Source organism: Bradyrhizobium sp. LB14.3 (genome assembly GCF_040547985.1).
GTDB lineage: Bacteria > Pseudomonadota > Alphaproteobacteria > Rhizobiales > Xanthobacteraceae > Bradyrhizobium.
Window position 1 is genome coordinate 1 of sequence record NZ_JBEPQT010000033.1, and the last position, 55,040, is coordinate 55,040.

At 63.7% G+C, this 55,040-nt stretch carries 57 protein-coding genes and 1 pseudogene (1 of these 58 running past the window's edge); 26 read left to right on the top strand and 32 right to left on the bottom strand.

The genetic code is table 11. The annotated features are described in order from the left end of the window. Positions 1-159: 159 nt before the first annotated feature. Positions 160-813, top strand: coding sequence for a glutathione S-transferase family protein (locus ABIB00_RS33915; RefSeq protein WP_354107374.1), 654 nt, complete (start codon positions 160-162; stop codon positions 811-813). A 14-nt stretch (positions 814-827) separates the two neighbouring features. Here ABIB00_RS33915 and ABIB00_RS33920 read toward each other — a convergent pair whose 3' ends face one another. Then, a complete protein-coding gene (locus tag ABIB00_RS33920; protein WP_354107375.1) occupies positions 828-1,556 on the bottom strand; it encodes an SDR family oxidoreductase in 729 nt (242 codons plus the stop codon). A 175-nt stretch (positions 1,557-1,731) separates the two neighbouring features. On the opposite strand from ABIB00_RS33920, the gene ABIB00_RS33925 reads away from it, so the two are divergent. Next, a complete protein-coding gene (locus ABIB00_RS33925; RefSeq protein ID WP_354107376.1) occupies positions 1,732-2,442 on the top strand; it encodes a glutathione S-transferase family protein in 711 nt (236 codons plus the stop codon). Positions 2,443-2,591: 149 nt separating this feature from the next. On the opposite strand, the gene ABIB00_RS33930 is transcribed toward ABIB00_RS33925, so the two are convergent. Continuing rightward, on the bottom strand, positions 2,592-3,026 hold the full coding sequence (locus ABIB00_RS33930) for a hypothetical protein (RefSeq protein WP_354107377.1): 435 nt from the start codon (positions 3,024-3,026) through the stop codon (positions 2,592-2,594). 447 nt (positions 3,027-3,473) lie between these two features. Between ABIB00_RS33930 and ABIB00_RS33935 the strand changes: the two genes are divergently transcribed. The 3 genes from ABIB00_RS33935 (at position 3,474) to ABIB00_RS33945 (ending at position 5,160) form a co-directional block, all read left to right on the top strand. Then, positions 3,474-3,860 (top strand): RidA family protein, encoded by a 387-nt coding sequence (locus tag ABIB00_RS33935; RefSeq protein ID WP_354107378.1) that lies wholly within the window; start codon positions 3,474-3,476, stop codon positions 3,858-3,860. A 141-nt stretch (positions 3,861-4,001) separates the two neighbouring features. Beyond that, the gene (locus tag ABIB00_RS33940; protein WP_247347810.1) at positions 4,002-4,262 is read left to right on the top strand and encodes a hypothetical protein; all 261 of its coding nucleotides are present in this window, start codon (positions 4,002-4,004) and stop codon (positions 4,260-4,262) included. Positions 4,263-4,524: 262 nt separating this feature from the next. Further along, complete coding sequence (locus ABIB00_RS33945) at positions 4,525-5,160, top strand: hypothetical protein (protein WP_247347811.1); 636 nt, start codon at positions 4,525-4,527, stop codon at positions 5,158-5,160. 4 nt (positions 5,161-5,164) lie between these two features. Here the strand turns inward: ABIB00_RS33945 and ABIB00_RS33950 are convergent, their stop codons facing one another. Further along, positions 5,165-5,650, bottom strand: coding sequence for a J domain-containing protein (locus ABIB00_RS33950; RefSeq protein WP_247347812.1), 486 nt, complete (start codon positions 5,648-5,650; stop codon positions 5,165-5,167). Positions 5,651-5,761: 111 nt separating this feature from the next. Between ABIB00_RS33950 and ABIB00_RS33955 the strand changes: the two genes are divergently transcribed. The 3 genes from ABIB00_RS33955 (at position 5,762) to ABIB00_RS33965 (ending at position 7,534) form a co-directional block, all read left to right on the top strand. Continuing rightward, complete coding sequence (locus ABIB00_RS33955; RefSeq protein ID WP_247347813.1) at positions 5,762-6,529, top strand: SDR family NAD(P)-dependent oxidoreductase; 768 nt, start codon at positions 5,762-5,764, stop codon at positions 6,527-6,529. A gap of 202 nt (positions 6,530-6,731) precedes the next feature. Beyond that, complete coding sequence (locus ABIB00_RS33960; protein ID WP_354049163.1) at positions 6,732-6,980, top strand: helix-turn-helix domain-containing protein; 249 nt, start codon at positions 6,732-6,734, stop codon at positions 6,978-6,980. Between the two features lie 107 nt (positions 6,981-7,087). Next, positions 7,088-7,534, top strand: coding sequence for a collagen-like protein (locus ABIB00_RS33965; protein WP_354107379.1), 447 nt, complete (start codon positions 7,088-7,090; stop codon positions 7,532-7,534). A gap of 9 nt (positions 7,535-7,543) precedes the next feature. Here ABIB00_RS33965 and ABIB00_RS33970 read toward each other — a convergent pair whose 3' ends face one another. Both ABIB00_RS33970 and ABIB00_RS33975 read right to left on the bottom strand, forming a co-directional pair. Beyond that, complete coding sequence (locus ABIB00_RS33970; protein ID WP_354107380.1) at positions 7,544-7,759, bottom strand: hypothetical protein; 216 nt, start codon at positions 7,757-7,759, stop codon at positions 7,544-7,546. Positions 7,760-7,855: 96 nt separating this feature from the next. Beyond that, a complete protein-coding gene (locus ABIB00_RS33975) occupies positions 7,856-8,122 on the bottom strand; it encodes a DUF2277 domain-containing protein (protein WP_092021683.1) in 267 nt (88 codons plus the stop codon). A gap of 126 nt (positions 8,123-8,248) precedes the next feature. Between ABIB00_RS33975 and ABIB00_RS33980 the strand changes: the two genes are divergently transcribed. The 3 genes from ABIB00_RS33980 (at position 8,249) to ABIB00_RS33990 (ending at position 10,523) form a co-directional block, all read left to right on the top strand. Then, positions 8,249-9,325: an alpha/beta fold hydrolase gene (locus ABIB00_RS33980; RefSeq protein WP_354107381.1), complete on the top strand. Its 1,077-nt coding sequence runs from the start codon at positions 8,249-8,251 to the stop codon at positions 9,323-9,325. Positions 9,326-9,495: 170 nt separating this feature from the next. Further along, positions 9,496-9,840 (top strand): hypothetical protein, encoded by a 345-nt coding sequence (locus ABIB00_RS33985; protein ID WP_354107382.1) that lies wholly within the window; start codon positions 9,496-9,498, stop codon positions 9,838-9,840. A gap of 80 nt (positions 9,841-9,920) precedes the next feature. Continuing rightward, positions 9,921-10,523, top strand: coding sequence for an MSMEG_1061 family FMN-dependent PPOX-type flavoprotein (locus tag ABIB00_RS33990; RefSeq protein WP_247347819.1), 603 nt, complete (start codon positions 9,921-9,923; stop codon positions 10,521-10,523). Between the two features lie 86 nt (positions 10,524-10,609). Here the strand turns inward: ABIB00_RS33990 and bfr are convergent, their stop codons facing one another. Continuing rightward, the gene (gene bfr, locus ABIB00_RS33995; protein WP_247347820.1) at positions 10,610-11,098 is read right to left on the bottom strand and encodes a bacterioferritin; all 489 of its coding nucleotides are present in this window, start codon (positions 11,096-11,098) and stop codon (positions 10,610-10,612) included. Between the two features lie 132 nt (positions 11,099-11,230). Next, positions 11,231-11,503, bottom strand: coding sequence for a (2Fe-2S)-binding protein (locus ABIB00_RS34000; protein WP_354107383.1), 273 nt, complete (start codon positions 11,501-11,503; stop codon positions 11,231-11,233). Between the two features lie 305 nt (positions 11,504-11,808). Between ABIB00_RS34000 and ABIB00_RS34005 the strand changes: the two genes are divergently transcribed. Further along, on the top strand, positions 11,809-12,147 hold the full coding sequence (locus tag ABIB00_RS34005; protein WP_354107421.1) for a hypothetical protein: 339 nt from the start codon (positions 11,809-11,811) through the stop codon (positions 12,145-12,147). Between the two features lie 211 nt (positions 12,148-12,358). Next, complete coding sequence (locus tag ABIB00_RS34010) at positions 12,359-12,643, top strand: hypothetical protein (RefSeq protein ID WP_247442699.1); 285 nt, start codon at positions 12,359-12,361, stop codon at positions 12,641-12,643. A gap of 91 nt (positions 12,644-12,734) precedes the next feature. Here ABIB00_RS34010 and ABIB00_RS34015 read toward each other — a convergent pair whose 3' ends face one another. Both ABIB00_RS34015 and ettA read right to left on the bottom strand, forming a co-directional pair. Beyond that, entirely contained in the window at positions 12,735-13,961 is a 1,227-nt protein-coding gene (locus ABIB00_RS34015) for a lytic murein transglycosylase (protein WP_354107384.1), read from the bottom strand. A gap of 7 nt (positions 13,962-13,968) precedes the next feature. Then, positions 13,969-15,618 carry an energy-dependent translational throttle protein EttA gene (gene ettA, locus ABIB00_RS34020; RefSeq protein ID WP_354107385.1) on the bottom strand — a complete coding sequence of 550 codons (1,650 nt, stop codon included), beginning with the start codon at positions 15,616-15,618 and terminating at the stop codon, positions 13,969-13,971. A 233-nt stretch (positions 15,619-15,851) separates the two neighbouring features. On the opposite strand from ettA, the gene ABIB00_RS34025 reads away from it, so the two are divergent. Both ABIB00_RS34025 and ABIB00_RS34030 read left to right on the top strand, forming a co-directional pair. Further along, entirely contained in the window at positions 15,852-16,067 is a 216-nt protein-coding gene (locus ABIB00_RS34025) for a hypothetical protein (protein ID WP_354107386.1), read from the top strand. A gap of 103 nt (positions 16,068-16,170) precedes the next feature. Next, the gene (locus tag ABIB00_RS34030) at positions 16,171-17,133 is read left to right on the top strand and encodes a D-2-hydroxyacid dehydrogenase family protein (RefSeq protein WP_354107387.1); all 963 of its coding nucleotides are present in this window, start codon (positions 16,171-16,173) and stop codon (positions 17,131-17,133) included. Between the two features lie 4 nt (positions 17,134-17,137). Here the strand turns inward: ABIB00_RS34030 and ABIB00_RS34035 are convergent, their stop codons facing one another. Both ABIB00_RS34035 and ABIB00_RS34040 read right to left on the bottom strand, forming a co-directional pair. After that, positions 17,138-18,106, bottom strand: coding sequence for an NAD-dependent epimerase/dehydratase family protein (locus ABIB00_RS34035; RefSeq protein ID WP_354107388.1), 969 nt, complete (start codon positions 18,104-18,106; stop codon positions 17,138-17,140). Between the two features lie 176 nt (positions 18,107-18,282). Next, on the bottom strand, positions 18,283-19,458 hold the full coding sequence (locus ABIB00_RS34040; RefSeq protein WP_354107389.1) for a L,D-transpeptidase family protein: 1,176 nt from the start codon (positions 19,456-19,458) through the stop codon (positions 18,283-18,285). A gap of 321 nt (positions 19,459-19,779) precedes the next feature. Here ABIB00_RS34040 and ABIB00_RS34045 point away from each other — a divergent pair, with 321 nt between their 5' ends. After that, on the top strand, positions 19,780-20,625 hold the full coding sequence (locus ABIB00_RS34045; RefSeq protein ID WP_354107390.1) for a hypothetical protein: 846 nt from the start codon (positions 19,780-19,782) through the stop codon (positions 20,623-20,625). Positions 20,626-20,627: 2 nt separating this feature from the next. On the opposite strand, the gene sseA is transcribed toward ABIB00_RS34045, so the two are convergent. The 3 genes from sseA to ABIB00_RS34060 all read right to left on the bottom strand — a co-directional run bounded on the left by sseA (position 20,628) and on the right by ABIB00_RS34060 (position 23,326). After that, entirely contained in the window at positions 20,628-21,485 is an 858-nt protein-coding gene (gene sseA, locus ABIB00_RS34050; RefSeq protein WP_354107391.1) for a 3-mercaptopyruvate sulfurtransferase, read from the bottom strand. A 213-nt stretch (positions 21,486-21,698) separates the two neighbouring features. Continuing rightward, entirely contained in the window at positions 21,699-22,112 is a 414-nt protein-coding gene (locus tag ABIB00_RS34055; RefSeq protein WP_247347833.1) for a rhodanese-like domain-containing protein, read from the bottom strand. Positions 22,113-22,150: 38 nt separating this feature from the next. Continuing rightward, positions 22,151-23,326, bottom strand: coding sequence for a vWA domain-containing protein (locus ABIB00_RS34060; protein ID WP_354107392.1), 1,176 nt, complete (start codon positions 23,324-23,326; stop codon positions 22,151-22,153). Between the two features lie 123 nt (positions 23,327-23,449). Between ABIB00_RS34060 and ABIB00_RS34065 the strand changes: the two genes are divergently transcribed. Continuing rightward, positions 23,450-23,695, top strand: a complete 246-nt coding sequence (locus ABIB00_RS34065) for a GlsB/YeaQ/YmgE family stress response membrane protein (RefSeq protein ID WP_354107393.1) — start codon at positions 23,450-23,452, stop codon at positions 23,693-23,695. 93 nt (positions 23,696-23,788) lie between these two features. Beyond that, positions 23,789-24,631, top strand: a complete 843-nt coding sequence (locus tag ABIB00_RS34070) for an AAA family ATPase (protein WP_354107394.1) — start codon at positions 23,789-23,791, stop codon at positions 24,629-24,631. Positions 24,632-25,448: 817 nt separating this feature from the next. Here ABIB00_RS34070 and ABIB00_RS34075 read toward each other — a convergent pair. The 5 genes from ABIB00_RS34075 to ABIB00_RS34095 form a co-directional block, all read right to left on the bottom strand. Further along, complete coding sequence (locus ABIB00_RS34075) at positions 25,449-25,991, bottom strand: REP-associated tyrosine transposase (protein WP_354107395.1); 543 nt, start codon at positions 25,989-25,991, stop codon at positions 25,449-25,451. Between the two features lie 133 nt (positions 25,992-26,124). Then, a complete protein-coding gene (locus tag ABIB00_RS34080; RefSeq protein ID WP_354107396.1) occupies positions 26,125-27,771 on the bottom strand; it encodes a GMC family oxidoreductase in 1,647 nt (548 codons plus the stop codon). A 17-nt stretch (positions 27,772-27,788) separates the two neighbouring features. Beyond that, positions 27,789-28,382 (bottom strand): GNAT family N-acetyltransferase, encoded by a 594-nt coding sequence (locus tag ABIB00_RS34085; protein WP_354107397.1) that lies wholly within the window; start codon positions 28,380-28,382, stop codon positions 27,789-27,791. A 203-nt stretch (positions 28,383-28,585) separates the two neighbouring features. Continuing rightward, positions 28,586-29,512 (bottom strand): SMP-30/gluconolactonase/LRE family protein, encoded by a 927-nt coding sequence (locus ABIB00_RS34090; protein WP_247347839.1) that lies wholly within the window; start codon positions 29,510-29,512, stop codon positions 28,586-28,588. 203 nt (positions 29,513-29,715) lie between these two features. Beyond that, the gene (locus tag ABIB00_RS34095; RefSeq protein ID WP_354049132.1) at positions 29,716-30,069 is read right to left on the bottom strand and encodes a hypothetical protein; all 354 of its coding nucleotides are present in this window, start codon (positions 30,067-30,069) and stop codon (positions 29,716-29,718) included. A gap of 185 nt (positions 30,070-30,254) precedes the next feature. Between ABIB00_RS34095 and ABIB00_RS34100 the strand changes: the two genes are divergently transcribed. After that, entirely contained in the window at positions 30,255-30,479 is a 225-nt protein-coding gene (locus ABIB00_RS34100) for a hypothetical protein (protein ID WP_247347841.1), read from the top strand. Between the two features lie 289 nt (positions 30,480-30,768). Here the strand turns inward: ABIB00_RS34100 and ABIB00_RS34105 are convergent, their stop codons facing one another. Next, positions 30,769-31,425: a glutathione S-transferase family protein gene (locus tag ABIB00_RS34105; RefSeq protein WP_354107398.1), complete on the bottom strand. Its 657-nt coding sequence runs from the start codon at positions 31,423-31,425 to the stop codon at positions 30,769-30,771. A gap of 160 nt (positions 31,426-31,585) precedes the next feature. On the opposite strand from ABIB00_RS34105, the gene ABIB00_RS34110 reads away from it, so the two are divergent. Further along, complete coding sequence (locus tag ABIB00_RS34110) at positions 31,586-32,809, top strand: polyhydroxyalkanoate depolymerase (protein WP_354107399.1); 1,224 nt, start codon at positions 31,586-31,588, stop codon at positions 32,807-32,809. A 28-nt stretch (positions 32,810-32,837) separates the two neighbouring features. Here the strand turns inward: ABIB00_RS34110 and ABIB00_RS34115 are convergent, their stop codons facing one another. From ABIB00_RS34115 to ABIB00_RS34125, 3 genes are read right to left on the bottom strand one after another with little or no spacing between them, the layout of a single operon-like run. Beyond that, on the bottom strand, positions 32,838-33,032 hold the full coding sequence (locus ABIB00_RS34115; protein ID WP_354107400.1) for a hypothetical protein: 195 nt from the start codon (positions 33,030-33,032) through the stop codon (positions 32,838-32,840). Then, positions 33,029-34,174 (bottom strand): PepSY-associated TM helix domain-containing protein, encoded by a 1,146-nt coding sequence (locus ABIB00_RS34120; protein WP_354107401.1) that lies wholly within the window; start codon positions 34,172-34,174, stop codon positions 33,029-33,031. The genes ABIB00_RS34115 and ABIB00_RS34120 overlap by 4 nt, the downstream gene beginning before the upstream one ends. A 19-nt stretch (positions 34,175-34,193) precedes the next feature. Further along, complete coding sequence (locus ABIB00_RS34125) at positions 34,194-36,452, bottom strand: TonB-dependent siderophore receptor (RefSeq protein WP_354107402.1); 2,259 nt, start codon at positions 36,450-36,452, stop codon at positions 34,194-34,196. A 299-nt stretch (positions 36,453-36,751) separates the two neighbouring features. Between ABIB00_RS34125 and ABIB00_RS34130 the strand changes: the two genes are divergently transcribed. Continuing rightward, positions 36,752-37,678 (top strand): catalase family peroxidase, encoded by a 927-nt coding sequence (locus ABIB00_RS34130; RefSeq protein ID WP_354107403.1) that lies wholly within the window; start codon positions 36,752-36,754, stop codon positions 37,676-37,678. Here the strand turns inward: ABIB00_RS34130 and ABIB00_RS34135 are convergent, their stop codons facing one another. Then, complete coding sequence (locus ABIB00_RS34135) at positions 37,679-38,605, bottom strand: helix-turn-helix domain-containing protein (RefSeq protein ID WP_354107404.1); 927 nt, start codon at positions 38,603-38,605, stop codon at positions 37,679-37,681. It lies immediately after the preceding gene. Positions 38,606-38,952: 347 nt separating this feature from the next. On the opposite strand from ABIB00_RS34135, the pseudogene ABIB00_RS34140 reads away from it, so the two are divergent. Next, positions 38,953-39,105, top strand: a pseudogene (locus ABIB00_RS34140) (polyhydroxyalkanoate depolymerase); the annotation flags it as partial. 126 nt (positions 39,106-39,231) lie between these two features. On the opposite strand, the gene ABIB00_RS34145 reads toward ABIB00_RS34140, so the two are convergent. From ABIB00_RS34145 to ABIB00_RS34180, 8 genes are all read right to left on the bottom strand, one after another. Next, positions 39,232-42,558 (bottom strand): adenylate/guanylate cyclase domain-containing protein, encoded by a 3,327-nt coding sequence (locus ABIB00_RS34145; protein ID WP_354107405.1) that lies wholly within the window; start codon positions 42,556-42,558, stop codon positions 39,232-39,234. Positions 42,559-42,888: 330 nt separating this feature from the next. Then, on the bottom strand, positions 42,889-43,404 hold the full coding sequence (locus tag ABIB00_RS34150) for a hypothetical protein (protein WP_354107406.1): 516 nt from the start codon (positions 43,402-43,404) through the stop codon (positions 42,889-42,891). A 503-nt stretch (positions 43,405-43,907) separates the two neighbouring features. Next, positions 43,908-45,776, bottom strand: coding sequence for an ABC transporter ATP-binding protein (locus ABIB00_RS34155; protein WP_354107407.1), 1,869 nt, complete (start codon positions 45,774-45,776; stop codon positions 43,908-43,910). A 9-nt stretch (positions 45,777-45,785) separates the two neighbouring features. Continuing rightward, positions 45,786-46,712 carry a 2-hydroxyacid dehydrogenase gene (locus ABIB00_RS34160; RefSeq protein WP_354107408.1) on the bottom strand — a complete coding sequence of 309 codons (927 nt, stop codon included), beginning with the start codon at positions 46,710-46,712 and terminating at the stop codon, positions 45,786-45,788. Positions 46,713-46,725: 13 nt separating this feature from the next. Then, on the bottom strand, positions 46,726-48,054 hold the full coding sequence (locus ABIB00_RS34165) for an NAD(P)/FAD-dependent oxidoreductase (RefSeq protein WP_354107409.1): 1,329 nt from the start codon (positions 48,052-48,054) through the stop codon (positions 46,726-46,728). 52 nt (positions 48,055-48,106) lie between these two features. Beyond that, positions 48,107-48,982, bottom strand: a complete 876-nt coding sequence (locus ABIB00_RS34170; protein ID WP_354107410.1) for an ABC transporter permease — start codon at positions 48,980-48,982, stop codon at positions 48,107-48,109. A gap of 3 nt (positions 48,983-48,985) precedes the next feature. Beyond that, positions 48,986-49,936, bottom strand: coding sequence for an ABC transporter permease (locus ABIB00_RS34175; RefSeq protein WP_247347852.1), 951 nt, complete (start codon positions 49,934-49,936; stop codon positions 48,986-48,988). Positions 49,937-49,963: 27 nt separating this feature from the next. Beyond that, the gene (locus ABIB00_RS34180; protein WP_354107411.1) at positions 49,964-51,655 is read right to left on the bottom strand and encodes a peptide ABC transporter substrate-binding protein; all 1,692 of its coding nucleotides are present in this window, start codon (positions 51,653-51,655) and stop codon (positions 49,964-49,966) included. Between the two features lie 207 nt (positions 51,656-51,862). On the opposite strand from ABIB00_RS34180, the gene ABIB00_RS34185 reads away from it, so the two are divergent. The 4 genes from ABIB00_RS34185 to ABIB00_RS34200 form a co-directional block, all read left to right on the top strand. Further along, positions 51,863-52,495, top strand: a complete 633-nt coding sequence (locus ABIB00_RS34185; RefSeq protein ID WP_247347854.1) for a helix-turn-helix domain-containing protein — start codon at positions 51,863-51,865, stop codon at positions 52,493-52,495. 129 nt (positions 52,496-52,624) lie between these two features. Further along, a complete protein-coding gene (locus ABIB00_RS34190; protein WP_354107412.1) occupies positions 52,625-54,466 on the top strand; it encodes an ATP-binding protein in 1,842 nt (613 codons plus the stop codon). A gap of 73 nt (positions 54,467-54,539) precedes the next feature. Beyond that, the gene (locus ABIB00_RS34195; protein WP_354107413.1) at positions 54,540-54,989 is read left to right on the top strand and encodes a cupin domain-containing protein; all 450 of its coding nucleotides are present in this window, start codon (positions 54,540-54,542) and stop codon (positions 54,987-54,989) included. Between the two features lie 39 nt (positions 54,990-55,028). Further along, a protein-coding gene (locus ABIB00_RS34200) for a hypothetical protein (RefSeq protein WP_354107414.1) crosses the window boundary here: on the top strand, positions 55,029-55,040 show its beginning. 1,062 nt of this gene lie beyond the right edge of the window; only the first 12 of its 1,074 coding nucleotides appear in the window; it begins with the start codon at positions 55,029-55,031; its stop codon lies beyond the right edge, outside the window.

The following is a 55,040-nucleotide window of genomic DNA, read 5'->3' on the forward strand; positions in this document are numbered from 1 at the left end:
TTGATCTGCGCGCGCCATCCTGCACAGCCCGCGGTCGGGACGAAGAGGTGGCCGCAGTCGAACAAAAAGGTGACTGCTCTCCTTGACACACACATGTCTCCGCGGCGGCAATCTGGATTGCTTCGCTGCGCTCGCAATGACGACAAATGGAGACCTCAAATGTCCCCCACCATCACCGCCTTCGAAAGCTCGCCCGACCGCGGCAGGGGACAGGCGCGCGACATGCGGGTGCGCTGGGCGCTCGAGGAGGTGGGTCAGCCCTACGACGTCCGTCTGGTCTCGTTCAAGGACATGAAGCAGCCCGCACATCTCGCGCTGCATCCGTTCGCGCAAATCCCGACCTTCGAGGATGGCGATCTCGCTTTGTTCGAATCCGGCGCGATCGTGCTCCATATCGCGGAGCGCCATGCCGGGCTGCTGCCTGACGATGCGAACGCCCGAGCCCGCGTGATCGCGTGGATGTTTGCCGCGCTGAGCACGCTGGAGCCGCCGATCGTCGAGCTCGGGATGGCCATGCTGTTCGAGCGCGACAAGAGCTGGTACGAGGAGCGCCTGCCGGTCCTGAAGGATCGCGTCCGCGTCAGGCTCGGCGAATTGTCCCGTCGCCTCGGCGATGCCGATTGGCTCGACGGCGCATTCAGCGCCGGCGATCTCATGATGGTGACGGTGCTGCGCCGGTTGAACGCCTCGGGCCTGCTGGACGAATATCCCGGCATCGCCGCCTATGTCGCCCGCGGCGAAGCGCGGCCGGCCTTCAGGCGCGCTTTCGACGCTCAACTGGCGGTTTTCATCGCCGGATCGAAGGGTTCGTAGGGGCGGTTGGCGCTCTAAAGATCGAAATTGGTCGGCAGCATCACCACGTCACGAATTGTCATGCCGCGCGGCCGCGTCAACATGAACATCACGACGTCAGCCACTTCGCTGGCCTCCAGCAGGCTTCCCGATTCCCTGGCTTCCTTCAGCTTCTCCGGCGGCCAGTCCGCGAGCAGTGCGCTGACAACCGGGCCGGGCGAGATCGAGCCGACGCGGATGCCGTGCTTGAAGACCTGGCGCCGCACCGTCTGGACAAAGCAGTTGATCGCCCATTTGGACGACGCATAGACCGGCTCCCATGGTGTCGGAAAATGCGCCGCTAGCGAACTCGTGACGATGATGTCGCCGGTCCGGCGCGCGATCATGTGCGGCAGCACGTCGTGCACGTTCTTCATCACGACGTTGACATTCAGGTTCAGCATCCGGTCGATCGCCATGGTGTCGGCATCGACCAGATCGCCACCGACATAGGTGCCGGCATTCGCATGCAGGATGTCGAGCTGGCCGGCCTGCTCCAGAACGCGCGGCAGCAGCGTTGCGCAATCCTTTGGTTCCAGCAGGTCGACCAGCAGCGGGATCACTGCGTCGCCGTGCTTGTCGCCGAGCGCCTTCAGCGCGGCCTCGTCGCGGTCGACCATCACCACGCGCGCGCCCGCGGCCAACATCGCCTCGGTGCTGGCCAATCCGATGCCCGACGCAGCGCCGGTCACGGCTGCAACCTTGCCTTCCAAGTCTCTCGCCATAGGGATCCCCATCTCGCCGAGGTCACCAGGATCCGGAGTATAGCGATCCCGGGCGACGTTGTCGGGGACAAACCGGCGACGATGCCATCGTCCGCCGAAGGAGGCGGCGCACAAAGCGCGGGACTGTTGCAAGCCCGTCACTGCGGCGATACGACTTCAGCTCGAGGAGCATCCCATGCTGACCCTCTATTCCTATCCAGACCTGTTCGGCGTCGCCGACAACAACGGCTACGGCCTCAAGGTCTATGCCTTCCTGAAGCTCGCGGGCGTGCCGTTCGTGCATGAGCACGTGTTCGACGCCTCCGCCGCGCCGCGCGGGCAGCTGCCCTATATCGTGGATGACGGCGAGACGATCGGCGACAGCGAGACCATCATCGCGCACGCGATCGCGAAGTACCGCCTCACCATCGATGCAGCGCTAACTGCGGAGCAGAGGCGGACCAATCATCTCGTCACGCGCATGCTCGACGATCTCTACTGGGTGATGTCGTATTCGCGCTGGAAGGACGAGCGCTATTATCCGGCGTTTCGCGACGCCTTCATCGCGCAGCACAAGCAGATCGACGCGACAGGATTCGAGAAGGCGAAGGCGTATAATTCGCAGCGCTATCATTTCCAGGGCATCGGCCGCTATACGCCCGAGCAGGCTTACGCGCGGGGGCTCGCCGATCTGCAGGTGCTGGTCGAGATCGTGCCGGCGACCGGCTTCGTGCACGGCCAGGCGCCGACCAGCATCGATGCCGGCATCTACGGCTTCATCGCCAACATCTATTACTTCCCAATCCCGACGCCGCTGAAGGCGTTCGTCGATCCGCACACAAATCTCGTCGCGCATTGCGGGCGGATTCATGCGGCGGTGACGCCGCAACCACAGACCTCATCCTGAGGAGATCGCGAAGCGATCGTCTCGAAGGATGGCCGCGGGCGAGACGGGCCCGCATGGTTCGAGACGGCGCTACGCGCCTCCTCACCATGAGGGTCTAACACCGCAATGAGGGGCACGGTGCTTGCGCGCCTTTGCCCCCTCTACACGCCCTACCGCATCGTGATCGCGAGCCCGCTCAGATCCGCATTCGCCATCAGGCCTACCTGTGTGCCGGACAGCTCGAGCACGGCGCCCTTCTGGTTGGTCAGCACGATGGCGCGGGCGCCGCGGCCGATCGCGATGCCGGCACCGGCGGCGCCGTAGACGCCGGCGATGTCGGAGGGCCGGTTGATGTTGGAGACGCGGCCGCGCAGCACGGTCTTGGAGCCGCCGAAGACGAGGCCGTAATCGAGCCCGCCGGTCGAGAGCGAATAGGAGCGGCCGCGGAAGCTCAGCACGCCCGAGCCGCCGGACCCGCCGATGATCCAGCCCGCCTTGTAGATCGTCAGCACCACGGTGCCGCCGTCGGCCAGCGCCGAGGTCGAGAGGCCGGCAAGCGCGGCAATGCCGAGCAGCGCGGCGCGAAGGGTGGATGCGAATTTCATGGGGGTCTCCGGGGGCTATTTTTCAAGGCGGGAAACGAATCAGACGCAGCGAATGTATCCGATGCATCGCGGCGGCAACATGATGGGGTGGGCGTGAATCGCGGTCTGTAGCACACGCTCAACTGTCATCGTCCGGCTTGACCGGACGATCCAGTATTCCAGAGATCGCGGTGGGATACCGAGACGCCGCGGCGTACTGGATGCCCCGGTCGAGCCGGGGCATGACGGCGGAGTTTGGCGCGACCAGACGCCCGACTGCCATCATGCCATTCTGCCCCTGTTTTGCCCGACGGAGCAAATGAATATTTTGCTTTTCCCGAAAACAAAAAAGATCAACGATTTCTGCTTGATGCCTACTGTGCATGGGGTTGTTTTCGCGTTTTTTGTTGGAGCGGGCCCGACCTGCCGCTACGCTTACCGCCTCCAGCCGTCCATCCGAGGTGATCCATGCCGATCCAGCATTTCGCACCCCCGCCGCACGCCAAGGCGCCGCCGCTATCCTTTGCCACGCGCGCCGGTGATCTCCTGTTCGCCTCCGGCATTCCCGGCTTCGACGCCGGCGGCGCGCTGCCCGACGCCTTCGAGGCGCAGTTCGCCAACGTCGTCGTCAACATCAAGCGAGTGCTGGAGGAGGCCGGCGCCGGCGTCCGCGATCTCGTCAAGGTCAACGTGCTCCTGACCCGCGCCTCCGACGTCGCCGCCATGAACGCGCTCTACGCCGGCGCCTTCGGCCCACCACCCTACCCCGCCCGCACCACCTGCGTGGTCCAGGCGCTGCCCGATCCGAAGATGCTGATCGAGATCGAGGCGGTGGCGTCGCTGGCCAAGGGGTAATCAAGCGACAGTCAAGGAATAAGGGTCGACCGAACAGCCGACGAACGGCTGACATATCCGTGAACGGTCGCCGCCCCGCTTGCCAGCCGCGCAGATTTGCCGCACCAGTTTCCTTCTCACGTTCCCATCAGGAGATATTTCATGCGTCGCGTTCTCGCCCTCTGTGCCGTTGCCGGCATCGCCACCTCCGTGTTCGCCGTGCCGGCCTCTGCCGCGGTCGGCTATTACGTGATCCGCTGGGACAACACCGGCATCTGCCAGGTCTGGAACGAGGACCTGAAGTACAAGCCGTTCCAGTGGGGCGTCTCGACCTACAAGGTCGTCAGCAAGCCGCTCCCGACCTTCACGGCCGCCTCGGACCTCCAGATCAAGCTGCGCGCGGAGCGCCGCTGCACGCTCTGAGCCTTACACGACAGATCATATTTTGAGGGCGGATTGCGCAAGCGGTCCGCCCTTTTCTTTTTGGACGCGCCGCTGGTTTTCGGCCGAAGTCACGCATTTTCCGCGCACGCGCTTTGAACCTGGCCACCTGGCGGAACTACTCACATCTTGTCCGGGGCGCGCCCCCCCCAAAAAGCGTCTCGCACCACCCCTCCCCAGCAAGGATGCGATGCTAGCATCCTTGCCCGCTCGTTTTTTTACCTCGTGGCTTTGGAGCCAATCGATGCGCGCACCGGCGACAACAACGATTCTCGCCGCATCGCTCCTGCTCGCTGCAACGGCGTACGCGCAGGCCCCGCAATCCTTTCGCGTGATCTCGCCAATCTTCGGCCAGCTGGTCAGCTTCGCGATGCCGTCGAATTTTTCCGCGGTGTTCGAGAACACCGCGGACGGCCACTACATCCGCGAGGCGGTGCTGAAGGGCGAGACGCCGGAACGCTGGACCGAGATGATCACCGTGACAGGCGAGAAGGGCATGACGCTCACTCCAGGTTCATCGCCGGAGAAATTCGCGGGCTCGATCGCAGGCGGTTTCAAATCCGCCTGCCCCGACAGCTTTGCGGCAAGACCGCTCGGCACCACCACGTTCGGCCGCTTCGAAGGTTTCGTCGCCGTGATCGGCTGCGGCCGCGTCGACAGCGGCCCGACCCGGCACAGCGAGACCGCGCTCCTGGTCACCTTGAAGGGTACGACCGACTATTACACCATCCAGTGGGCCGAGCGCGGCCCCGAAAGCGACGAGCCGCCCGTGAACGACGACCGCTGGCAGGCGCGTTTGCGCGCACTCAGCCCGATCGAGCTCTGCCCGATCGTAGCGGGCGAAGCCGCGCCCTATCCGAGCTGCGTGAACAAGAGCTGAGCTCTCACGCGTCCTTGTACGCGCGGGGATGGATCAGGACATCGCGCGCGGCGGCGAGGTCGATGAAGGCTTCGGCGCTGCCGCCCTGGTCGGGGTGCATGCCCTTGGCCGCGCGGCGATAGGCCTGGTTGATGTCCTCGCAGGTGAGCTGCACGGCGAGCGGCAGGCCGAGCACCTTGCGGGCGCGATCCTCGCTGGACAGTTTTTTCGGCATGGCGTTGCGGCGGCCGAAGCGCGGCGCGGTGAGATCATGAACGACCTCGAGGACCACGCCGATGCGCCGCTGGGCCGCCAGCGTGACGCTGTGATCGTCATTGTCCACGGCCTGGCGCAGCACCGGCAGCGCCTGCTCGGCGGCCAGGCGCAGCATGGTATCGGTGCTCATCCGCACGATCTCGGCGACGAGCCGGCCCGCCTCGGCCCAATCGGCGCCTTGCGACGACCGCAGGCGTTCGAGTGCGAGTTTCCAGGATTCAAGCCGTTCCATCATGCGCGCAACGTTTAGCAATGAAGATCAGTATGCCAAGGCCGCCGTTTCCGACCCCTTAATTTCGGGTTAGCCTTTCATGAAACTTAGAAGCGAAATCGGGAGGAAATTGTCATGGCATTGCTCGCTAACCATATCGCCGTCGTCACGGGCGCCGGTTCCGGCATTGGCCGGGCAATCGCGGAAGGCTACGCACGCGAAGGCGCGCGGATCGTGCTGCTCGACGTCAACGCCGACACGGTCGCGGAAGCCGCCGAGGGAATCCGCAAGGCCGGCGGCAAGGCGGAGAGCTTTGCGCTCGACGTGACCAAGCGCGACGACTGTTTTGCGCTCGCCAAGCAGGTCGCCGACAAGGTTGGGCAGGTCTCGATCCTCGTCAACAATGCCGGCATCACCCGCCGCAATGCCTTCACCGCGGAGCCGGAGACAGTGGCGAAGGACTGGAACGACATCATCTCGCTCAACCTCAACGGCGTCTTCAACATGACGCAGGCGTTCCTCAGCCCGTTGCGCGCAGCTAAGGGTCGCATCGTCAATATCGGCTCGATCCAGTCCTTCGTGCATCTGCGCACGCCGAGTTCGGCGGCCTACACCACCTCGAAGCACGGCGTGCTCGGCTTCACCAAGGCGCTCGCGGTCGAGCTCGGCAAGGAGGGCGTGCGCGTCAATGCGATCGGGCCGGGCTTCATCGAGACCAACATCAACGCCAATGTGCGCGCGACGAATCCGGCGCTGGTGCAGGCCTTCGTCGATCACACCCCGCTGGCGCGCACCGGCAAGCCCGAGGACATCGTAGGCCCCGCGATCTTCCTCGCGTCGGATATGTCGGCCTACGTGACGGGAACGATCGTGATGGTGGACGGCGGATACCGGACGGTGTGAGCGGGGCGAGATATGCCCGCATCACGATGCATCTCGCGCCAATCGCGGCGCCTTCGCGGCAATCCTGAGGTCAATTGGTGCGATCGCCCGCGGTTAACCTTTCATTAACCAAACCCGCTCACCGTATATCTACGGCTTGGGGGTCGTTGGTTCTCGATCCGCTTCCAAAGATGGAAGCGGGCGTCGATCGGGAGGTGTTTTGATGACCACTGTTCATGTCGCTACGTCCGAACCGGGCGCGCAATTCCTTGCCCCGAACCAGATCGTTCCGCTGCTGATCGGCGCGACCGTCGACGAGGTCGAGCGTGAGCTCGTGCTCCAGACACTCGCGCGCTGCGACGGCAACCGGACGCGCGCGTCGCGCGTGCTCGGCCTGTCGGTGCGCACGTTGCGCAACAAGATCAGGATCTATGCCGCCTCCGGCATCGAGGTCCCTGCCTATCACGACTAGCGCGTGACGTGCAGCCGATTGATGTTGATCAACCCTGCGCGCCGGGCGGAATTGCCGCTGCCGTCAAAGGCCGCTAAGTAGCTGGCTTCCGCAGAGGGAGCAGTGGCGTGGCAGACGAACAAAAACGGCAGGGACCGCGCGGACGTCAGGGCGAACCGGGACGGCCGGGACCACAGGGTCATCCAGGCAAGCGGGGACCGGACGGCGCGCGCGGCAAGCCCGGGCCAGAGGGCAAGCCGGGCCCGATCGGAAAGGCCGGCCCCCTGGGCAAGGCCGGCCCGCAAGGCAAGCAGGGTGAAGCCGGCCCGCGTGGTGAAGCCGGGCCTCCGGGCCAATTGCCGTCGATCGAACAAGTGTTACCGTGGCTTGATCAGCTTTTCGACGCCTGGGACGAACGCCGCCGCCAGCGCGAGCATGAAGCTGCCGAGCGCGAGGCGCTGGAGGCCGCCGTGCAGGAGGTCGACGACGTGCCCCTCGATGACGGGGACGACGGCAGCGAAGGCGATGATCACAGGAAGAAGAAGAAAAAGAAGAAGCACGGCCACAAGGACTGACAGACGAATCTATTTCGTCCCGTTCTCGCGTCGCGGCAGCATGCCCATGCGCTCGAACTGCCAGCGCATGGCGCGGTACCAGAGATAGCCGACTGCCGCGCCGCACAAGGCGAGGACCACGACGTTCGCGCTCGAGAACGAGCCGCTCCACCACGTCATCCACGCGGTCCACAGCAGCGTGAAAACGATGGCACCTGCTTTCAGCGGAAGAAGGAGGCGGCTCATGGTCGTGCTCCGGGGTGTCAAAAGCCCGGCGAACATCATCGCGCGTTGAAACCGCTTTCACCGTGAGGCAGATCACGGAACGACGTTCGAGGCCGCCTAACCGAAACGCAGCCGCGAGCGTTCCTTCGCCTTTTCCGCCTCGACCTCCCGATCGCGCGCCGGCGCATGAGTGTGCAGCGACGTCAGGAGTTTTCGCGCGACCTCCGATACCTCCGCCACGGCGCGGTCGAAGGCCGCCTCATTGGCCTGCGACGGCTTATTGAAGCCGGACAGTTTTCGCACGAACTGGATCGCACTGGCGTGGATCTCATCCTCCGTCGCCGGCGGCTCGAAATTGAACAGCGTCTTGATGTTGCGGCACATGCAGTCTCTCCTGATGCTTCCCTTGAAGACGATCGACGACAGCGAAATCCTACATCCTTCCGGACAGTTCTGCTAAGTTCCGCCGCAACGCGGCCGCCGACCATGAGCCGCATGGGGGAAATCGACATGAAAGCTTCTTGCGCGGCGCTGTCAGCCATCCTGTTGTCCGTCTCGTTGTCGACCATCTCGACATCCGCATTGGCGGCCGATTATCCGGCGCCGAAGCAGGGCGACTGGATCGCCAGGGATTTCAAATTCCACACCGGCGAGACCATGCCGGAGCTGAAGCTGCACTACACCACCGTCGGCGAGCCCTCAGGCCAGCCGGTGCTGGTGCTGCACGGCACCGGCGGCTCGGGCGCGAGCATGCTGTCGCCCGCCTTTGCCGGCGAGCTGTTCGGCGCGGGGCAGCCACTCGATGCCTCCAAATATTACATCATCATCCCCGACAATATCGGCCATGGCAAATCGTCAAAACCGTCCGACGGGATGAAGACGAACTTTCCGAAATACGATTACGGCGACATGGTCGAGGCGCAGTATCGCCTGGTGACGGAAGGGCTCGGGGTCAAGCACCTGCGGCTCGTCATCGGTAATTCGATGGGCGGCATGCAGACCTGGATGTGGGGCGAGAGATATCCGAAGGCGATGGACGCGCTGGTGCCGATGGCCTCGCAGCCGACCGAGATGGCGTCGCGCAACTGGATGCTGCGGCGGATCATGCTCGACACCATCCGCAGCGATCCCGACTACAATGGCGGCAACTATACCGGCCAGCCGCGCATGATGAAATACGCGATCGCCGCCTACGGCATCGCGAGCATTGGCGGCACGCTGGCCTATCAATCGCAAGCGCCGACGGCAGCCAAGGCCGACAAGATCGTCGATGATCGGCTGGCCATGCCGATCGCGGCAGATGCCAACGACTTCCTCTACCAGTGGGAGTCCTCGCATGACTACAATGCCGGCGAGAAGCTGGAGCAGATCGAGGCCTCGCTGCTGCTGATCAATTCTGCCGACGACGAGCGCAACCCGCCCGAGACCGGTATCACGGACGCTGCGATGAAGCGGGTCAAGAATGGGCGTCTCTACCTGATTCCAGGGAGCACCGAGACGCGCGGCCACGGCACCACGGGCAACGCAAAATTCTACAGCGAGCAGGTCCGGCAGTTTCTACAAACCGCGCCGCAGCGGACGATGTAGGATTGCCAGGCTCGCAGCCATATCGCGATGCATCATATGCGGCGCCTCGACGCCGCATATTATTTGAGCATGCAATGCGCTGACAGCTCGGGCTTAATCGCATCAACGATACGAATCGACGCGCGGGACAATCGCGCGCCAATGGCACGACACGCGATGAGGAGGATCGCATGCACAGGCTCGTACTGTGCGTTTGGCTGGCGGTGCTGACGAGCGCCGCGTTCGCGTTCGACAACGGGCAATATGATCACGTCCCGCCCGACGTCCGCGCCTGGTTCAAGAGCGTGATTGCACCGAACGGCGTGCCCTGCTGCGACGTCTCCGACGGCCATCGTACCGACTACGACGTGCGCAGTGGCGCCTATTGGGTGCCGATCGAGGGACAATGGATGCAGGTGCCCGAGCGCGCCATCATCCGTGACTGCGGCAATCCGGTCGGCCAGGCCGTGGTGTGGTACGTCCACCACCGCGGCGCTATCATCATCAGCTGCTTCGTGCCGGCGGATGCGGTGTAGCAGACGGCAGACCCGAATTTCATTGGCTGAAAATGGTCCAATCAGATAGTTTGACGCGAAGCTGAAGCGGAGGCACGCCGTTGACTGATCTTTGCGCCGAAGACCTCGCCACCATCTATGCCCAGCCGAGCCCGCGCGTGATCGCGAAAGCGCGCCCCGCGATCGATACGCACGCGAAGAAATTCATCGAGATGTCGCCCTTCTGCGTGCTCGCGACATCGGGCGTGGACGGCAGCGTCGATGCCTCACCACGCGGCGGCGGCGTTGGCTTCGTCCACGTCGCCGGCCCCAACCAGCTGCTGATGCCTGATCGCTCCGGCAACAACCGCATCGACAGTTTTCGGAACGTCGTCGAGGGCTCGGGCTTCGTGCATCTGTTGTTCTTCGTCCCCGGTATCGACGAGACGCTGCGCGTCGGCGGCCGCGGCACACTGTCCGCCGATCCGGACCTGCTCGCCTCGATGGTGGAATTCGGCAAGCCGCCGCGCGCGGTGCTGAACGTCGCCGTCAGCGAAGTCTATTTCCACTGCGGCAAGGCACTGATGCGCTCGAAGCTGTGGTCGTCCGAGAAGGTGCCGCGCTCGGTGATGCCGAGCATCGTCGAGGTGGTCCATGAGCAGACCGGCCTTGGTGAGCCGCAGAGTCAGGAGATCGTGGAAGAGCTCTACAAGACGCAGTTGTAGCTGGCGTCCTAAACTGTCGCCCCGGCCTGGCGCGCAATTGCGAACCAGGCCGACACGAAATTTTGTGGCAGCGCTAACGCGCCAGACTAATGCCCCTCGCCCTCGAGCCCGCCGACGTGCTTCTGGGTGTAGAGTTCGAGGCCGATGCGGCCGATCAAATCTAGCTGGGTCTCGAGGAAGTCGATGTGGTGCTCCTCGTCGCTCATCAGCTTCTCGAACAGGTCACGCGTGACGTAGTCCTTGACGCTGTGGCAATAGGTTGCCGCTTCCTGATAGAGTGCGCGCGCGCTCATCTCGGCGGCGAGATCGCAATCGATGATCTCCTTGACGTTCTGGCCGATGCGCAAGGGATCGAGCACCTGCATGTTCGGAAAGCCGTCGAAGAACAGGATGCGCTCGGTGAGCTTGTCGGCGTGCTCCATCTCCTCGATGGACTCCTTGCGCCAGACCTTGGCCATGTCCCGCAGCCCCCAATTGTCGAGGAAGCGATAGTGGAGCCAGTACTGGTTGATCGCAGTCAGTTCGTGACGCAGTGCCTTGTTGAGATAGTCGATAACTTTTGCGTCGCCCTGCATGATGCACTCCAGATCTTGCGTCCAAATCGGCTCTGCACCGAATTTAGAATGCTTCTAAATGAGTTTAGGGACGGGGGCAACCGGCTACGGGGACGCAGCCGGGATAAAGCTCAGCCGAGGTTGCGGAAGTTTTCAGCAGGCCGCGAGGGCAAACTGGGCGGGCTCGGCCGTCTCGTCGTTGGCGGCAACGGTGTGGTTGTGGGGGCAGCCGGAGCAGCAGGACTTGGCACACGGGCCGAGCGCTTCGTCGATGATGGTCTTGATTGTCCGCGCGCAGCGGCCGCATTCGGCGCTACAGCCGAGACACCCATAAACCTGCTTGGCATGGCGCACGGCGTCATCGGACTCGGCGACGGCGGCGCGGATGTCGTCATCGCTTAGCACGTTACAGGAACAAACGATCATGGAAGCGGCAGGCCCTTCGGTGATGCGCCATCATCGATATTTAAGAGGCCGTCCGGATGCAAAAGGAAAAAGCGGTATTTGAAGCTATTCCAAACTGGCGCGGAAACAGCCTAGAACGACTCTAAAATAGGGTGTTGCGCTGGATCAATTTCGCGGCGGACCTAGTTCGCCCCCTCCACCACCATCGCCGCGCCTCCGCAATCCCGTCGGCCCCCGGCGAGGGTGCCGTTCATTGATCATTCAACCGAAGTATGGAACTTTGCCTCCAAAGAGTTGCCGTGTGTTTGTTCGAAAGGTCGAAGCCAATGAAGAAGTCGCTCGTGGCAGTTGCTGCCGTCGCCACCCTGGCCCTGACGGCCGGTACACCCGCCCATGCGCAGCGCGGCGTTGCTGCGGGCGTGGCAGCCGGAATCATCGGCGGTGCCATTGTTGGCGGCGCATTGGCCTCCCCGTATAATTACGGACCTGGCCCGGGTTACGGATATGGTCCGGGCTACGGCCCCGGTTACTACCCGCCCCGCTATTACGCGCCGGGTCCTGGCTATGTCGCCGACGACTATTACGGCAACGGCTGCGTCTGGCAGAAGCAGCGCTTCTGGGACGGCTATGCGTGGCGCGCCCGCCGCGTCAGAGTCTGTGGCTGAGTCGCGCCAAGCCGTTTCATTCCGGATGCGCCGTTCATCTCGGGGCCTGAAAAAGACCGCTTTTTCTCGTCACAGCTCCGTGTGCGTTTACCGCGGATTGACCATTTGCGCGCTTCCTAGCTGCAAGGCCAATTCCATCAGAGTCTGCGTGAACCTTTGAACCCCGGACGCTCCTAACAAGGTGCGTCCATCTCTCAGGAGAGCCAAGAGCATGAAGAAGACTTTAGTTGCCGCCCTCGCGGTTGCGACGATCGCCGGTTCGCTGGTGACTGCCACTCCGTCGGCCCAGGCCCGTGACGGCGTCGGCGTCGGCATCGCGGCCGGCCTGATCGGCGGCGCCATCGTCGGCGGCGCCATCGCGTCGAGCCGTCCGGCCTATGGCGGTCCGGTATACGTGGCCGAGCCCGGCCCGCCGCCCCCGCCCTGCTACTGGCAGCGTCAGCGTTATTGGGACGGCTACGGCTGGGCCGTCCGCCCGGTTCGCGTTTGCTACTGATCTGATCGCATGGCGCTCATAAGCGCCGCGATCAAAGCCCGGCCGAGCATCTCGGCCGGGCTTTTTCTTTGAGCCAGAGGACCGAGACCCGCTATCGCGCCGCCTGGATCGAGCGCAGCACCTCTTCGCTCGGCCAGCAATCGACCTTGAGGCCGGCGGACTTCTGATAGGCACCAAGCGCGGCGCGCGTCTGCATGCCGGCCTTACCGTCGATCTTGTCCTTGTAGAGCCCGACGCGCGTCAGCCCGCGCTGCATGGTCTCGACGTCCTTGGTACGCAATTGCTTCGAGGCCGACCACGGCGTCGTGAACGGCTGCGGGCTCGTCATGCGGTCGCCGAGATGGCCGACGAACAGCACGTAGAGATCGGAGAAATTGTATTCCTTGATGACGAAGTAGTTCTTCGTGGTCAGGAAGGACGGGCCGTAGATGCCTTCCGGTTGCAGCAGCGAGGCCGGCTGCGCCTGCTCGGCGGCACTGAGCTTTTGCCCCCGCACCGGCACAAAGCCTTCGCGCAGCCACTGGCCGATCGGCTTCGTCACCTCGGGCACGCCGCTGGTGCAATCGACCTTGGCAGGCGCCTGCACTTCGTAAGCCCAGCGCACGCCGCTCTGCCAACCCTTGTTGACAAGCTGCTGCGCGGCGGATGCGAGCGCATCCGGCACCGAGTGCCAGATGTCGATGTGGCCGTCACGGTCGAAATCGACGCCGTGCTTGTAATATTCGGACGGCAGGAATTGCGTGAGACCTGTGGCGCCGGCCCAGGACGAGCGCATGTCCTTGCGTGTCACAACGCCGTCGCCGAGGATTTTCAGCGAGAGGATGAACTCGTTGCGATAGGTGTCCTTGCGGCGGCCGACATAGGCCTGCGTCGCCAGCACGCGCACGAGATCGTAAGGCAGCGTGTAGCGGCCATAGTCGGTCTCGCGGCCCCAGATCGCCAGCATGACGGTGGCGGGCACGCCGGAGTTTTTCTCGATCTCGGTCAGCGCCGGCCGATATTTTTGCAGCAGAAGCTGCCCCTCGCCCGCGAGCCGCGCGATCGAGGCTTCCCTGACGTAGTCGGCCGGCACCTGCACGAACTCGGCCTGCGACGGCGCCCCCGTTGCGGGCCGTCCCGGCAGGATCAGATCGGGCAGCTTGTAGTCAGGTTCGAGCCCGCGCGTCTCTCGCTCGAACGTCGCGCGCGACACGCCGGCGGCCTGCGCTTCCGGCCAGAGCGAGGCGATGAACTGCGTGAAGGCGGCGTCGGCGGCGCGGGCGGGCGGCAGGCTACAGGTGATGGTGATCACCGCAGCTATGAGCGCCCGCCGCATCATACCGAAATCACCGCGTCAGCTTCTTGTACTTCACGCGATGCGGGATGATGCTGTCCTGGCCGAGCCGGCGCATCTTGTCCTTTTCGTAATCCTGGAAGTTGCCCTCGAACCATTCGACGTGACTGTCGCCTTCGAAGGCCAGGATGTGGGTCGCGATGCGGTCGAGGAACCAGCGATCATGGCTGATGATGACGGCGCAGCCGGCGAAATCCTCCAGGGCTTCTTCGAGCGCGCGCAGCGTGTCGACGTCGAGATCGTTGGTCGGTTCGTCGAGCAGCAGCACGTTCGAGCCGGACTTCAGCATTTTCGCAAGATGCACGCGGTTGCGTTCACCGCCTGAGAGCGCGCCGACCTTCTTCTGCTGATCGGCGCCCTTGAAGTTAAACGAAGAGCAATAGCCGCGTGAATTGACTTCCCTCTTGCCGAGCAGGATCAGTTCATTGCCGCCGGAGATCTCCTCCCACACGTTCTTGCTGCCATCGAGCGCGTCGCGGGACTGGTCGACGTAACCGAGATGAACGCTCTCGCCGACCGTGATGGTGCCCTTGTCCGGCTCCTCCTGCTTGGTGATCATCCTGAACAGCGTAGTCTTGCCGGCGCCGTTGGCGCCGATCACGCCGACGATACCGCCGGGCGGCAGCTTGAAAGTGAGATCGTCGATCAGCATGCGATCGCCGAAACCTTTGCTGAGCCCTTCGAAGTCGACCACGTTCTGACCGAGTCGCTCGGCCACAGGAATCGTGATCTGCGCGGTCTGGGCCTGCTTTTCGCTCGCCTGTTTCAGCAGTTCGTCATAGCGCTGATAGCGCGCCTTGGATTTGGCCTGGCGGGCTTTCGGCGAGGACGCGATCCATTCCTGCTCGCGGGCCAGCGTCTTCTGATGCGCAGCGTCCTCGCGGCCCTCCTGCTCGAGCCGCTTCTGCTTCTGCTGCAGCCAGGACGAGTAATTGCCCTCGTAGGGGATGCCCTTGCCGCGATCGAGCTCGAGGATCCAACTCGTGACGTTGTCGAGGAAGTAGCGGTCATGGGTGACGATCAGGATCGCGCCGGGATAGTTGCGCAAATGCCCTTCCAGCCACGACACGGATTCTGCGTCGAGATGGTTGGTCGGTTCGTCGAGCAGCAGGAGTTCGGGCTGGTCGAGCAGCAGCTTGCACAGCGCGACGCGGCGGCGCTCGCCGCCGGAGAGTTTCGAGACCTCGGCATCGTCGGGCGGGCAGCGCAGCGCGTCCATGGCCTGGTCGACCTTGCTGTCGAGATCCCAGAGGCCCTGGGCCTCGATCTCGTCCTGCAGCTTGGTCATCTCGTCCGCGGTCTCCTCGGAATAATTCATCGCCAGCTCATTGTAGCGATCGAGGATGGCCTTCTGCTTGGCGACGCCCAGCATGACGTTCTCGCGCACGCTGAGTGTCGGATCGAGATGCGGCTCCTGTTCGAGATAGCCGACGCGGGCGCCCTGGGCGACCCAGGCCTCGCCGTTGTACTCCTTGTCGAGGCCGGCCATGATCTTGAGCAGCGTCGACTTGCCCGAGCCGTTGACACCGAGGACGCCGATCTTGGCGTCCGGGTAGAACGACAAATGGATGTTATCGAGCACCTTGCGGGTCGGGTAGCTCTTGGTCAGGCCCTGCATAAAGTAGATGAACTGGCGCGCCATCGGTCCCGAAAACCTTCGATTTGAGGAAATTTGCTTGCCGCCGATGTAGCGATCCCGCCCCCAAAGGGCAATGTTTTCCCTCCGTTCACCATGGATCAATACGGGTCGGACACCATCCGGACCTGGATCCGGACAATTGAAACCATCTTTTAATAAATCAGGCCAAAGCTCGGCTTCGCGTGGAAACAGCGCCACCCGCTCAGAAATGAACGGGAGCACAGCGAGACAGCGTCATGGCCGTGATCGAGACCAATTCTCTTCCCGTTCCGGTAGACTCCGGGAATGCGTCCGTGTTCGTCTCGGAGATCGAGGGCTTCTGGAAACGTTTCTTCGCCACCGCTTTCAACCCCTACAGGCCCGAACTGCACTACATGCGCGGTCCCGGCCCCGCCTGGCGGGCCAAACACGGCATGAATGCGCCGTTCCGGCTCAAGCCCCGCGAGCTCTGAGCCTTAATCACCTATCGCATTTTTGAAGACGCGAACGGCTTGCGCACGGTCGTGATTGCGCGCAACCATGGCCCGGTTCCACCTCACCCATGGATGAACGCTGATGACGCGGTTGCGCTGTGCAATTCTCGACGACTATTTCAACCTCTCCCTCGATGTCGCCGACTGGCAAAGGCTGTCCGACCGCGTCGACGTCACCGTCTTCAGCCATCCCTTCGCTTCCGAACAGGCTGCGGCCAGCGCGCTCGCCGATTTCGAGATCGTCTGCGCCATGCGCGAGCGCACGGCGTTTCCGAAGAGCTTGTTCGAGAGCTTGCCGAAGCTGAAGCTGCTGCTGACATCAGGCATGCGCAACGCCTCGATCGACATGGAGGCCGCGAAGGCGGGTGGCGTTACGATCGGCGGCACGCAATATTCGCGCGATCCGACCGCGCCCTTGACCATGGGCCTGATCCTGGAACTGACCCGCGGCATCGGCCGCGAGAACGCGCGCATGCATGCGGGCGAGCCCTGGCAGACCTTTGCCGGCGTCGAGATCGAGGGGCTGACGCTCGGCGTCATCGGGCTCGGCAAGCTCGGCAGCAAGATGGCGGGCATCGCGAAAGCGTTCGGCATGAACGTGATCGCCTGGAGCCCGAACCTGACGCCGGAGAAGTGCAAGGACGCCGGCGTCGGCTACGCCACCAAGGAAGAGCTGTTCGCCAAGGCCGATATCATCACCATCCATGTGGTGCTGAGCGAGCGTTCGCGCGGGCTGGTCGGAGCTGCCGATCTTGCGCGGATGAAGCCCACGGCCTTCCTCGTCAACACCGCGCGCGGGCCGATCGTGGACGAGCAGGCGCTGCTCGAGGCGTTGCAGCAGAAGCGGATTGCAGGCGCCGGCATCGACGTGTTTTCGGTCGAGCCGCTGCCGACGGACCATCCGTTCCGCAAGCTCGACAATCTCGTGCTGACGCCGCATCTCGGCTACGCCACCGAGGACGGCTTGCGCATCCACTACGGCCAGATGGTCGAGGCGATCGACGCCTTCACCAAGGGCAGCGAGCTGCCGCGGAAGCTGGCCTGAAGCCTCAGGCCGCCGAGCGGTGGCTGGTGGGCTGCCTTGCCGCATCGGCAAAGCCGTCGCGCCAGGAGGCATGCGCCGGCAGCCAGCCGAGCTCGCGCTTTGCCCTGCCGTTGGATGCTCCGCGCACCTCTGTCATCATCGCAACCATATGCTCGCCCGCAAGCAGGCGCCCGAGCCAGGCGGGAATGTGACGCGGCGGCTTGGCACCAAGCAGCTCGGCCAGCGCGGGCAACCAATCCCTCACCTGCGCCGGATGATCGTCGACGATGTTGTAGATGCCGCCAACGCGTCCGCGTTCAACCGCGGCCAGCGTGGCAGAGGCGGCATCTTCGGTGTGAATGAACGACCACGTCCCGCCGCCATCGCCGATCACCGGCACACGCCGGTGGCGCAGCTGGTCGATCATCGCCGGCGAGAGCGTGCCGGTGCCAGGTCCATAGAAGAATCCATAGCGCAGCACGATGCCCCCCGGCTTCGTTGAAGCGGTGACGCTTCGCTCCAGATACCGGATTGCCTCAAGAGTGCGTCGCAGCTCTTGCGGGGGATGCGGGTCGAGTTCATCGATCTCGGTCTTCACCGTTCCCCCGGCGCGACTGAAGGTCCAGCCGCGGAAGCTTTGCGCGATGAAGCGCTTGGCGCCGGCCTCGCGTGCGGCGTTGAGAAGAATGTCGGTTCCGCGGGTGCGGAGCTCGTTGGTTCGCGCGAAAGCCCGATCGAAATGCCGGAGGTCCGTGGCGGCCGCGAGATCTGTCATCTGGTGGATGACGGCGTCGGGCTTCGCCGCGATCACCGCAGCGCGCATGCTGTCGGCATCGAGGCCGTCGGCGACGACCGGCTCCGTACCCAATCGACGCACAAAATCTGCTTTTGCCGCATTCCGTGTCGTGCCAATCACCGAATGACCTGCTGCGACCAGCAATGGAACAAGATACCGACCGACCGCGCCGGTCGCCCCCGCAACAAAGATGCGCATCCTGTGCTCCTCAATTCGTTGCAATCCTCCCGGACGTAATCGAGGTGCTGAGCCGTTCAAGCAAGGCATGCGCAACTAAGGCATGCGCAAGCGAGAGATGCGCGCATGCGTCAAATGATTACGGCGCGTGACCGAAATTCACGCGCCGTAATCAGATCAATTCTTGCGAGGCCGGTTCAGCGCACGGTGACTGGTGCGGGCAGCGGCGGCACCACCGTCGGCTGGGTGCCCGGGACCGGACCGGCCTGCGCGGCCCCGGCAGCACCGGGCACGGGCGCGGCGGATGCGGTCGCAGTTCCCGGCGGCGGACCACCCGGCATCACGACCACACGGGTGCCGACCTTGACGCGATCGAACAGGTCGGAGACGTCCTCGTTCAGCATGCCGATGCAGCCGGAGGACACGAACTTGCCGATCGTCGAGGGCTGGTTGGTGCCGTGGATGCGGTAGACGGTCGAACCGAGATACATCGCGCGGGCACCGAGCGGATTGCCGGGGCCGCCAGCCATGAAGCGCGGCAGATAGGGCTGGCGCTCGATCATTTCCGTCGGCGGATGCCAATCCGGCCATTCGGCCTTGCGGGTGATCTTCTGCACGCCGGTCCAGGTGAAACCGTCGCGGCCGACGCGGACGCCGTAGCGGATCGCACGGCCGTTGCCGAGCACGTAATAGAGATAGGTGTTCGGGGTATCGACGACGAGCGTTCCAGCCGGCTCCTTGGTCGCCAGCGAGACTTCCTGACGGCGCAGGTTCGGCGCCAACTGCGCCGGAGCGGCGTCGGGCTGCTCCTCGGGCGGCAGCGAGGCGATCGCCATCGGCCGGCCATCGGCGCCAACAGGCGGCTGCCCGGCCTGGACCGTTCCGGTCGCGGCGGGACCACCGACCGCCTCGGGCGGACGCAAGCCGTCACTGCCGGGCGCCTGAGCCGGACGATCCGCGTAGATCACCGCGGGCGGCCCGGCGGCGCGGCCGTAGCGCGGGTCGTCGGGCGACGTCACGGGACCCTGCGGCGGCGCGGCCGAGTAGACGGGCGCGCCCGCGGGACGACCGTAACGGGGATCATCCGGCGACATCACCGGACCCTGCGGCGGGGCCGCCGAATAAACCGGGGGAGCGCCGGCCGGACTGCCGTAGCGCGGGTCCGGGCCGGGCGGCGGCAGCGCCGCCTGCGGCATCGCGTCGTCTTCATCGTCCAGCGCGTCGAAATTCGGTGCGCGGTCGCCGGGCCGATATTCGGCCGGCGCGCCATAGCTCGGCGCCTGCTGGACCGGATAGCTCTGAGCCTGTGCGAGCGAGGTTCCCGCCGCAGCGACTGTCGCGGCAGCGCATATCGTCAGAATATGTTTGATCATCATCGCTCTTGTATAGTCCCCGGGCCCCGTCCGGACCGTTAACGGCCAGATGACGGAAGATAGCGGCACATTCAAGACATTACAGGTTGATTTGTGCTTGATTTGCCGATTTGTGATCCGCAAGACTACCGTTGCCCCGTTGCATCATGGGACGAAAATCAACTCACGCTTGAGATCACCGGAGTCGCCGGCTCCGTTTTTTACGGAACGGCCCGGAATCGTTGCGGTATGTTCGAATCAGCCTGATTCGCCTCCGCTTTGAGCTTCGATCCCCGCGTGGCGAACGCGGCAAGCAGTACCGTCACCGCGTTCAGATGGCTCATGGGCCCTGGCCAATTCGCCGCCGGGGCGGAAATTCGCAATCCCTCGATGCTTCCCGGCTTTCGCTTCCTGTTTGCCGCGATCCTGCTGTCAGCCTCCATCCTGGTGTTCGGCCTAGGCGCCGCCGCGCTGCTGCGGGCGACCCACGAGCAGTATGTCAGCAACCCCTCCTGGCGGAACGGCCCGCAGGAGAAGGTGTTTGCGCAAGCTCCCGAGCCGGCCCAGCCGGTGCTCGCGGTACTGCGCGCCGAGCCGGAGGCGGTCGAGCCCGCGCCGTCGCTGCGCGACCGGGTGCCGACGATCGGATTGCCGGCGAGCGAGCCCGAGCAGATCGCGCTGACGACCCAGACCGAATCTCAGCCGCAGATCGTTGCACCTCCGGCTGACGTCCCCGCCGAACCGGCCAATGCCGAGACCATGGCCGAGACCAAGGCCGAGACGACGACGGACGCCGCGGCGCCGGCCTCGAGCAACACGCTTACTCCGGCCGACGCCACCACATCCATCGCCGCGGCCAAGCCCGTTCCGATCGCTCTCGCGAGCAAACCAACACCTGCCGCCGCCAGCGGAGCCTCGGCTTCGTCCACGTTCGACATGGCGAGCGCGAAGTTCGCCGCGTTGAACGACCCGGCGACCACGGCCTGGAAGGATCCGCCGGCGAAAGCCAAGGGCGACGCTAAGGCCGACAGCAGCTCGCCGGAGAGCAAGGCAACCAAGCCGCGGGCGCATCGGGTGAAGAAGCGCCGCCGCATTGTCCGGCGTCCGCCGCCGCCGGTTCAGCAACTCGATCCGTTCGGGCAGCCGCAACCGGCCTTCGCCGCGACGACCGCGCGCGCGCGTCCGTAAGGTTACGCCGGCCCGGTCGCGATCGGCGGGCCTTTTTCCTGGCCCCATTCCGACCATGAGCCGTCGTAGAGCGCGGTGTCGGTGATGCCGAGGCGATAGAGCGCGAGCGTCAGTACGCCGGCAGAGACGCCGGAGCCGCAGCTCGTCACGATCGGCGCATCGAGCTTGACGCCGGCGTTCGCGAAGGCGGCGCGGAGATCGTCGAGCGGCTTCATCGTGCCGGTCGCGGCGTCGAACAGCTGATTGTAAGGCACGTTGCGTGCGCCGGGGATGTGACCGGAGCGGATGCCCGCGCGCGGCTCGGGCGCCCGGCCCTCGAAACGGTCGGCGGCGCGCGCGTCGATCACCTGCTCGGCACGGCTTTCGACGTTGGCGACCAGTTGCTGCATGCTGCGCACGCGTTTTGAATCATAGCTCGCTTTGAACGTCGCGGGCTTCGGCTTCACTTCGCCGGTCTCGGTCGCACGTCCCTCGGCGCGCCACTTCTTCAGGCCGCCATTGAGGATACGCACATCGTTGTGGCCGAAAGCCAGGAACATCCACCACGCGCGCGGCGCGGCGACCCAGCCGCCGGCATCGTAGATCACGATGGTGTCGGCATTGGAGATGCCGAGATTGCCGACGTCGCGGCCGAACTGCTCGGCGCTCGGATACATGTGCGGCAGCGGGTTGGAATGGTCCGATACCGCATCGACGTCGAAGAACACCGCGCCCGGCAGATGGGCTGCGAGATAATCGTCCTTCGGCAATGGCAGCACGCCCGGCAGCTTGAAGCTGGCGTCGAGCACCTTGACGTTGGCATCGTTGATGTGGGTGGCGAGCCATTCGGTCGAGACGAGAGGATCGGTGGGGGTGGTCATGCGATTTCTTCCTTGTCATTCCGGAGCGTGCGCAGCACTGGCGAAGTTGAAGCAGTGCGCGTCAAACTCCACTGTCATCGCCCGGCTCGACCGGGCGATCCAGTATTCCAGAGGCGGTTGTGATTGAGCGGAGAGGCCGCGGCGTACTGGATTCCCCGCTTTCGCGGGGAATGACGCCGGAGATTGGAGCAACAGCGCAACACCCCTCACCCCTCACCCCTTCTTCTTTGGCTCCCACTGCTCCACCGGCCCGCCCGCATCCCGCCAGGCGGCGTAGCCGCCGGCGATGTGGGCGACGGGCTTCAGGCCCATGTCCTGCGCGGTCTTCGCCGCGAGCGCGGAGCGCAGGCCGCCGGCGCAGTGGAACACGAACTTCTTGTCCTCCTGGAACACCGGCTTGGCGTACGGGCTCTGCGGATCGATCCAGAATTCGAGCATGCCGCGGGTGCAGGCGAACGCGCCGGGGATGCGGCCGTCACGCTCGATCTCGCGGGGATCGCGGATGTCGACGATGACGACGTCGCCGTTTTTGGAGATCTCGATGGCATCCTTGGCGTTGAGCGTCTCGATCTCCGCATTGGCCTCGTCGATCAGCGCCTTGATGCCGCGGGTGATGGTCTGGGGCATGTGGTTCTCCCTCTTGTTGTCATTCCGTGGAGCGCGAGCTAATGCGTTAATTCCTTCATCGCACCCTCGAGCCCCTCGATCGTGATCGGGTACATGCGGTTGGCGAAGATGCGTTTGATGATGGTGGTGGATTCCGAATAGTCCCAGTGCTTCTGCTGTACCGGGTTCAGCCATACCGAATGCGGATAGGTATGGATGATGCGGTCGAGCCAGACCGAGCCGGGCTCCTCGTTGACGTGCTCGACCGAGCCGCCTGGCACCATGATCTCGTAAGGCGACATCGAGGCGTCGCCGACGAACACGATCTTGTAGTCGTGCGGATATTTGTGCAGCACCTCCCAGGTCGGCGTGCGGTCGGTGAAGCGGCGCTTGTTCTGCTTCCACACGCCTTCATAGAGGCAGTTGTGGAAGTAGAAATACTCCATGTGCTTGAACTCGCTCTTCGCCGCCGAGAACAGCTCCTCGACCTGCTCGATATGCGCGTCCATCGAGCCGCCGATGTCGAAGAACACCAGCAGCTTCACCGCGTTGCGCCGCTCGGGCCGCATGTGGACGTCGAGATAGCCGTGATTGGCGGTCTCGCGGATCGTGGTGTCGAGATCGAGCTCGTCAGGCGCGCCGGTGCGCGCGAACTTGCGCAGACGGCGCAGCGCCACCTTGATGTTGCGGATGCCGAGCTCGACGTTGCCATCGAGATCCCTGAACTCGCGTTTGTCCCACACCTTCACGGCGCGGTTGTTGCGGTTCTTCTCCTGGCCGATGCGGACGCCTTCGGGATTGTAACCATGGGCGCCGAACGGCGAGGTGCCGGCGGTGCCGATCCACTTCGAGCCGCCCTGATGACGGCCCTTCTGCTCCTCGAGGCGCTTCTTCAGGGTCTCCATGAGCTTGTCCCAGCCCATGGCCTCGATCTGCTTCTTCTCTTCGTCCGTCAGGTATTTCTCGGCGAGCTTCTTCAGCCACTCCTCGGGGATCTCGGCGCCTTCCATGGCATCGAGCAGGCTTTCCAGCCCCTTGAACACCGTGCCGAAGACGCGGTCGAACTTGTCGAGATTGCGCTCGTCCTTCACCAGCGAGGTGCGCGACAGATAGTAGAAATTCTCGACCGAGTAATCCGCGAGGTCAGCGTCGAGCGCCTCCACCAGCGTGAGGTATTCGCGCAGCGTCACGGGGACCTGCGCATCGCGCAGAGAAGTGAAGAATTGCAGGAACATGGGTGACAGATTGCCCGTCGGGGGGCGAACGTCAAGGGGCGGAGGCCACTGCTCTGCGCTGGACCGGGAGGCTTTTTGCTCTAGAATTGGCGGCCTCACGGGGTTGTCTTGGGGACGTTTGCAATGGGAATTCTCGCAGCGCTCGTCATTGGCGCGATCGCCGGCTGGCTTGCCGGCAAGATTGTCCATGGGGCGGGATTTGGGCTGATCGGCAACATCGTCGTCGGCATCATCGGCGCGCTCGTGGCCAGCTGGATTCTGCCTCAGCTGCACATCCAGCTCGCAACGGGCACGGTCGGCGCCATCGTGGATGCCACGATCGGCGCGGTGATTGTGCTCGTCATCCTTTCGCTGATAAAACGGGTCTGAGAGCCTGACCGAACCAGGAACGGCCGCCACGCGCGGCCGTTCCCATGTCGCGACCAGGGCAACGCCTGGAACGACGACCAACAAGGACGCGCGATGAAATTTACCGGCACCAAGGACTATGTTGCGACCGACGATCTCAAAGTCGCGGTCAATGCCTCGATCGTGCTGGAGCGCCCGCTGCTCATCAAGGGCGAGCCCGGCACCGGGAAAACCGTTTTGGCCGAGGAAGTGGCGAAGGCGCTGAACGCGCCGTTGCTCACCTGGCACATCAAGTCCACCACCAAGGCGCAGCAGGGCCTCTACGAATACGACGCGGTGTCGCGCCTGCGCGACAGCCAGCTCGGTGATAGCAAGGTGTCCGACATTAAGAACTACATTAAGCGTGGCAAGCTGTGGGACGCCTTCACCGCCGAGCAGCGCCCCGTGCTCCTGATCGACGAGATCGACAAGGCCGACATCGAATTCCCGAACGACCTCCTGCTCGAGCTCGACCGCATGGAATTCCATGTCTACGAGACCGGCGAGACGATCAAGGCCAAGCAGCGCCCGATCATGATGATCACCTCCAACAACGAGAAGGAGCTGCCGGACGCCTTCCTGCGCCGCTGCTTCTTCCACTACATCAAGTTCCCCGACGCCGACACCATGACCCGGATCGTCGACGTCCACTTCCCCGGCATCAAGAAGCGCCTGGTCGAGGAAGCCCTGCGCATCTTCTTCGAGGTCCGCGAAGTGCCCGGCCTGAAGAAGAAGCCGTCGACCTCGGAGCTGCTCGACTGGCTCAAGCTGCTGCTGAACGAAGACATGACCGTCGAGCAGTTACGCGAGCGCGACCCGCGCAAGCTGATCCCGCCGCTGCACGGCGCGCTGCTCAAGAACGAGCAGGACGTGCATCTGTTCGAGCGGCTGGCGTTCTTGACCCGGCGGGAAGTGTAGGACAAAGACAAACTGTAGGATGGGTAGAGCAGCGAAACCCATCAAGCTTTTCCCGTAGTGACTGAGGCGATGGGTTTCGCTGCGCTCTACCCATCCTACGCTCTCCGCACCTCGTCTCACGCGCAGACACACGCCCGCATCCTCGCGGCGCATTTCGCCCGAGCTATGCTCTCTCCATCGCCCTCATCAAAAAGGGCGCAGGGAAGACCGGGTGCCGGCTGGCACCCACGGTCCGCTGTGCGCGGGTAGCGCAAAAGGAATTGCACAGCGGCATACAGGTGAAGCCCAACACACGGCCTTCCCTGCGCAGTGGCTTTACGGCTTATGCCGTGCTCTCCCGGGAGCCGAGTTCCTGTTGGCCTCCCTCGTCTTCACGAAAGTCGCGGACACCGCGCCGGTTGACGCGAATGCCGCATCCGCAAAGGCTTGACCGTAGCAACGACGGCCAGGACCACACGGTTTTGCCGTACGCACACAGCGTCGCTCGTCCACACGAAGCCTCGGGCTCACGGAGAGCAATCCGCCCTGCCCTTGACCTCTCGTACACGACGCTGCCGCGTCCACCGCAACCCGGCCCGCGTTTCGAACGACTCGCGAACCGCCCCTCTTCGTCGGGCCGGGCTGTTTCGATTTATGCCGCAATTCCGAATTTCGGTAAAGTGGAATGTTTTCGCGCAAAGGGATTGACGTAGTGCATGGTGTTTTGCCCGTCGGGCACGCGTAGGATGGGTAGAGCGCAGCGAAACCCATCAAACTTTTCCCGCGGTGATGGAGGCGATGGGTTTCGCTACGCTCTACCCATCCTACGAATTATCGCTCATTTCCGTTCTCCAAATTCGGCGTCGTCCTCGCATCGCGCCAGATCGCCAGCCCAATCCACCGGGTAAATTCCGCGATCAACGTAACGATGGAATGACGAGGGCGGCCAATCGGACACGCGATTGACCAGCCCATGCTTAACCGGATTAATGTGCACGTAGTCGATGTGTCGGGCATAGTCCTCTTCGTCGCGGATGGTGTGCTCCCAGTATCGACGCTGCCAGATTCCGCGCTCGCCCTTGGCAGCCCGGCTCGGCGAAACTGTTTCGCCATTTTCGAGGTTGCGAGAGAAGGCGGATTTAATCTGCCTCCAGCGCATTGCGAAGTCCGCATCGCCGTCCGGCATCGTCCAAACGGTGTGAAGATGCTCGGGCAGCACGACGATCGCATCGATCGTGAAAGGATGTCGCTGACTTGTTTCGCGAAATGCTGCGCGCAATCGATCGATATGCGTGGTCAGCAACGAGAGGCTTCGATCCGCCAGGTTGACGGTGAAGAAGTAGCTTCCGCCGGGGACGAAGTTGCGCCGAAAGGAGGTCATGCCACATGATAGCACAACTCTAGATCGAGTTATGATTTTGTAGGATGGGTAGAGCGAAGTGAAACCCATCAAACTTTTTCCGCGGCGATGGAGGCGATGGGTTTCGCTGCGCTCTACCCATCCTACGAAGCCCTCACGCCACCGCCGCATCCGGAACGCGCGCGGCTTCCATTGGCTGCTTCCCGCGGATCAGGTCCGAGGCGCGGTCGGCGATCATCATGGTCGACGCATTCAGGTTCGCCGAGATCATGCGCGGCATCACGGAGGCATCGATCACGCGGAGGCCTTCGAGGCCGTGAACGCGGAGCTGGTCGTCGACGACCGCCCAGGTCGAATCGGCCGGGCCCATGCGGCAGGTGCAGCCGGGATGGAAGGTGGTGGTGCCGCGTTCGGTGGCGGCGGCCAGGAACTCGTCGTCGGTGTTGATGTCAGGACCGGGGAAATCCTCGTAGGCGTAATAAGGCGACAAGGGCGCGGACTTCAGAAGGCGCCGCGCGAGCTTCATGCCGCCGACGATGACGCGGCGGTCGAGCTCGGCGTCGAGATAGTTGGTCTGGATGATCGGCGGCGCAAAGGGATCACTGGAGCGGATGCGGACATAGCCGCGGCTCTCGGGGCGCTGCTGCCAGGAGGCCACCGTCATGCCGGGCTCGTCCTCGAGCTGGCCCTGCACGCCTTCCTTGTAGCTCGCCGGCGTGAAGGTGAGCTGAAGGTCGGACGAGTCGGCGCTCTCGCCGGAATGCCAGAAGCAATAGACCATGGTCGGCGACAGCGAGAGCAGGCCTTTGCGCGCGGTCGCCCATTTCAGCGCCTCGATCCACAGCGAGAAGCCGCGGCGAAGCTCGTTGATGGTCCTGATGTCTTTGACACGCGCCACCGTGCGCGGCGCATAATGATCCTGCAGGCCCTCGCCGACCGGCAGCGCGTGACGCACCTGGATGCCGTGGGTCTGCAACAGGTCGGGCGAGCCGATGCCGGAGAGCTGCAAGAGCTGCGGCGAATTATAGGTGCCGCCGGAGAGGATCACTTCCTTGTTGGCGCGCACCTCCACCGGCGTGCCGCCCGAGCCGCCCTTCATGTAGCGCACGCCGACGGCGCGCTTGCCCTCGAAGATGATCTCGGTCGCGTGCGCGTGGGTGTGGACATGCACGTTCGGCCGCTTCATCGCGGGCTTGAGAAACGCGGTCGAGCCGGAGACGCGCAAGCCCTTGTCGATGGTGCGCTGACAATAGGAGACGCCTTCCTGGGTCTTGCCGTTGTAATCGGGGTTGCGGGGGATGCCGAGCGAGACCGCGCCTTCCATGAAGGCTTCGCAGAGCGGATCGCGCCAGTTCATCGTGGTGACGGTGAGATTGCCGTCGCGGCCGCGGTAAATGTCCTCGCCCTCGCCGACCCGCTTCTCCAGCCGCCGGAAGTAAGGCAGCACATCGGCATAGCCCCAGCCGCGATTGCCCATCTGCGCCCAGGTGTCGAAATCCATGCGCTGGCCGCGGTTGTAGATGTGGCCGTTGATCGAGGACGAACCGCCGAGCGTCTTGCCGCGCGGGGCATAGATGCTGCGACCGCCGGTCCAGGGCCCGACCTCCTGCTGGTAGGCCCAGTTTATGCTCTTCATGTGGAAGGTCTTGATGAAGCCCGCCGGCAGATGGATGTAGGGATGCCAGTCGCTGGGTCCGGCCTCCAGCACGCAGACGCTCACGTTCGGATCTTCGCTCAGCCGGCTGGTGAGCACGCAACCCGCCGAGCCCGCGCCGATGATCACGTAGTCAAATCTATCCATGGTGCCTCGGCCGCCGCTCAGCGCGGCTTGTCGTTGAGTTGATAATTCAAATGCGTCCGCACCGTCGGCCATTCGGCCGCTGTGATGCTGTAGACGACGGTGTCGCGCAGCGTGCCGTTGGGCGCGACCTGGTGGCTGCGCAGGATGCCGTCCTGCTTAGCGCCCAGACGTTCGATGGCGTCGCGGCTCTGGTGATTGAAGAAATGCGTGCGGAATTCCACCGCGATGCAGTCCAGGGTTTCGAAGGCGTGGGTGAGCAGCAGCAGCTTGCACTGCGTGTTGAGCGGGCCGCGCTGCGCGCTCTTGCCATACCAGGTCGAGCCGATCTCGACGCGGCGGTTGGCGGCATCGATGTTCATGTAGGTCGTCATGCCCACGATCTTGCCGCTGCCATCGAACACGGTGAAGGGGAGCATCGAGCCCGTGGCCTGAAGACCGAGCCGGCGGTCGATTTCCTTGCCCATGTTGTCCGGCGTCGGAATCGCGGTGTACCAGATGGTGGAGAGCTCGCCATCCTTCACGGCCTCGATCAGCCCCTCGCGGTGCTGATGCGACAGCGGCTCGAGTCGGGCATGCTGTCCGCGCAGGGTGATGGGATCAGGCCAGGGCATTGCAGGTCTCTCTCTGTTGTCGTTGCGAGCGAAGCGAAGCAATCCAGAGTGCCTGCTCCTCGTCCTGAGGAGCGCGTCTTCGCGCGTCTCGAAGGATGAAGGCCCCGCTGGTGACCTCGCCCTTCGAGACGCGCGCTAAGGGCGCGCTCCTCAGGGTGAGGGTCTACTTGATTGCTTCGCTTCGCTCGCAATAACGGCTTGGCTCACTTGTTCAAGAAATTCAACGGCAAACCGCCGCGCGGCCAGTCCATGGCGATCAGCTCGCCCTTGCCCGAGAGTGTGATGTACGCGGTCTTCAGCTCGGGGCCGCCGAAGGCGATGTTGGTGGTGACGCGGTCGCCGGTCGGCACCTGCTCGACCAAGGTGCCATCGGGCGCGATCACCGAGATGCAGCCGGAGACGAGGGTGGCGACGCAGACATTGCCGTTCGCTTCGACCGCCAGCGAGTCGAACATCTGGTAGCCGCCGAGGCCGCAGATCGGTTTTCCGCGCTCGCCGCGATAGATCACGTCGCGCGGCTTCAGCGTGCCGGGCGCGGAGAGCTCGTAGGCCCAGAGCCGGCCCGTCGGCGTCTCCGCGATGTAGACGGTGTTCTCGTCCGGCGACAGGCCGATGCCGTTGGCCGGCAATACGCCATGAACGATTTCGACGATCTCCTTCATGCCGGGCTTGAGATAATACATGCCGCCGACGTCCATCTCGCGCGCGCGGCGCTTGCCGAGATCGGAGAACCAGAGGCCGCCGTGCTTGTCGAACACCAGATCGTTCGGACCGCGCAGATCGTGCTCGCCGCACTTGGTGACGACGGTTTCGATCTTGCCCGATTGGAGATCGACGCGCTGGATCGAGCCGCCGAGATAATCGTCCGGCTGCGGGCCGGGCATGATCATGTTGCGGGTCGGGATCCAGGAGAAGCCGCCATTGTTGCAGATGTAGACCTTGCCGTCGGGGCCGAGCGCCGCGCCGTTCGGGCCGCCCGGAATCTTCGCGACGATCTCCTTGCGGCCGTCGGGATAAACGCGGGTCAGGCGCTGACCGCGGATCTCCACCAGCACCACCGAGCCGTCCGGCATCACGACCGGCCCTTCGGGAAATTCGAGGTCGGTGGCGAGAACGCGGACGTTGGACATGTGGGGACCCTCCCGATGGCTTGTTATGACTTGCACGGGATGTCCGGCACGGGCCCCACACGCAAGATTTGCCTGCGGTTATGACAAAGTCACCGCGGCTTGCCAAGCAAGCCGGATGGTATGCCAGCGTTGCGCGCTACTGCTTCACGGTCCCGGCTCTGCGTCGCAGCGCTACACGCTGCGCCGCGTCCGGGACACGGCATTCACTTCGCATCCTTCGGCGACGGCGCGTCCTGCTTCTTCTTCACATCCTCCGCGATCTTCGCCTGCGCGGCCTGGAGATCGCCGAACGTCTTCTGCAAGCCGGCAACCGTCGTCTTCAACGCATCGATCTGGCGAGCCGCGGCGTCCAGCTTCTGCTGGTGATCGAGGTTTAGCCTGGTGATCGTCTTCTGGAGAAAGTCGACGTTGCTCTGGAGGCAGCTGGTGCGGCGCTCCATGGTCTTCTCGACGGTGCAGATCTCGATGCCGGGCACGTCCTGCGCGCGAACCGGCGCATTCGCCAGCGCGGCGAGCAATAACATCGCGAAACAGACGCCGGCACTTCGAAGATGCATGCTGGTTCCTCGTCAAATCAATCACGGCAATGTGCGCTTTTTGCGCGCCGCCGCATAAGGCTACCACACTCGCACCGCATTCTCGCGTTGAGCTTGTAGCTGTTCCCTCGGACGGGGAGCGATGATCTGCAGGCGGAGGGAAATGGGCACTTCTTCCGCGGCTTTGTTTAGGGGAGATTTTTGGAATGGCAACGCGCGACAGACGACTTGCAGAATTCGACGGCTCCGGAGAACCGCCGCCTGGCCTTGCAGTCGAAGTGCTGTGCGAGGACCATAGCGGGACATATCAACTGCCGTTCGCTTGCCGCTATGTCGAGGGACGCTGGCAGAACCACACCGCCGGCGTGGCGGTCGAAGCAACCGTCATCGGCTGGCGCGTGCCGCGCTTGAAGCACTCGGGCGTGGCCTGAGCATCGAATTCTGTCTCAAAATGCAACGGGGCCGCGTCCCGGCTTAACCTTCGGAACGCGGCCCGAACGAATCACGCCCGAATCAGCCGTGGGACGCTGTACGCGCCTGTTCACGGCTAGATGTCGCAACCGGTTCGCACGCGTATACAATATCTGTGCAGCGCGTGAGCAGGCCGAGCCGGCCACGGACGCCAAAAAGTTAACGGCTTCAATGACTTCAATGCCATGACTGCCGGGTGCGGCGGTTCAGGCCGCGCCCCCAAAACAGCCAGGGCGGCATCAGGCCTGCCTAATATTCGGCCTCGAGCTCCTCGATCTCGGCCGGCTCGTCCCTTGCCGCTGCGATCCATTCCCTCATCTCGGGCATGGCCAGGATGGTATCGGCATAGGCCTTCAGAAGCGGTTCGAGCTTGACGTCATAGGTGACGAAGCGCGTCACCACCGGGGCGTACATCGCATCCGCCATGGTGCGCTTCTCGCCGAACAGGAAGGGGCCGCCCGATCTCTCCAGGCAGTCGCGCCAGATCGCCCAGACGCGATCGATGTCGGCCTGCGCGCGCGACCAGACCTTGAAGCCGGGGAAATGTCCCTTCAGATTCACCGGCAGCGAGGCGCGCAGCGTGGTGAAGCCGGAGTGGATTTCGCCGCAGATCGAGCGGCAATGTGCGCGCAGGACGCGGTCAGTCGGCAGCAGGCCGGCATCCGGCATCGCCTCGTTGAGATATTCGGCGATGGCCAGGGTATCCCAGACCACGGCGCCGTCGTGCCGCAGGCACGGCACCAGGATCGATGACGACAGCAGCAGGATCTCCGCGCGTGCCGACGCGTCGTCGGGCGCGGTAGCGATCTCCTCGAAATCGAGCCCGGAAAATTTCGTCAGCAGCCAGCCACGCAGCGACCAGGACGAGTAGTTCTTGCTGCTGATGGTCAGTTTCGCCTTCGCCATATGGCCTTCCCTCACGCCTTTGACCTGCACCCGCCCGGCCTGCGGGGAATGCTCGCTTCCCGCAAATAAAGCAGCAAGCGACGTGCCAATCTGGAGGTCGGCCCACCTCCGGATTGGCTTCGATATTGCATAGCAGCACGGGACAGGTGGGCGTTTCAGTATGATGTCGATGTATTATCAGGCCTTTCAGAACCATATGGACCTGACGGCGCCGTGGCGGTCGGGCGCTTCCTCCGCACTCCAATTCCTCAATCTGGTGCCGCAGGGCTTGTCGGATCAGGTCGTCGGCCGACTGTCGGCCGCGCTGGAGCTGATCTCGCGCTCCACCCTCACCTATCACCGCCCCGCCTACGGCATCGACAGCGTCATGGTGGGCAACCGCGAGGTCGGCATCACCGAGGAGGTCGCCTACGCGACGCCGTTCGGCTCGCTGCTCCACTTCAAGAAGGATGGCGCGCCCGAGCAACCGCCCATGCTGCTGGTGGCGCCGATGTCCGGCCATTTCGCGACGCTGCTGCGCGGCACCGTGAAGACGCTGCTGCAGGACCACGACGTCTACATCACCGACTGGCACAATCCACGCGACATTTCACGCAGCGAGGGTCGCTTCGGGCTCGACGACTACACCGACCACCTCGTCGATTTCCTCGGCCAATTGGGCCCGCGCCCGCATATGGTGGCGATCTGCCAGCCCTCGGTCTCGGCGCTCGCGGCCGCCGCGATCATGTGCGAGGGCAACCATCCCTCGCGGCCGGCGACGCTGACACTGATGGCGGGCCCGATCGACACGCGCATCCAGCCGACCAGGGTCAACGAGTTCGCCAAGAGCAGGCCGATCGACTGGTTCGAGCAGAACCTGATCAACTACGTGCCGATGCAGTGCCGCGGCGCGCTTCGGAAAGTCTATCCCGGCTTCGTGCAGCTCACCGCCTTCGTCTCGATGAATCTCGAGCGCCACATCAAGCAGCACATGGACCTGGCCAACCACATCGCCAAGGGCGAGAAGGACAAGGCGGCCAGCATCAAGACCTTCTACGACGAATATTTCGCGGTGATGGACCTGCCCGCCGAGTTCTACATCGAGACCGTGCGCGACGTATTCCAGGAACATCTGCTGCCGCAGGGCAAGCTGATGCATCGGGGACGTCCGGTGAACACCAAGGCCGTCAGCCGCATGGGGCTGATGACGATCGAGGGCGAGAAGGACGATATCTGCTCGATCGGCCAGACACTCGCGGCGCAAGACCTCTGCACCGGCGTGCGCGCCTATCGCCGCGTCCACCACATGCAGGCCGGCGTCGGCCATTACGGCGTGTTCTCGGGCAAGCGCTGGAACAACGAGATCTATCCGCTGCTGCGGGATTTCGTGCACGTGAATTCCTGAAGGCGCGGCGCGAGCGCCTGCGCCCCCGTCACGCCTGGCGGCTCGCGGCGCGCTTGCTGACATAGAAGAGGATGATCGCGAGCGGAACCGCAAGTGCGATCCAGGAGGCCTGATCCCAGATCCCATCTCCGAGCAGCGCCGAGACCAACCCGAAAGCAATGACGCAGGCGATCACGACCGGAGCCCGAAATATCCTGGCAAGGGAACGCCTTGCGCCGATCATCGGGATGCCCCCGCGCCGACCAATTGCGACGCGGCCGCCGCGGTCGATCGCGCCGGCGCCTTGCGCAGGCGCGCCGCCCAGAGATAGAGGCCACTGCCGAGCACGATGAGGGTCACGAGATCGAGCAGCGCCCAGATGATTTTCAGCGGCATGCCACCATAGTCACCGAAATGCAGAGGCTTGGAGACGAACAACGCCTTGACATAAAGCGGCATGTCCCTCGTTTCGCCAAACGACCCGTCATCGGCATTGATCAGCACCGGCTTGAGCAGCCGCGAGGTCAGCGGCTCGTTACCGCGCAAATAGACGCCGTAATGGTGCCCCCCGGCAAACGGCGATCCCGGCATGGCGACCGACTGCACCTTCATGCCTGGAGCGTGTGCGAGTGCGGTATCGATCGCCAACTGTGCAGATGCGAGCTTCGGCGGCACCGGCGCGTTTCGCCAGGGACCGAGCATCGCGACGAGTTCGGTTCGCTGCCAGTGCATTGCGATCTGCTGGGACAGCGTGTTGATGACACCGGTGATTCCGACGACGAGCGTCCACGCCAGAATGACGATGCCGAACAGATTGTGCACATCGAGCCAGTACAACCGGCGGCGCGACCTCATGGTGCCGAAATCCAGCCGACGCATGAACGGACCGTAGACGACCACGCCGGAAACCACCGAGACCAAAAAAAGCAGTCCAATCGCTCCCAGGAACAGCATACCGGTCTGATCCAGGAACAGGTCCGTATGGAGATCGAGAAGAAACTTGGTGACAGCTCCGCGCACGGCGGCGCCGACATGGAGGACCCGTCCCGTGTGACCGTCGACGCTAACGATGGCATCGGCCTTCGGCGTCGTGACGGTCGATGCCATGAAAACGTTCCAGATGGGATTTTCATCATCTGCGCCGACGATCGTGATCACGTCACTTGGTCGTGCCGCTCGGGCGATGTCGAGGACGCGGTCGAAACTCAGCAGCGGCGTACCCGCGGCCACGGCATCGGGCTCAACGGTGGCACCCAACGCCGCGTCAATTTCGTCGTGGAAGATCAGCGGCAGTCCCGTCAGGCACAGCATGAACAGGAACAGCGTGCAGACGAGGCTCGTCCACTTGTGCGCTTCCTTCCAGATCCGAATTGAACGGGGCGTCATGCGGGGCGGCTCTCTCTCGTCACCAGGTATAGCGCACGCTGCCGATCACCGTACGCCCCGAGCCGAGGAAGCAGGAACTCAGGGTCGTACATGACGCAACGTAGTACTTGTTGAACAGGTTGGTGGCATTCACCGCAATCTGCACACCGCGGAGCCTGCGATCGAGATTCGACAGGTCGTAGTGGATTGCGGCATCTAACAGCGTGTAGCTCGGGATCGAGATCGTATTGGCGAGATCGCCATAGGAATCGCCGATGTAGCGCACGCCGCCGCCGAAGCCGAAGCCGGTGAGCTGGCCCTGCTGGAACGTGTAATCCGCCCACAGCGCCGCCTGGTTCATCGGCTGGATGGTGAGGTGTTTGTTGAGCTGGCTTGGCGTATTGGTCTTGGTCGTCAGGGTGTCGGTGTAAGCATAGGAGGCCTTCAGCTTCAACCCTTCGGTCAGGCTTGCCGTTGCCTCAAATTCAGCGCCCCGGGACCTGGCCTCGCCGGTCTGCACGCTCTTGCCCGTGACGTTCAGATCCGGAGTGACGACGTTCTCCTGCGTCAGGTCGAACAGCGCCGCCGTCAAGAGCAGGTTGGTGCCGATCGGCTGATACTTCACTCCGATCTCGGCCTGCTTGGCCGTGGTCGGGACCAATGCCGAACCGCTGGCAGTTGTCCCGAGAGTCGGCTGGAACGAGGTGGCATAGGCGATGTACGGCGCCACACCGGAGTCGAACACATAATTCAGTCCGGCTCGCCCTGTGAATGCGTGGTCGTTCTGGCTTTGGGTCGTGTTCTTGATGAAGTCCCGCGTGTCATTGCCGACCCGGTCGTTGCGACCGCTGAGCGTCAGCCTCCATCCGCCAAGCGCGATCTGGTCCTGCGCGTAGAGGCCGGTCTGATCCTGGCGCTGCCCGGTGTTGGTGCCGGTCGTCGGCATCGCAATTGACGCACCATAGACCGTATTATTGAGATTGATCGATGGTGCCGAGCCGATGCCCATATTCAGTTCGCTGGTGATGTGACGATAGTCGACCCCCATCAGCACCGTATGGGCGAACGCGCCGGTCGAAAAGCGGGCCTCGGCCTGATTGTCTATGGTGAACGCGTCGGCGTTTTCCGGAAACTTGAAGGAAGCGCGAGCGAGCGTGGCGAAATCACCTGCGCCGGAATTGGGATAGGGGTTCACACCCGCCGCACCGCCACCGGCGACCGCATAGGTGTTGGTCTGGAGGTTGAAGTAACGGACGTTCTGCCGCACCGTCCAGATCTCGTTGAACGAGTGCTCGAACTGGTAGCCGACCCATGCCTGCTGACGATCGAAATGATCGAAGCCGGGCTCGCCGAGGAATTTCGTGAGCGGAATGCGTCCGTTCGGACTGGGCAGCAGCGTGCCCACGGCCGGAAAGAATTGCAGAGTGAGACCGGTGATGTCGCGCTGATAACCGCTCAGGAAGGTGAAGGTGGTGTCGAGATCGGGCCTCCAGGTGAACGACGGCGCGATCGCGCCGCGAAAATCGTTGACGAAATCGACCTGCGTCCCGCCGTCATGCAGCGTGCCGGCGATGCGCCAGTACAAATCACCCTTCTGATTGATGCCGCCGATGTCGAAATTGGTTTGCGCCTTGCCCCAGCTATCGCCGAGAACTTCGACCGAGTTGACCGGCGTCGCCGTCGGCAATCGGCTGACGAGATTGATCATGCCGCCCGGCGCGACCTGTCCGTAAAGCGGCGATGAAGGTCCTCGCAGCACCTCGATCCGTTCGAGCAAAGCGAGATCGAGCTTCGGCTGGCCGAATTGATTGGCACCATATGGAAGCTGCATGCCGTCGAGATAGAGGACGGGCTGAAAGCCGCGGATCCGCAGCGATTCAAATCGCGTGTCGTTCGGGCTGTTGGTGACAACGCCAGGCGTGTAGCTCAGGGCCTGCACCACCGACCGCGCACCCTGGTCGCGGATTTGATCGCTGCCGACCACGGAGATCGACTGCGGCACTTCCAGGATCGGCGTGTTGGTCTTGGTTCCGGCCAATGTTCGATGCGCGACATATCCCTCGATCGGGCCATTGCCCTGGCGGAATGTGCCTCGGCTTGCCGCCGTCTCGACGCGGGCGGCCTCGGCACCCTGTCCCGTCGCCGCCCTCGGCTGATTGGAGCGTGTGCTGCGCGAAGTTCGCGTTGGTTGATGGCGCGTTGTCGCGCGCGGTTTTGCCGCGTCGACAGTCACAGGAGGCAACGTCGCGCCCGGTGCTGTCTGCGCCGTTTGCGCGACGCTCACCGTCGCGGAACCCATCAACACCACCCCAAGCAAGGCAACAAACGGAGCTCTCGCTCCACCCACCAGAATTCCCACCATCACGCCCCATTCCACTTACGACAGCCGTACCCCCCGGTCTCCGCGATGGAAAGAACGCGAAGGCGATGCTCCAATAGAATCTCTCTTAGAACGAATCAAACTGTGGGCCGTGCACATGGCGTGCATCGCGGGAATCTCTTCGGCAATATCAGACAAAGCATCGTCGCTTTGGGAAAGACGCCGGCGCTGCACCAGCCCTAAAACACGGACATGCCGCTTCAGCCGGAGGCCTTGCCATGTCCGAATTGCCAACCCCAGCCGCCACGCCGGCCGCGATCGTCGACGCACTGAAGACGGTCGCAGGCAATCCGCCGAAGGTGCGCGCGAGCTTCGCCAAGGGTCGATGCGTGCGCGGCACCTATACCCCGTCCGACCGCGCGGCAGAGGTCACGCGATCGCTGAGCTTCACAAGGCCTTCGCGCGTGCTGGCCCGCTTCTCCGTCGGCGGCGGCAATCCTGACGTAGCCGACACCAGCAATTTCGTGCTGCGCGGCTTCAGCTTCAGGCTTGGCGACGACGCCCATCGCTCGGACATTTTGGTGGAAAGCGCGCCTGTGCATTTTGCACGAACGCTGGACCAGATGCTCGCCTTCCTCAAGGCGCGCATTCCGGGCGCGGACGGCAAGCCCGACATGGCGAAGGTCAAGGCCTACTCCGCGGCCAATCCTGAGACGCTGAATCAGGCCAGTTACATCGCCGCGCGCCGGCTGCCCGGCAGCTTTGCCGGCACGACCTATTGGGGCGTGCACGCCTTTCCCGCGATCAGCGCGAAAGGTGAGACCCGCTTCATCAAGTTCAAGCTCGCGCCTGTCGGCGGCGATATCACGCTGAGTGAGGACGAAGCCGGGGCGAAGTCCGCCGACTTCCTGCACAAGGATCTCGCGCAGAGGATCGCAGCTGGCGACGTTCGCCTCAACGTGATGGCCCTGCTCGACCGTCCCGGCGATCCCGTCATGGACGTCACCCTGCGATGGCCGGACGAGGACAACCGGGAGGAGGTGCGGCTGGGGACGATCGTCATCACCGGTCTGGAAGCCAACGATGCCTGCGACCGGTCCATCTTCGATCCGGCCAATCTCGCCGACGGCATCGGCCATCCGCCGGACGAGATTTTCGCGGCGCGCCGCGCGGCCTACAACAATTCGCTGGCGAAGCGGCGCTGATTAGATCTTTTCTCGTCCGCCATCCGTTTCTCGGCGCCACGCGCCCGGACTGACGCCGACCATGGATGAGAACACCCGCGTGAAATGGCTCTGATTGGCAAATCCGGCCGAGATGGCAATCTCGGACAACGGCAGATCGCGGACCGTCATCAGTTGCTTGGCTGCCTTCACGCGCTGTTGGAGCAGCCATTGATGCGGCGGCAGGCCGGTGGAGATGCGGAATGCGCGTGAGAAATGGCTGACGGAAAGGTCGAGCTCGGTCGCGATCTGCTGCAACGCGATCTTGCCTGAGAGATCGGAGTCGAGCCGCTCACACGCGCGCTTCACCTGCCATGGCGCGAGACCGCCGCGGCTCGGTTCTGCGGCGGGTTTGAGCCCGCCATAGGTCTGGCCGACATGGGCGGTGAGCGCGAGCATCATGTGATCGACGAAAAGCTGGTTGGTCTCGTCGGGCCGACGCAGTCCTTCCTGCAACGAAGCGCCGACATGTCGGATGATGGCGTCGTCATGACCGACACCGGGCTCGTAGCTGAGCTCGCCAATGCGGGACCCGCGGGGCTGCACGGCAAGGTCACTAAGGGCCGAGCGCGGCAAATAGAAGAAGAGCGAGTGAAACGGCTTGTCGATCACATAGCGCGGGTCGCGCTTGAGGTCGTACAGGTAGGTCGCTCCTGCGCGAACATCCGCCTTGGTGACACAGCGGCCCTGCTCCCAGCATTCGCAATCCGGATAATCGCGGAATTTCAGGCTGACGAGATAGGCATCTTCCGCCGCCAGGGAGCCGGAAATACCCGGTGTCGGATCGTCGTTGCGGACTTCGGTGACCGCGAGCGCGGCGCTATGCAGCGAACGCGTGATCAGCACTGGTGCTTGCTTCGAGTGAAGGCCCTGTCCGAGCCTCCGTCCGTAGACGCCCGCTTGTGTCATTTCAATAAACCTATCCGTAAAGGCACTTCTTCGTCGGCCTTCCCGATATTTGCGCATTATCGGAGATCGCCGGCCAATGGTCCAGCCGCAGCGCATAACACGAAGCTTTTGCCGCAGGCTGTCGCGCCGGATCGCGCCGCGATGATTTCATTGTGATTTCAGCGTGATGTCACAGGCCCGGCATCGCGAAGGACAACACAGTTAATCTGTTCTGCGACTCACCGCACGATTTCGTCGTGCGTTCTCGAAAGCATTCGCAGCGCGCCTGCGCGCCTCAGGCGGACCACTCCTCGCCCCAGACCTGGACGACGTGACCCGGCGACACTTCGCGATATTGCCGAACCGGCGGCCAGACGCTCGCGGCACAAGACCTTTGCACCGGCGTGCGCGCCTATCGCCGCGTCCACCACGGTGTCGGACATTACGGCGTGTTCTCGGGCAAGCGCTGGAACAACGAGATCTATCCGCTGCTGCGGGATTTCGTGCACGTCAACTCGTGAAGCGCCGTTCCCTGGCCCATACGTCACGTTGCAAATCTCAATGTGCAATTGCGCATTGAGGTTCGAAGATGCTGGCGGCATATCGAGACGCCTCTGCCCCCAAACGACCGGCTAGAGAGCACGCGGCTAACGCTCTTGCTTGAGCAGCTCTTTCGCTTCTTCGACTTCGGGAAGATTTCGCTCCGCATCGAATTCAGCAAGGACGGGAGCGAGCACCTCGGATACCGCGCCCGCTCGGCCCTTTCTCTTGAGCAGGCGTGCGAGACCAAGGGCGCTGCGCAACTCGAAAGTCTTCGCCTGTTGGTGTCGTGCGATTTCCAGCGCTCGCTTGAGGGCATTTTCGGCACTGCATTCGTCAGGGTCATGGCGCGACAACAGTTCGCCGTAGACGCGATGCAGCTCGGCATCAAGCCAATGCTGACCGGATTGGCCCGCCCATGCGATCAATTCGCTCAAGATTTCCAGCCCGTTTTCGAGTTGACCCGACTCTGCGGCCGCCATGGCGACATGCATCCCCCAAAACGGTTCACAGAGATAGCAGTCATTCTCGTGCAGCAAGGTCCAGCCGCGGCGCATTTCCGTCAATCCGGTCGTTCGGTCGCCGGCGCGCCACTTGGCCAGGCCATTCAGGTAGGTGCCGGCGGCCACATACAGCGGCATCGTGTGGTCGCGAGCGAGACCGAGCGCCAGGATCGTCTCTGTTTGCTGCAACATGCCCCCGCATAGTCCGTCAAACACAGCGCGATGAACAAGCGCATTGGCCTGGGAAAGAGCCCGTTTTTCTCCTGAAGCACTCACCGCTTCGGCGGCGAGCCGGCGCGCGCGAGCGATCCCGCCAAGCGGCCAGAGCACCAGGGCAAGAAATCTCATAATCACGAACGGAAGATCCAGCGCCGAAGCCCTGAACGTCGCGGGATCCGGCTCGGCACCATAGATATCCAGCGCCTGCTCAAGATGCACTCTCGCGTTCAAGTAGTCACCCCCGAACCAGCAGGTAACCCCGCCCGTCCAGTGGGCTACGACGGCGGCCACCGGGGAGTCCGGTCGTCGGTCAGCGGCGCTCCCGATGGCATCCGCCAGCTCCCGCATCGGAGCGAGTTCGCCGTGTGTCAGGCAGGCATTGAAGAGTCCCGAATGGACCGGCGCAAGTTCAACTGGATCATTGATGTCGGCTACGAACTGCCGAGCGCGCGTCCATGCGGCTACCGTTTCGGGAGCGCTGTGCCCGAGGCTGCCCCGTAGTGCGCGACCATAGGCGATTTGAAGATGGAGCCTGCTCATCATCCCGCGAGGCTCATCAGGCAACTCACCGGCGGTGGCAATCGCCTTGCCGAGATGTGCGATCGCCTCGGAATAGGCCGAACGCTTCAGCGCCTGCTGTCCCGCCTTGCGCCACCACTCGTGGGCGACCTCGCTCAACCCCGCCTCAGTGAAGTGGTGTGCCAGAACTTCCGGCTCGGTCTCAGCGACGACCGGAAACTTTTCGCGCAGGACGTCGCCGATGCGGGTGTGCAGCACATGCCGTTTGCTCTTGAGCAGGCTCTCGTAGGCTGTTTCCTGAACGAGAGCGTGCTTGAAACTATAGTTTGCTTCGGGCGGAACCCCGCGACGCACCAGCAGTTCGGCCTCTTCGAGTTGCCCTAGCGCAGCACTCAGCGTCAGATCATCGCGTCCCGCCACATATTTCAGCAGCGCGTATGAGAAGTCGCGGCCGATGGCGGCGCCTATCTGCGCCACCTCCTTGACTGGAGCGAGCCGGTCGAGCCGCGCCATCAGCGAATCTTGCAGCGTCGCGGGAATAGCGAGCGGCGGGAGCGGACTATTGAGGCGATAGCGCCCGGCATCTTCGACGAGCAGCCCGGACTCGAGCACCATCTTGGTCAATTCTTCGACGAATAGCGGGATGCCATCCGTCTTGTCGATGATCTGCTTCATCATCTCGCGTGGCAGCTGGCGACCCACGGCCACCTGTTCGACCAGCGCGCGCGAGTCCTGCCGGTCGAGCCGGTCGAGCCGCAACAGACTGACGTTGGCAAGGCCCGACCATGAGGGCTCGAACTCCGGCCGGGATGTCATGAGCACGAGTATCGGCAGTCCCCTGATCCGATCGACCGCGAGATCGAACAGTTCAAGTGTCGTGGCATCGGCCCAATGCATATCCTCGCAGATAATTAGCAGGGGTTGCTCTCGCGCCAACCCCTCGAGCTGATCGAGAAGGGCGGCAAATGTCTGTCGCCGCTGCTGCGCCGGGCTCAAACCGAGCGGCGAACAATGGTCTCCGGTTGGAATCGAAAGGAGAGCCGCAATGAGCGGTGTCGCTCGGGCGACCTGCTGTGTTCCAAGCGCCAGCATTGCTTCGAGCTTGTCGAGCTTTTGCCCGCACGTATCGTGCGAGCGGATGCCGGCGGCGCGCTCGAGCTGCGCGACAAAGGGATGAAGCGCACTGTTGGTGTGGTAAGGCGAACACTGATATCGCACCCGGCGGTGCGCGCCCAACGAGGGGCTTTCGGACAGCGTTGCGACAATGCGCGACTTGCCGATGCCCGCTTCGCCAGAAATCAATACCATCTGGCCCTGCCCCTGCCATGCCCGGCGCTGGCGCGAGAGAATGAATTCGATCTCGTCCTTGCGGCCAACAAAGCCGATCGAGCGCGCCGCGCGGACCGCCTCGAAGCGACTCTCGGATGCGGTCGCTCCCTCCACCGCCCAGACTGCGATGGGTTCGGCTATTCCCTTGACTTCACGGCGGCCGAGATTGCGAAAAGCGAAGAGATCACCAAGCAGCCGGCGCGTCGACGAAGCAACGACGACCGCCCCCGGCTCCGCCAGGCTCTGGAGCCGAGCAGCGAGGTTGGGTGTATCGCCGACGGTTGCGTGCTCCTCTGACGCATCTCCACTGATGAGGTCGCCGACCACCACAGGCCCGGTCGCAATTGCAATTCGCATTTCAACCCGTTCGTCAGCGCCTGTTTTGAGCTGCCGGATCGCGGCTATAGTGTCGAGCCCCGCTCGCACTGCGCGCTCCGCGTCATCCTCGTGGGCGCGAGGATAGCCGAAATAGACGAGTATTCCGTCGCCAACGAACCTGGCTATCCTGCCGTCATAAGCGGCAATGACTCTCGCGCAGGCCGCGCGATAGGCCCGGATCACTTCCCACATATCCTCGGGATCGAGACGCGCCGAGAGCGCAGTCGAGCCGACCAGATCGCAGAACATGACGGTGAGATGGCGCCGCTCGGCGTCATGAGGAGGAGCCGGCGATGCGATCAACGCGGCTGGATCGAGGTCGGCAATAGCACGCAGCATTTTGCGGCGATGGCCGAGCAGGACTCCGAGCTTATCGAAGTCCTCGTCCATCAGTTCGGGAAGGACGTCGATGTCAATCCCATTTTGGACAAGACGCTCTGCGTATTGCCCAAGCCCCAGCTTCTCGAGCCACTCCGCAATCTGCATTGGCTCCACCGATCGTGTGGTTGGCGGTTAGCAGAATTTTTGGACCACGGCGCGCGGGGACAATATCCCAACACCACCATGATGGCACGTCTTGTTTGTCGCGCGATCATTTAGGTTGCTCAGTACCGGCACCGCTTCCAGGCAAGTACATTGCTCGATGCGAACGGCTGCGCTACTAAAAATCATCACCACGCAGCGTTGGACGACAGAGGTTGCGATGAGTTGTCAGCCGTCAGCTACTCACTTTCAGACCTGAAGCCGAAACCAACACTGCGGCCTGTGCCCACGTCACGACGCCAAGCAGACGTTTTTCCGTGAGCACAGTTTTGTTCATTCCTTGCCCATGGACCCTTCGTAGTTGCGAGCCATCGTCCCCGCCGCAACTTGAAGCGAAGAACCAACCACCCAACAGCCGGCAACAAAGCCTATCAGGCCATTGGGCAAGGTTTGATCAAGGACAAGGATGCTGACGGACAGAGTTGCAGCAATCGCGGCGCCAAACGTTCCGGCCGCACTCATGACCTCAGCCGCCTCGAAACCGTTCCATTCTTCCGAGATGCTCGAAATCGACCTCCGAGCGGCACTACGGGACAAATCAATTCCGACATAATAGCTAAGAGCTCCGTACAGCATCGTTAGCAGCACGATCCAGCCGCTTTCAAACAGTCCGTCTTTCTGACGCAACAGGGTCGCACCCACATAGAGGCCGCAAGAGGCCCCAACGGCTGCGAGCCCAATTCTTTCAATCAGATGGGCCGATTTGATCAGACTGGAACGAGCGATCCGAAGATTGCCGGTTTGCTTCGTTACGGATAATGCGCTGGAAACTGCATTGCTAATCTTCATTGGAGTCTCCCTCTCAGGTAAGTAGCGGCCTACCGGCCGACCTCGAATAGAGGCTGCCTCGTGGACGTGCTTTGCGATTCCGTGGATTCCAATTTCTGAAAGATCTGTGCTGAGTGATGGGGCTGGCTTGCTCATGAGCAAGACGAGAGCCAATCCAAAGCTGCGAGCTCGCCGCTTCGCAGGCATTGCATCTCACCCGTGTCTGTCAATTAGCTCCGGGTGCGGCAATTTCTTGTGGGAGTGATAGCTCAAAAAAGGATGATGGAATGTGAGACGGTTCACATACCGTGGTTTCCTGTCGCTCCATCCGGTCACAATTTCCGGAGGACGCCTCTGCATCGTCGCGACACCCGGGAGCGCGCAAGCAGGAGCTGAACGGCGCGGTCAGCTCGCAAGCTGTCCCCGCATTTCGCCGACGTCAAATCTATCCGCCCTTCCTGTTTCGTGCACGTCAACTCATGAGGTTAGGCCGCGTCACCGGAAACGCACCGCGCCTGCGCGCCTCAGGCGGACCACTCCTCGCCCCAGACCTGGACGACGTGACCCGGCGACACTTCGCGATATTGCCGAACCGGCGGCTGGTAGTCGGGCGCGCGCACGGGGCTTCTGATCTCGTCGTTCGAGGCCTCGCGCCGGGTGCCGCGGCGCGCTGGATCGGGCACCGGCACGGCCGCCATCAGCTTCTTCGTATAGGGGTGCTGCGGATTGCCGAACAATGCCGCGCGCGGGCCGGTCTCGACGATCTCGCCGAGATACATCAGCGCGACGCGGTGGCTCATGCGCTCGACCACCGCGATGTCGTGGGAAATGAAGAGATAGGCAAGCCCCATGCTGGCCTGAAGGTCGAGCATCAGATTGACGACCTGCGCCTTGACCGAAACGTCGAGCGCGGAGACCGCTTCGTCCGCGACGATCAGCTTCGGTCCGAGCGCAAGCGCGCGTGCGATGCAGATGCGCTGGCGCTGACCGCCGGAGAATTCGTGCGGAAAACGCGCGGCCATGTCGGCGGTGAGGCCGACGCGCACGAGCAAATCGGCGACCTTGTCGCGCGCCTGCGACGCCGTGGCGAGCCCGTTGGCGAGCAGCGGAGCAGCAACAGCCGTTCCCACCGACATGCGCGGATTGAGGCTCGCGAACGGATCCTGAAACACGATCTGCATCTGCTTGCGGAAGTCGCGCAAGGTGCGGGCATTCATGGCCAGCACATCCTGCCCGTCGATCAGAACGGTGCCGCTGTCCGGCTCCGTCAGCTTGAGGATGGAACGGCCCGTCGTCGACTTCCCGCAGCCGGATTCGCCGACCAGTGCCAGCGTCTCGCCGGCGCGCAAGGTGAAGGAAATGTTCTCGACCGCATGGACGCGGCCCGAGACTTTGCCGAACAGGCCCGAACGGATCGGAAAGCGCGTGGTGAGGTTGGCGACTTCGAGCAGCGGGCGCTCGGCGGTCGAGACCGTATCGGGTGTCTCCGACGGATCGTCCGAGGTCCCCGTCACCTTGTCGACGATCGGAAACCGCATCGGCCGCACGCGTCCACCCATGGAGCCGAGGCGCGGCACAGCGGCGAGCAGTGCCCTCGTATAGGGATGCGAGGGCGCTGCGAAGATGCGCGAGGTCGCGTCGGTCTCCACCGCCTGGCCGCCATACATCACCACGGTGCGGTCCGCGATCTCGGCGACCACGCCCATGTCGTGGGTGATGAAGAGGATCGACATCCCCTCCTCGTTCTGGAGCTCCTTCAACAGCTCCAGGATCTGCGCCTGAATGGTGACGTCGAGCGCAGTGGTCGGCTCGTCGGCGATCAGGAGTTTCGGCTTGCAGGCCAGCGCCATCGCGATCATCACGCGCTGGCGCATACCACCGGAGAAGCGATGCGGATGCTCATGGAAGCGCGATTTTGCCGCGGGAATGCGAACACGATCGAGCAAGCGGATGGTCTCGGCCTCCGCCGCCGCGCGTGATAGGCAGCGGTGCTGGATCAGCGCTTCCGCAATCTGGAAGCCGATGGTGAGCACCGGATTGAGGCTCGTCATCGGCTCCTGAAAGATCATGGCGATTTCGTTGCCACGAACATCCTTCATGCTGCTCTCGGGCAGCGTCAGTAGATCGCGACCGGCAAGCCGGACGCTGCCTTCGACGCGGCCGTTCTCCTTCGGAATGAGCCGCATGATCGAGAGTGCAGTGACGCTCTTGCCGGAACCGGACTCACCGACGATAGCCACGGTCTCCTTGGGAGAGACATCGAACGATACATTGCGGACGACCGGACTCCATTGCCGCTCGCGCAGGAAGGACGTGGTGAGGCCTGAGACCGACAGCACCGGCGCCTGCGCGTCGGCAACGACGTGGTCGGGTATGCTTGCGCCCATGCTCATGCCGATGTCCTAATAGCCACGACTACGGTCGACACGCCCAGGCAAATCCTCGCCGCGGCGGTGGCGTTCAATCACGTCGAGCACGAAATCGACCGCCGTATCTGGCGTCGTCATGCTGGCATTATGCGGCGTCAGCAGGATGCGCGGGTGGCTCCAGAACGGATGACCCGCAGGCAGCGGCTCCGGCTCGGCGACATCGAGGACGGCGCCGGACAACGCACCGCTGTCGAGCGCTGCGAGAAAATCGGCTTCGACCAGATGCGGGCCACGCCCGACATTGACGAGGAACGCGCCGCGCGGCAGGCGCGCGAACAGGTCGGCGTTCAGGATGCCGCGGGTCTCGTCGGTCAAAGGCAGCAGGCAGACGAGAATGTCGGCCTGCGCAAGGAAATCCGGCAGCGCATCCGCGCCCGCATAGCAGGTCACGCCCTCGATCTCGCGCGGTGAGCGGTTCCAGCCGAGAAGCGGAAAGTCGAACGTCTTGAGGCGATCGAGCACGGCCTGACCAAGCTGGCCGAGGCCCATCACGCCGACACGACGACGCTTGGCCGGCGTGATCCGGATCTCGCGCCAGACCTGCTCCTTCTGCTGGGCGATGAAGTCCAGGAGATCACGATGCAAGGCGAGCACAGACATGGTTACATATTCGACCATGGTTTCGGCGATGCCGGGCTCGAGCATGCGCACCAACGGAATATGCGGCGGAAGTTTTGATGCGTCGAACTGGTCCACGCCCGCACCGACCGAGAAGACGAGCTCGACATTAGGGAAAGTCGTCGCGATGTCATCCGGCGGCACCCACGCCACGAGATAGCGGACGTCAGCGGGATCGCCGACGTCGGGCCAGAGCCGGAACGGCACATCAGGCGCGCGCTCGGCGAAGAAGCGCGCCCACTCCTCGCCCCGAACCATGTTAGCCTTGTAGAGAACCGTCATGCCGCCAAAACTCTCAGAACGGGCTGACCGGCGCGAGCCGCCGGCCGTCGATCAGGCGCTTGTGGCTGTACGCCGCAGGATCGACCAGCGGCGTCGCGCCCGTCACGATGTCGGCGGCCAGCTTGCCCGCCGCGGGGCCGATGCCGAAGCCATGGCCGGAGAAACCGGTGGCAAGGAAGAAGCCCGGCAAGGCGTCGACCGGCGAAATCACCGGGATGGTATCCGGCGTACAGTCGATCGTGCCGCCCCAGGCTTCCGCGATCTCGATGTCCTTCAGTTCCGGATTCGATTTGATCAGCGAAGCCAGCGCCGCATTGACCAGCGACATGTCAGGCGCGGGGTCACGGACACGCTCGGTCTCGAACGGCGACGGCTTGTCCAGGCTCCAGTCCCTGCCGCGCATGAGTTGATCGAAGAACGACTTGCCGAGCGACAGTTTCAACCCGTTCTTGCGGTGCAGGTAGGTCGGCCAGAAGGTCAGCGCATAGCGGAACAGGTCGGGCGACAGTTCAACCGTGCCGCGGTTGCGCAGCGCCAAGGTGAAACCGCCGTCAAGGCGGCGGCGGATGCAGTAGAGATCGGTGCCGAGCGCACCGGAGGTGATCTCCGGTCCCGGCGTAGTCCGGCATGCGGTGGCGTTGACGAGGCCGATCGGCAGATCGATGCCGTGGCGCCGGCAGAACAGCGATGACCACGCCCCTCCGGACAGCAGTACCGATTGCGTGCGAACGGCGCCCTTCTCGGTGACGACGGCGCTGACCCGTCCACCCTGCGTTTCCAGTCCGCGCGCGGCGCAGCCCTGATGGAGGGTGACGCCGTGTTTTCGCGCGGCGGTCGCAAGCGCGGGCACAGCCATCGACGGCTCGGCGCGCCCATCGCTCGGCGTGTGCAGGCCGCCGACCCATTTCTCGGAATTACCGGGCAGCCGCTCGGCGACCTCGGCCGGCGTCAGGACGGTCGAGTGCACCTGCATCTCGCGCGCCGTTGCCGCCCATCGCTCCCAGCTGGCGAGCTCATCCTTGCTCTTGGTCAGGAACAGCACGCCGGTGCGGCGGAAGCCGGCGTCGACGCCGGCATCGTTCTGCATGTCTTCCCACAGGCGCAGCGCCTCGCGGGCAAGAGGAATTTCTTCACGCGCGCGACCCTGCTGGCGGCACCAGCCCCAATTGCGGCTCGACTGTTCACCGCCGACATGTCCCTTCTCGACCAGCGCGACGGAGAGGCCCTTCTTCGCTAGATGATAGGCTGCGGAGACGCCGATGACGCCGCCGCCGATGACGACGACGTCCGCCTGCGCCGGCAGGCGCTCGTCGCTGTTTATGCGGGTGAGCGGCGGGGACATGAGACACTCCTTAACATCAGCCTGGACTTCAATTCGATCGAGATCTTGCTCGTCATGGGATGTTCATTCGCGGATCGAGCGCGTCGCGCAGGCCGTCCCCGAGGAAGTTGAAGCTCGTCACGGCAAGCGTGATCGCGAGGCCCGGCGCGATCGCGAGCCAGGGCGCGCTGGTGAGATAGATCTGCGCGTTGTTGAGCATGTTGCCCCAGCTCGCGGCAGGCGGCTGGATGCCGTAACCGAGATAGCTGACATAGGATTCGAGCAAGATCGCCTTGGCGACGTTCAACGTCGCCGCCACCATGATCGGCGCCATCGCATTCGGCACAAGCTCGCGGAACATGATGCGCATGTTCGACGAGCCGAAGGCGAGAGCCGCGACCGCAAACTCACGCTCGCGCAGCGAACGCACCTGGGCCTCCACGACGCGGGCAACGGCCATCCAGGCGGTCGCCGCAATCAGCACGGTGGTGGTGATAAGGCCCGGCTCGGTGAGCGCCGCGAGCGCAAGCAGCAGGAAGATCGTCGGAAAGCATAATACCGCGTCGACGAGCCGCATCAGTACCGCGCCGACCACGCCGCCATAGAAGCCGGCAAAGGCGCCGACCACGATGCCGACCGCCATCGCAATCACCATCGCGACGATGCCGATCGAGAGCGACACGCGCCCGCCCATCATCAGCCGCGCCAGCACGTCACGGCCGAGCTCGTCCGTGCCGAGGATGTGCGCGCCCGAAAACGGCGGCGCGAACCGCTTCATGATGTCGATATAGGTGTCGTCGAACGGTAGCAGATACGGGCCGAATGCCGAGCCGAGGATGAGAACCAGAATGATCACCGCGCCCGCGAGCGCGAGGCGATGCCGGCGGAATCGCCGCCACGCGGCCTGGCCGGGTGCGAGCTGGACGGTGGAGAGGGCTGCAGTCGCCATCGTCTAGCCCACCCGGATGCGCGGATCGACGACGGCGTAAAAGATGTCGGCGAGCAGCGAGCCGATCAGCACCATCGTCGCCGAGAACATCAGGATGCCCATTACCACGGGATAGTCGCGATAGCCGATGGAATCGAGGAACAGCCGACCCATGCCCGGCCAGGTGAATACGGTCTCGGCGACCAACGCGCCACCGAGCAGCGTCGGAAACTGGAGGCCGGCCACCGTGATCATCGGCAGCAGCGCGTTGCGCAGGGCGTGAACGGTGAGGATACGCCATTCCGGCATGCCTTTCGCACGCGCGGTGCGGATGTAGTCCTGGTTGATCACCTCTAACATCGAGGAGCGCATGAAGCGGCCCCACATCGCGGTCTCGACCAGCGCCAGTACCAGCGCCGGCGCAATCAGATGATGCAGCAGGTCGAGGAAGGAGCCGTCGCCGACGGTCTCGCGATTGCCGGACGGCAGCCAGCCGAGCTTCACCGAGAACACGTAGATGGTAACGAGGCCGAACCAGAAGGTCGGGATCGACAGCGCAATCATGGCGCCGACGGTTGCGAGCGTATCAAACAGCGAGTAGCGGCGGAGCGCGCCAAGCACGCCGATCCAGCAGCCAAGCAAGACCGCGATGATCGTCGCCGTCGCCATCAGCTCCATGGTGGCACCGAGATGCGAGGAGATCACCGACAGCACGGCCTCGCCGTCGCGGTAGGAGCGACCCCAGTCGCCTTTCAGCATACGACCGAACCAATCGAGATACTGGATCGGAAGCGGACGATCGAGCCCGAGCTGGCTGGTGACGCGATCGAGATCCTCCTGCGTCATCTGCGCAGAGGCCGCAAATTGCGAGAGCGGGCCGCCGGGCGCCAGATGCAGGATGGCGAAGCCGATCGCTGAGACGATCACCAGCAGCATGATCGCCTGCGCCAGGCGATTGGCGACGTAACGGGCCATCTCAGGCGATCCCGCGGATCGGATGCATCAGGCCCAATACCACTCGCGGATGTTCCAACAGTTGATCGACATGTTGATGTTGGGGCGGAAACCCTGGAGCCCTTCCTTCACGCCTTCCGCGATGAAGCCCTGGAACAGCGGCAGGATGGCGAGATCGTTGCGGATGAGCTTTTGCAGCTCGCCATAGGTGGTCTTGCGTTGCGCCAGATCGAACTGCCTGGCGCCTTCGGCGAGAAGCCGATCCGCTTCCGGGCTCTGGTACTGATAGGTGTTGTAGCCGCGGCCGCCCTTGGCGGGAATGGCGCCGGAGCCGAAGCGCGGCGTCACATCGGGGTCGCTGCCCAGCATGAAGTTCACCCCCACGATCACCGAGTTGAACTTCGACTGCTGCCAGAAGTCACCCCAGATCACCGCAGCCGGCATGTTGTTGACACGCATCGCGGCGCCGATCGCGCGCCAATCCTGGATCAGGAGCTGCTGGGTCTGCTCGCGCACGGCGTTGCCGGATGTGGTCGAGTTGGCGAATTCGAGCTTGACGCCACCCTTCTCGCGCACGCCGCCGGCGCCGCGAACCCATCCCGCGGCATCGAGCAGCGCATTGGCCTTGGCAGGATCATATTTGTGCTGCGGCAGGCCCTGCTGGAACGACCAGGCCTGCTGCGGCACGAAACTCTCGGTTTGCGTCGGCAGGCCGTAATTCAGCGCATCGATGATCGCCTGCTTGTTGATGGCGAGATACAAGGCTTCGCGCACCGTGCGGTCGGCGAACGCACCAAACTCCAGATTGGGCGCGATGTGCTCCACCGAGGATGTCGCGGAGACGAAGATCTTGCGCCCCTTCAGCGTCTTCGCCTCCTGGACGAAGTTCGGCAAAATGCCTTGCAGGCCGGTGTAATCGACCTGGCCGGTGCGGAACTGGGTGTAGAGGACGGTGAGGTCCGGAATGTACTTGAACACCACGCGCTCAACGTAGGGTCCCTTGCCGTGGTAGCCGGCATGAGCATTCAAGAGGATGTGGTCGCCCGGCACACGCTCGCCCCAGCGGAACGGCCCGGTGCCGACAGGCGCATTGTGGAACGGCGAGGCGTTCGGATCCGACAGCTTTTCCAGGATGTGCTTGGGTACGATGAAGGTCAGCGCGCCCAGGATCGACATATAAGGCGAATAGGCCGTCTCCATCCGCCAATGGATCTCGTCGGGCGCGACGACCTTGATGTCCTTCACGAGGTTATGGCCGACGCGGCTGCGGGCGCGGAAATCAGGATTGTTGATCAGTTCGAGCGAGAATTTTACGTCCTCGGCCGTGAACGGCGTGCCGTCATGCCACTTCACGTCGCTGCGCAGCTTGATCTTCCAGGTCAGGCCGTCGGCCGACAGGCCGCCATTCGCGATGGTCGGGACTTCGCGCGCGAGGTCGGGAACGAAGGTGCCGTCGGGATCGATGAACCAGAGCGGCGAGAACACCTGCCACCAGATGCCCTGGTCGACCTCGATGCCCGGCATCAGGGGATGAAAGACCGTCGGCTCCTGCGACAGCGCCGCGATCACCTGCCCGCGCGGCTTGTCCGGCGGATTGGAGGGGCGTTCGGTCTGCGCAAATGCATGGCCTGAAAGCGTCCATCCCGCCGCGGCGCCCGCGCCGAGCTGAAAGAGCTGACGGCGATTCGGAACGCCGAGATGCAGTGCTCCAACGCCGAACTTCCCGGTGTCGTCCGCCATGACCACTCTCCGTTTTTCGCACGCGGCACCGTCCCCCGCGCCCCCAAGACCCCGGCAAAGGGACAGGAGTGGGCTTTAGTGCTTCTAAATTTTTCTATCAAAAGTTCATCACGACTAAATACAGCTGTCAATCACATTGCTAGGATGCGCGACCTTTTCACAGCGCCGGACCATTTTGGGCGGCGAGGCAATGCATGGGAGAGCGACATGGATGGTCGCGGGGACACGAACGGTCCGAAGGACGCCCCGGCGCTCGAGGCCGACGATGCGATCGACCAGCGCCTCGGCGAGACCGTGCGGCTGCTGCGTCAGCGCGCCGGGCTGTCGATCCAGGACGTCGCCAACAAGACCGGCCTCTCCAACGGCATGATCAGCCAGCTCGAGCGCGCGCGCGCCATGCCGTCGATACGCACGCTGCGCCTGCTCAGCATCGCGCTCGACGTCCCGATCTCCTATTTCTTCGAAACCACCGATCCCGCCGACGTGCAACGCTACATCGTGCGCAAGAACAGCCGGCGCCTGCTGCGGCTCACCGCTAGCGGCGTCGTCAAGGAAGCGCTGACGCCGGCAGACAAAGGCCAGCTCGAACTCTATGAGCTCACGCTCAATCCCGGCGCCTCGTCCGGCACCGACTTCCTGCAGCATACCGGCGAGAAGGCGGGCTATATCCTCTCGGGCAGCCTGCGGCTGTGGCTCGACAACCAGGCCCATCTGCTCGAAGCCGGTGACAGCTTTCGCTTTCCGAGCATCGTGCCGCACATGTTCGACAACCCGACCCAGCAGACCGCGCGCGTGATCTGGGTGACGACGCTGCGCCAGACCGATTCTCCGGCAGGTTGAAGCGCCGCCGCCCGGCACCACCGCAAATTGCTCCTCGACGCCGCCGCGCGGAATCTGTAGCTCACGTGGAGCCGGACTCATTGACAGGGTGGACGCGAGGGTCCGCGACCGACGCGTTGGTGTGAGACCATGAAATTCAGGGGGCTTCTGACACTCGCGATGGTCGCGCAGGTCGTCGTGACTGCGGCGGCCCTCCTCGCCTCCTATGCCGTGACCGGAACCGGGTTCGGCACGGTCCAGCTCATCGCCCTGCTCGCAAGCGGTCTCGTTGCGGCGCTGAACGCGCGGCTCTGCACGCGCATGATCGCGACGTTGCAGGACAAGCGCATTGCCGCACGACTGGCCGAGCAGGCGCAGGCCAGCGCGCAAATTACCCAGGCCGTCATCAAGACCGCGCTCGATGCCTTCGTTCAAACCGATGCGAACGGTATCGTCCTGGAGTGGAGCATTCAGGCCGAAGCCTTGACCGGTTGGACGCGCAAGGAGGCGCTCGGCACGGACGTCGTCAACCTCCTCGTCGCCGAGCCGCTGCGCGACGGCTTCAGGCAACGCATGATGCGGCTGCTGCCGGAACTGTCGGATACGCCGATCGGCATCCGGTTCGAAGCGACCCTGCTGCACCGGAACGGCGACGAGATCCTGATCGAGGCGTCCAGCACGGCGCTCCAGCTCGGGGGACGCACCCTCATCAACAATTTCGTCAAGGATGTCACCCAGAAGCGTGCCGCCGAGGAGCAGCTGATCCAGGCCCAGAAGATGGAGGCGGTCGGCCAGCTCACCGGCGGCATCGCGCACGAATTCAACAACATGCTCACCGTGATCACGGGCACGATCGAGATCCTCGCCGACGCCGTGAAGGACAATCCGCCGCTCGCGACCATCACCAAGCTGATCAGCGAAGCCGCCGACCGCGGTGCCGCGCTGACGTCGAGCCTGTTGTCCTTTGCCCGCAAGCAGGCGCTCAAGCCGGCCGAGATCGACGTCAACAAACTGCTTGAAGAGCTCGCGAAGCTGCTGCTGGCGACCTTCGACAAGAAGATCGAGATCGTAAGCCGGCTTGACGGCAATATCTGGCTCGCCCTGGTCGATCGCGGCCAATTGAGCTCGGCGCTGCTCAATCTCGCGATCAACGCCCGCGACGCGATGCTGGATGGCGGCAGGCTGACGCTGACGACGCGCAACGTCGTGTTCGGCGTCCGCGAAGCCGTGGCGGTCGGGGCCGGCTATGCCGGCGACTATGTCGAGATCGAGATCGCCGACACCGGCACCGGCATTCCGCAGGCCATTCTGGAGCGGATCTTCGATCCCTTCTTCTCGACCAAGGACGTCGGCAAGGGCACGGGGCTCGGGCTCAGCATGGTGTTCGGTTTCGTCAAGCAATCCGGCGGCGGCATCAAGGTCTCGTCCGAACAAGGACGCGGCACGATTTTCACGATCTACCTGCCGAAGGCGGAGGCGAGCACGCTTCGCCCGGCCGGCTATGACGAGCGCAAGGTCGTGGGCGGGACTGAGACCATCCTTTGCGTCGAGGACGACCGCGACGTCCGCCAATATGTCACGGTCCAGCTCGAAAGCCTCGGCTACAAGGTCATCCCCGCCGCCAATGCGGCCGAGGCGCTCGCCATCGCAGCCGAAGGCACGCCATTCGATCTGCTCTTCACCGACATCGTGATGGCCGGCAGCTTGAATGGACGAGAGCTCGCCGACGAGATGGTGGCAGCGCGCCCCTCGCTGCGGGTGCTGTTCACGTCGGGCTATGCCTACGACTCGCTGCATGCGCAGGGACGCGCCACCATGGGCGCGCCGCTTCTGACAAAGCCCTACCGCAAGGCCGAGCTCGCACGCATGCTGCGCCGCTCCCTCGACACCGCCGTCGACACGGCTGGCGATCCGATCCCGACGCCCTATTCGGTGCAGGCCGATGTCGAAGGCTTTCTGCGCAAGCAGGCGGCTGAACGCGACGGGCGCTAGTGCAGCGGAATGGATGGACAGCGCGCGATAGCTGCGCAAAACTCATCCCAGACATATCCATTGGAGACGAGCCATGACGTCACTCGAAAAAGGCATCACCGCGAACGGCGCGGGCTATGGCGGCAAGACCTGGAACATTCTGGGCCAGGTCTATTTCCCCAAGGCCGTCGCCGAGTCCACCTTCGCGTTCGAGACCAACAGCGAGCCGGGCCAATTCGTGCCGGTGCACATCCATCCGACCCAGGACGAATTCATCCTGGTGCAGGAAGGCACGCTCGACCTCAAGCTCGACGGCAAATGGGTGAAGGCCCATGCCGGCGACCTCGTGCGCCTGCCGCGCGGCATCCCGCACGGCTATTTCAACAAATCCGACAAGCCGGCCCGCGCGTTGTTCTGGGTCTCGCCGATGCAGAAGCTGGAGGCGCTGTTCAACCAGCTCCATGACCTGACCGACCCGGCCGAGGTCGTGCGCATCTCGGCGCTGCACGAGGTCGACTTCCTGCCGCCCGAAGCCAATGACTAGGCTACGATCCCCGACAGACGAATCGTTGGGGAACCGGCCATGCCTGCACGA

Bases quoted from the DNA above. Each gene is read 5' to 3' on its own strand.
- ABIB00_RS33915 (WP_354107374.1), top strand. From the start codon at position 160: ATGTCCCCCACCATCACCGCCTTCGAAAGCTCGCCCGACCGCGGCAGG.
- ABIB00_RS33920 (WP_354107375.1), bottom strand. From the start codon at position 1,556: ATGGCGAGAGACTTGGAAGGCAAGGTTGCAGCCGTGACCGGCGCTGCG.
- ABIB00_RS33925 (WP_354107376.1), top strand. From the start codon at position 1,732: ATGCTGACCCTCTATTCCTATCCAGACCTGTTCGGCGTCGCCGACAAC.
- ABIB00_RS33930 (WP_354107377.1), bottom strand. From the start codon at position 3,026: ATGAAATTCGCATCCACCCTTCGCGCCGCGCTGCTCGGCATTGCCGCG.
- ABIB00_RS33935 (WP_354107378.1), top strand. From the start codon at position 3,474: ATGCCGATCCAGCATTTCGCACCCCCGCCGCACGCCAAGGCGCCGCCG.
- ABIB00_RS33940 (WP_247347810.1), top strand. From the start codon at position 4,002: ATGCGTCGCGTTCTCGCCCTCTGTGCCGTTGCCGGCATCGCCACCTCC.
- ABIB00_RS33945 (WP_247347811.1), top strand. From the start codon at position 4,525: ATGCGCGCACCGGCGACAACAACGATTCTCGCCGCATCGCTCCTGCTC.
- ABIB00_RS33950 (WP_247347812.1), bottom strand. From the start codon at position 5,650: ATGATGGAACGGCTTGAATCCTGGAAACTCGCACTCGAACGCCTGCGG.
- ABIB00_RS33955 (WP_247347813.1), top strand. From the start codon at position 5,762: ATGGCATTGCTCGCTAACCATATCGCCGTCGTCACGGGCGCCGGTTCC.
- ABIB00_RS33960 (WP_354049163.1), top strand. From the start codon at position 6,732: ATGACCACTGTTCATGTCGCTACGTCCGAACCGGGCGCGCAATTCCTT.
- ABIB00_RS33970 (WP_354107380.1), bottom strand. From the start codon at position 7,759: ATGAGCCGCCTCCTTCTTCCGCTGAAAGCAGGTGCCATCGTTTTCACG.
- ABIB00_RS33975 (WP_092021683.1), bottom strand. From the start codon at position 8,122: ATGTGCCGCAACATCAAGACGCTGTTCAATTTCGAGCCGCCGGCGACG.
- ABIB00_RS33980 (WP_354107381.1), top strand. From the start codon at position 8,249: ATGAAAGCTTCTTGCGCGGCGCTGTCAGCCATCCTGTTGTCCGTCTCG.
- ABIB00_RS33985 (WP_354107382.1), top strand. From the start codon at position 9,496: ATGCACAGGCTCGTACTGTGCGTTTGGCTGGCGGTGCTGACGAGCGCC.
- bfr (WP_247347820.1), bottom strand. From the start codon at position 11,098: ATGCAGGGCGACGCAAAAGTTATCGACTATCTCAACAAGGCACTGCGT.
- ABIB00_RS34000 (WP_354107383.1), bottom strand. From the start codon at position 11,503: ATGATCGTTTGTTCCTGTAACGTGCTAAGCGATGACGACATCCGCGCC.
- ABIB00_RS34005 (WP_354107421.1), top strand. From the start codon at position 11,809: ATGAAGAAGTCGCTCGTGGCAGTTGCTGCCGTCGCCACCCTGGCCCTG.
- ABIB00_RS34010 (WP_247442699.1), top strand. From the start codon at position 12,359: ATGAAGAAGACTTTAGTTGCCGCCCTCGCGGTTGCGACGATCGCCGGT.
- ABIB00_RS34015 (WP_354107384.1), bottom strand. From the start codon at position 13,961: ATGATGCGGCGGGCGCTCATAGCTGCGGTGATCACCATCACCTGTAGC.
- ettA (WP_354107385.1), bottom strand. From the start codon at position 15,618: ATGGCGCGCCAGTTCATCTACTTTATGCAGGGCCTGACCAAGAGCTAC.
- ABIB00_RS34025 (WP_354107386.1), top strand. From the start codon at position 15,852: ATGGCCGTGATCGAGACCAATTCTCTTCCCGTTCCGGTAGACTCCGGG.
- ABIB00_RS34030 (WP_354107387.1), top strand. From the start codon at position 16,171: ATGACGCGGTTGCGCTGTGCAATTCTCGACGACTATTTCAACCTCTCC.
- ABIB00_RS34035 (WP_354107388.1), bottom strand. From the start codon at position 18,106: ATGCGCATCTTTGTTGCGGGGGCGACCGGCGCGGTCGGTCGGTATCTT.
- ABIB00_RS34040 (WP_354107389.1), bottom strand. From the start codon at position 19,458: ATGATCAAACATATTCTGACGATATGCGCTGCCGCGACAGTCGCTGCG.
- ABIB00_RS34045 (WP_354107390.1), top strand. From the start codon at position 19,780: ATGGGCCCTGGCCAATTCGCCGCCGGGGCGGAAATTCGCAATCCCTCG.
- sseA (WP_354107391.1), bottom strand. From the start codon at position 21,485: ATGACCACCCCCACCGATCCTCTCGTCTCGACCGAATGGCTCGCCACC.
- ABIB00_RS34055 (WP_247347833.1), bottom strand. From the start codon at position 22,112: ATGCCCCAGACCATCACCCGCGGCATCAAGGCGCTGATCGACGAGGCC.
- ABIB00_RS34060 (WP_354107392.1), bottom strand. From the start codon at position 23,326: ATGTTCCTGCAATTCTTCACTTCTCTGCGCGATGCGCAGGTCCCCGTG.
- ABIB00_RS34065 (WP_354107393.1), top strand. From the start codon at position 23,450: ATGGGAATTCTCGCAGCGCTCGTCATTGGCGCGATCGCCGGCTGGCTT.
- ABIB00_RS34070 (WP_354107394.1), top strand. From the start codon at position 23,789: ATGAAATTTACCGGCACCAAGGACTATGTTGCGACCGACGATCTCAAA.
- ABIB00_RS34075 (WP_354107395.1), bottom strand. From the start codon at position 25,991: ATGACCTCCTTTCGGCGCAACTTCGTCCCCGGCGGAAGCTACTTCTTC.
- ABIB00_RS34080 (WP_354107396.1), bottom strand. From the start codon at position 27,771: ATGGATAGATTTGACTACGTGATCATCGGCGCGGGCTCGGCGGGTTGC.
- ABIB00_RS34085 (WP_354107397.1), bottom strand. From the start codon at position 28,382: ATGCCCTGGCCTGATCCCATCACCCTGCGCGGACAGCATGCCCGACTC.
- ABIB00_RS34090 (WP_247347839.1), bottom strand. From the start codon at position 29,512: ATGTCCAACGTCCGCGTTCTCGCCACCGACCTCGAATTTCCCGAAGGG.
- ABIB00_RS34095 (WP_354049132.1), bottom strand. From the start codon at position 30,069: ATGCATCTTCGAAGTGCCGGCGTCTGTTTCGCGATGTTATTGCTCGCC.
- ABIB00_RS34100 (WP_247347841.1), top strand. From the start codon at position 30,255: ATGGCAACGCGCGACAGACGACTTGCAGAATTCGACGGCTCCGGAGAA.
- ABIB00_RS34105 (WP_354107398.1), bottom strand. From the start codon at position 31,425: ATGGCGAAGGCGAAACTGACCATCAGCAGCAAGAACTACTCGTCCTGG.
- ABIB00_RS34110 (WP_354107399.1), top strand. From the start codon at position 31,586: ATGATGTCGATGTATTATCAGGCCTTTCAGAACCATATGGACCTGACG.
- ABIB00_RS34115 (WP_354107400.1), bottom strand. From the start codon at position 33,032: ATGATCGGCGCAAGGCGTTCCCTTGCCAGGATATTTCGGGCTCCGGTC.
- ABIB00_RS34120 (WP_354107401.1), bottom strand. From the start codon at position 34,174: ATGACGCCCCGTTCAATTCGGATCTGGAAGGAAGCGCACAAGTGGACG.
- ABIB00_RS34125 (WP_354107402.1), bottom strand. From the start codon at position 36,452: ATGGGTTCCGCGACGGTGAGCGTCGCGCAAACGGCGCAGACAGCACCG.
- ABIB00_RS34130 (WP_354107403.1), top strand. From the start codon at position 36,752: ATGTCCGAATTGCCAACCCCAGCCGCCACGCCGGCCGCGATCGTCGAC.
- ABIB00_RS34135 (WP_354107404.1), bottom strand. From the start codon at position 38,605: ATGACACAAGCGGGCGTCTACGGACGGAGGCTCGGACAGGGCCTTCAC.
- ABIB00_RS34145 (WP_354107405.1), bottom strand. From the start codon at position 42,558: ATGCAGATTGCGGAGTGGCTCGAGAAGCTGGGGCTTGGGCAATACGCA.
- ABIB00_RS34150 (WP_354107406.1), bottom strand. From the start codon at position 43,404: ATGAAGATTAGCAATGCAGTTTCCAGCGCATTATCCGTAACGAAGCAA.
- ABIB00_RS34155 (WP_354107407.1), bottom strand. From the start codon at position 45,776: ATGAGCATGGGCGCAAGCATACCCGACCACGTCGTTGCCGACGCGCAG.
- ABIB00_RS34160 (WP_354107408.1), bottom strand. From the start codon at position 46,712: ATGACGGTTCTCTACAAGGCTAACATGGTTCGGGGCGAGGAGTGGGCG.
- ABIB00_RS34165 (WP_354107409.1), bottom strand. From the start codon at position 48,054: ATGTCCCCGCCGCTCACCCGCATAAACAGCGACGAGCGCCTGCCGGCG.
- ABIB00_RS34170 (WP_354107410.1), bottom strand. From the start codon at position 48,982: ATGGCGACTGCAGCCCTCTCCACCGTCCAGCTCGCACCCGGCCAGGCC.
- ABIB00_RS34175 (WP_247347852.1), bottom strand. From the start codon at position 49,936: ATGGCCCGTTACGTCGCCAATCGCCTGGCGCAGGCGATCATGCTGCTG.
- ABIB00_RS34180 (WP_354107411.1), bottom strand. From the start codon at position 51,655: ATGGCGGACGACACCGGGAAGTTCGGCGTTGGAGCACTGCATCTCGGC.
- ABIB00_RS34185 (WP_247347854.1), top strand. From the start codon at position 51,863: ATGGATGGTCGCGGGGACACGAACGGTCCGAAGGACGCCCCGGCGCTC.
- ABIB00_RS34190 (WP_354107412.1), top strand. From the start codon at position 52,625: ATGAAATTCAGGGGGCTTCTGACACTCGCGATGGTCGCGCAGGTCGTC.
- ABIB00_RS34195 (WP_354107413.1), top strand. From the start codon at position 54,540: ATGACGTCACTCGAAAAAGGCATCACCGCGAACGGCGCGGGCTATGGC.